The sequence below is a fragment of the Plantactinospora sp. ZYX-F-223 genome, assembly GCF_039649625.1.
Lineage (GTDB): Bacteria > Actinomycetota > Actinomycetes > Mycobacteriales > Micromonosporaceae > Plantactinospora.
Genome location: NZ_JBDJAV010000051.1, coordinates 1 through 57,671, shown reverse-complemented (window position 1 = coordinate 57,671; position 57,671 = coordinate 1). Strand labels below are relative to the sequence as shown.

Sequence of the window (57,671 nt, the reverse complement as noted above, 5' to 3'; positions counted from 1 at the left end):
GCCGCTGGACGATCGAGCGGGCCTCGGCGTAGTCGGCGACGTTGCCCAGGATGCCAATCATGGTCAGGGCCACGGGCCTGCTGAAGTCGAGCGTCTGGGCGGCCTCGCTCAGGATCCGCTCCGGATCCTCCACGTTGGAGTCCACATATGCGGTCTCTCCCTCGGGTGAACTGGTCAGCAGCGCGCGGGCGTGCACCAGCACGAGCGGATCGTTGTCGACATATACGATCCGTGACTCGGGTGCCACTCGCTGCGCGACCTCGTGAGTGTTGTCGGCCGTCGGGAGACCGGTACCGATGTCGAGGAACTGCCGGATGCCCACCTCACCGGCGAGCAGCGTGACCGCCTGGATGAGGAACCTCCGCTGCGCCTGGGCGACCGCCACGATCCCCGGGTGCGCCGAGCGGAGCGCCTCGCCCAAGTCCCGGTCGACGGCGAAGTTGTCCTTGCCCTCCAGGAGGTAGTTCCACACCCGCGCACTACTCGGCCGGGTTACGTCGATTTTGGGATCGGTCATCAAGGATCCTCTTCGATGGGGCGGCCGTTAGGGAGCGATTGTAGGCAATGTCCCTAGCCACCGTGAATGACACCGGGTCAACGGGGCGCGGCGGGCCACGGTTCAGGCGGCGGACCCGGCCGCGACAGCCGCGGCCACGCCGAGCGCAGCGCCCGGCCCGCGCGTCGCGGTGAGCATTACCGCAGCCCACGAGCCGGCGGCGACGCGATCAGCCCGGCCGCGACCATCGACGGGTACGCCCAGGCCAGCCCACGCGGGGTCGGTCGGTGTGCTCGATCCCGCGCCTGATCGCGACATCATCGACCCCGAGCACCGCGGCTGTCTCATACCTCAGAATCAGGCAGGGCGTGCACCAACTCCACCAAGGCGTCTGGCCTGTTGAAACCCCAGTCGGACCGTCAGGCGCGAACCTGCCCTGTCAGCCAGCGTCAACCCGATGCGCTCCAAAGCCGTACGATACGACGACGTCCGGTGGGCGTGGTTGTACCGCCGCGCCATCGACCGGCTCATCGAACCACCCCACTGGCCAGTCCTGGCGGTGCCGCAGAAGAACCGGCGCACTCGTATTCGCAACACGACCGGCTGGCCGGCCATTGCGTCGTCGGCCAGCCTCCGATAGCTGACGGTCGCGCCGTTCCGGCCCATCCGCCCAGCGTCGCTACAAGCCGATCTTTCGCGGCACGGGTTGGATCCTCGCGTATTCCAGCTCGCCGAGGGCAGTTGGAGGGTCTGATGAATTTTCCTTCCTTGGCTGTTCGGCGCTGCTGGCGTCCCAGGAAGGGGCGGGCGGGCGCTGCAGGGACGCACGAGCAAGTGCGTCCATTCGCTCCCAGACCCCGGAGCTGATGCGGTTCGACGTTCCATGGGGGACCTGGCATGAGCAGGCGTCCGTCCGTCACCTGCCGCAGAGCCCCGCGCCCGTACAATCCCCGGGGTGACCCCGCCCTCCCTCGGCACCGCCAACCAGGTTCCCCCGTACGGCCCACGCCCCGGCGTCCACCCGGTCTGGCTGCTGATCGGGCCGGCACTCGCCGCGTCGCTGGGTGCCTACCTGCTCACCATCACCGTCGGGCTGGAATGGGCCTCGATCCAGCGGAGCCTGGGTATGCCGAGCTTGGGGCTCCTCTGGATCTTCGGCGCCTACCTGCTGTCGGCGGCACTGGCGGTTCCGGTCGGCGCTCTGGTCGGCCGATGGTGGCCGACTGCTGTCACGTTGCCCGCGATCGCGCTGCTGGTGCCCGGATCGTTGCTGACCGCGCTGTCCCCGGGGATCAGCCTGCTGCTGGTCGGCCGGGCGGTGACCGGGCTCGGGGCTGGTCTGGCCTGGGGCGTCACGGCCGTGCTGGTCGCGCAGGTGGGGGCACGGCACGTGTGGGTGACGTCACTCGTCGCCGGCGCGGTGGTGCTGGGGTTGGGTCTCGGACCCGTGGCTGGGGAGATTCTGGTGCGGACGCTCGGTCGGCCGTGGCCTTTCATGCTGGCCGTGCCGTTCGGGGTGGTGGCGATGCTGGCCACCGCGGTGAGCGGGATCGTCGTGCTGACGCAGCGGGTGTCCCAGCCGGCTCAGCCTCCGGCCGCACCGTCGGCGTGAAGAAGCGGGCGGCGTAGGGGAGCCCGGCCGCGGCCACTGCGCACGCCGACCCGATCAAGCCGCGTCCGTAGCCGTCCCGAGCGGCCGCCCGTCACGGCGTCCCGGGCGGATCCAGGTACGCAGCATCAGGCAACCGCCGCTCGCGGTTGGGTGGCACCTGCCCGGGCCCCTGGTGCGGCCGATGGTCATTGAACCTCTTCAACCTGGACCGCGCGGCGCTCACGCACCGCGTCCGACCTTGCGGTCCGCCGGACCGCAAGGGGAGGTTGGAAAAGGTTCATTGAAGTGTGGGCACGTGACGTCGCCGGCGCTCTGCCGCCGGTCCGGCGGTTCCGGACCGGCGGCCCGAGGGGCAGGTGCCCCGCCAGGCGGGCGTCCTGGCGGGGCACCGAGACTGCTACTACTACGGGTTGCTCAGGAGGCTGGCCGCCACTCCGGCGATTGTCAGGACGGACGGTGATCGATGTGTCATCACGTCACCTCGCATCGATCGTTTCGAACGGCAACCGCAGCCGCATCTGGCCGGCGATTGGGACATTGTGGGTACGGATCTCGAAAAGCTCCTCGGCCGTCAACGCGCGGCCGTACAACCGGAACTCGTCGAGCGTGCCGAGGAACCGGTCGGCGCCGTCGAGCCGCTGGCCGACGGAGAGGCCGTGGATGCCGAACTCGCGGCCGTTTGTGACCGAGCCGGGCGGCGTGGTGCCCGTCGCGACCGGGACGCCGTCGACGTACATCGTGAGCTGGCGGTCGAGCCGCTGTAGCGCGATGTGGTGCCACGCCCCGTCGTTGTATGCCGCCGGCGACGCCAGCGTCACGGCGGTGCCCAGGCCGGTACCGAGGAACGCACGGATGCGGTTGCTCGCCGGTTCGGCCCGCAGCCATATCTGCGGCGCCGAATTCATCCGGTACGCCCACAGGATGGAGTGCGAGCCGGTGGTCGCGGCGTACCGGAACCACGTCATGGCGGTGAAGTCGCTGTCCTCGACGTCCACGGCGGGCGTGTACGGCACCTCGACGCCGTCGTCGACCTTGTCCAGCGCCAGGCCCTTGCCGTACCGGCCGCGGGTCAGCGTCGCGTCGCCCCGCACGTACGCGGTGTTGTCGTACCGCGGTGACTTGTCCGGGGTCGTCGGGCCAGGCACCGGTGGTGGTGGGAAGCCCGCCGGTTTGCCGTTCGGGGTCGCCAGGTACGCCTCGTTGAATCGGGCCCAGCGGATGGTCTCGTACGGGCTGGTGGCACCGGCCTCGTAGAGCAGCCCCGCCATGATCCCGTGGGTGGCGTCGGTGCCGATCTCGATCATGTCGGAGTAGGCCGTCGGTCCCCACCAAAAGACCTTGCCCTGGTCCGTGGTCTGCCACGTCTGTGCCTCGTCGAACGACGACCGGATCGCCATGACCTCGCGGGCGCCCGGATGCGCGACCGTGGAGATCATGATGCGGTTACGGGCGTCACCTTCGTCGGTGGCGGTCAGCCGCAGCAGCGACGCCTGCACCTGCACCGTGGAAAATGTCGGCAGCGTCTGGAAGTAGCCGTCGAAGCTCTCGCCGCCGTCGCTGGAGTAGGCGTACGCCCGCACCCCGTCCGACGCGGCGGCGACCTCGCGGGCGCTGACGTAGAGCCGGCCGTCGGTCAGCTCGACCACCGTCGTCTCGGTGGGTTTGGCCCGTCCCTCGAAGTCGGCGATGGTGGCACCGATCTGCCAGGTGTCGCCACCGTCGTCGCTGTAGTACAGGTGGGCGCCGAAGACCGGCAGCTGGTCGCCGTTGCTCATCTCGTGCATGGAGCTGACGATCAGCCGGCCGGCGTGCGGGCCGCGTGTGAGCTGGATGCCGTGCACCGGCCCGTTGGCGATGAACCGGTCCCACTCCGGCCGCTTGAGGTGCGGCTGTTCTCGCGGGGCGGTCCACGTCGCCCCGTTGTCGTCGCTGGTCAGCAGGTACACGTCCCGGTCGCAGGGAGGGCAGGCACCGTAGGCGTTGCGGTTGGCCAGGATCACGATGCGGCCGGTGCGTTCGTCCACGACCGGTACCGGGTTGCCGAGGGTGTCCCCGCCGGCCTCCGCGATCAATTGCACCGGCCCCCACGTGATGCCGCCGTCGGTGGACCGCTTCAGCACGAGGTCGATGTCGGCGTCGTCGTTGCAGCTACGCTCCCGCCCCTCGACGATCGCCAGCAGGTCACCGTTGGTGGCCTTCACCAGCGTGGGGAGGCGGTAGCAGAAATATCCCGCCTCTCCGCGGCTAAACAGGATCTCGTCAGTGCCCACCGGCTCGGCCGCCGTGGCGGCGGAGCCGGACGCCACCAAGCCGGTGGCGGCCATCAGCGCGACCAGCACCGGTCTGATCACGGCGGAAAGTAGTCGGCGGGTTACCATGTGTGCTCCCGGATGGTCGCGAAAGGCGCGGAAACCACGGCGGACACCAGTCGTCCGCGACTCCGGCCGGGTCCTTGTCTCGGTTTCAAGTGCGATACCTCCTACTAGTTGACGGGACGGCAGATCGAACCTCGCGACATTCCCGAAGCACGTGTTGGCGACCACCTCCTTGGTGCCACAAACAGAGCGCCGGCCGACCGGGCCGCCGCCTGGGACCACCGGCTGGCCCTACGGGGCCATCAACATGGGTCAGGTATGGACCGTCATGTCCAGTTCTCTATGGACAGTCACCGGGCTTGCCGGACGCGCGCGCATCGCGGCAATCCGTGCATCCGATTTCGGGATTCTTGGTCCGTCCGGTTCGGAACGGGTCCTGGCCACTCGGCCCAGCCCGTGCCGGGTACCGGTAGGGTCCACGGAGTGGAGTTGCGCGATGCGCTGCGACGCCGGCCGGTTACGCCCGAGCGGCGAGTCGCGATCAGGGAGGCGATACTGCAGATCGAGGAGCTCGTCGACCGCGGTAAGGACGCCACTACCGCAATCGAGACGCTCAAAGAGACGACCGGTCACACCTTCGGGCTCGACGACTTCAACTATCACTGCGGAGCGCCCGACCGTGAACAGCTGGTCGAGTGGGCGTGCGCGCCGCCGCCAGTCCGACTCCCCGACGTCACCCGAGACGAACTGGTCGAGATCGTGCGTCGCATCCTTGCCGACCCGACCGACGACTGGTACATCGAGGCGTTCGAGCGCAACACCGTGATGCCGGGCGCGAGCGGCCTCATCTTTCACCCGCCGCCCGAGTTGCGGGACGCGACGGCGGAGGAGATCGTTGACGCCGCGCTGGCCTACCGCCCGATCGCCCTGTGACGCAGCCGGCGCACCCGTACTTGGCAGCCGGCGACGCCTCCGAATCCAAGATAGATCGGGCGCGCGCTCATTGGCAGTTCCGGGTATCAGTCGGCGTGGGAAGCCGGCCACGGGGCGTGACGGCTCCCGGCTGGCTGACGCGCACGGACGGCGGCAGATGCGCTCACCGAAGCAAATCCCTGCGGTGATCTTCCGCTCGTCGCGGACGAGTGAGCGCGGTGGGATCGGCGTGCTGCGTCCCGGCGGTGGCGGGCCCAGCGTCAGCCCCGAGGTCGGCGCTGGGCCGGGTTCTTAGGCCGGCTGTGGGGCCATGCTGCCGTAGGTCTTGAAGTGCTGGAACTCGCTCGTGGCGGACGGCCCGCACAGCGTGCCGTAGCCGCTCTGCTTCATGCCGCCCTGCTCGAAGTGTTCGGACATCGTGCCCCAGGTGTTGAACCAGATGCCACCGAAGCGCAGGTCGCGTGCGACGCGGCGGGCCCGCAAGTCGTTGAGGGTGAACACGGAGGCGGCCAAGCCGAACTCGGTGGCGTTCGCTCGCTGGATCGCGTCGGTCTCGTCGTCGAAAATTTCGAAGGTCTGGACCGGGCCGAACACTTCCTGCTGGACGATGGGGACGTCGACCTGGTCGACTTCGATCAGGGCGGGCCGGAAGAATGCGCCACCGGCCAGGTCGGGGTCGGTGACCGGGCCACCTCGGACGATGACCTTGGCGTAGTCGGCTGCCTCTTCGACGATGCGGTCGACCCTGGCGACGCTGACCTTGTCGATCAGCGGGCCCATCTGACTGGTGGGGTCGAGTGCGGGGCCCACCTTGACCCCTTCCAGTGCTGCCGCGAGCCGGGTGCGTAGTTCGTCGGCAATGCCGCGCTGGGCAAGGACCCGGGAACCGGTGCAGCAGAACTCGCCGTTCATCAGGATGCTGCTCATCACGAGCGTGGGGACCACGATGTCCAGGTCGGCGTCGTCGAAGACGATCAGCGGGGTCTTGCCGCCCAGCTCGAGTCCGAGCCGCTTGAGCGTGGGGCGGTCCTGGTGGTCGACATTGTTGTCCTCTCGATTTCTCTCAGCCGGGGGGTGTCGGTCAGGCGGTACGTGTCGTGGTCGTGCGGCCGCGGGTCTCGGCCGGGTAGTGCTTGCGCAGGTCGGAGGTCGTCATCCGGTCGAGCATCCGGTCGGGCAGGAAGCGGGAGACACCGATGAGGAAGGTGGCCGTCGCGCCGATGGTGTACCGGGTACGGGGCCTGCGGTCGGTCACCGCCTTGGCGATCGTCTTCGCCGCGACGCCTGCGGTCACACCGGCTCTGGTGAACGCGGCGATGTGGGAGGGCAGCGCCTGCATCAGGTCGCCGTAGCGCCCGTTCTGCTCCGGCGTCATCCGGGCACCGAGCTCACTCAAGCCGGCGGTTCCGTGGCCGGCCATCTTGGTCTTGACGCCGCCCGGCTCGACCACCACCACCTGCACACCGTGCGGGGCCAGCTCGTTGCGCAGCGCGTCACTCATTGCTTCCATCGCGAACTTGCTGCTGGCGTACGGTCCGTAGCCGGCCATGGAGAGCTTGCCGAGCATCGAGCTGATGTTGACGACGTGGCCCTTGCTGCGTGCCAGCGCGGGAAGCAGGGCCTGGGTGACGGCGACGTGGCCGAAGAGATTCACCTCGAAGATGCGCCGCCATTCGCTGAGCGGCGTCACTTCGACCGGGCCGGCGCCGGGGATGCCGGCGTTGTTGACCACCGCCCGCAGCGGCCGCGGGTCCCGCTCGACCGATGCGGCGAGCGCGGCGATGTGGTCCGGGTTGGCGATGTCGAGGATCACCGGCTCGACGCCCGCGGCGCGCAGGGGCTTACCGTCGCTGTCGCGCCGTACGCCGGCGAGGACGTGGAAGCCGCGGCGGGCCAGTTCCCGCGCGGTGGCCGCGCCCAAGCCGGTTGACGCTCCGGTCACGACCACGAGTTCTTGAGTTTCAGATGACGTTGTCATCTTTCCAGTGTGCGATGGTGAGATGACGTTGTCAACTGGGTCAAGTGACTTAGTCATCACAAGCGCGCTAGGATCGTCCGCGTGACCAGCCGCGCCGAATCAGCCGCCGCCACGCGCCGCGCCCTGCTCGACGCGGCCGCTGACCTGCTCGATTCCGGTGGCCTCGACGCCGTGACGTTGCGCGCGGTGGGAGCACGCGCCGGAGTGACTCGGGGAGCGCCCTACCGGCACTTTCCCGACAAGGAAAGCCTGCTGATCGCCGTCGGGACCCAGTCCTGGGACAGGCTCGGAGACCGTATGCAAGCCCTTCGCGCGGATCCGGGCCTGTCGCCCGCCGACAAACTGCGCGGCGGCCTCATCGCACTCATCGACATCGGCCGCTCGCAGCCACACCTCTACAAGCTCATGTTCAGCAACCCACCCGGCGACCCCATGGCACTCGCCCGGGCCGCCCAGCGCAGCCAGACCGAGTTCCTCGCCGTCGTCGCCGACCTGGTCGGCGAGCAGGACGCCCGCCGATACGCAGCCCTGCTCATCAGCAGCGCGAACGGGATCGCCGGCCTGGAGGCCAGCGGCCAGCTCACCGATCCCAAATGGGGTGGCGTCTCCGCCGAAGACCTCACCGACACCCTTGTCGACATGATCGCCGGCAAGAGCCGGCACGCATGACCGGCGACCAGTGGATTCGACGGCTACGGCCAGAAAAAGTGGTGAGATCCGCCCGGACGCCAGCGGCTCGCCATGGCCGAGTTCATCCCCCGACGACCAACGACCTGCTGCACCGCATGCCCTGATCCAGCAGTGGCATCCACGCGCCACGGCCTCCTACGGGCTGAGCTGAAGGGGAGTCATTCCGCCTGCTCATCGGACGGTCCAGGGCACGCTCATCGGCAGGTCCGCTCGTCGTGGTCGCTACGTTCCGGCGGCCATGTAGGCGGCGAGGAGGTAGTCGGGGTGGCGTCAGTTGCGGCCCGGACACGACCTGAACGTTGCTCTGCTCAAGTGGCTCAAACCGTCGATCGGAGGGGGTCGGCGACTGGATAGTTCGGAACTCTCCCGCCGTTGTCCGGCGCGGCGCCCCGGTCCGGTCCTTGACAAAAACTAGTAACGCAGTGTCTAGTGCCACGCATGGCGCTTCCGGAAACCTTGCTCGGGCTGTTGGAGCCCGTACCCCGACACGGCTACGACCTCCGGCGCGAATACGACGCGCAGTTCGGCTGGAATCGGCCGGTGAAACCACCCCAGGTGTACGCCACCCTCGCCCGTCTGTCCCGGGACGGCGAGATCGAGGCGGTGGCCGTCGAGCGGGTAGGTGGTCCGGACCGGACGACGTACGCGCTGACCCCGGACGGGGTGACGCACCTGGAGCGGTGGCTGGCCGAGCCGGAGGGGATCTCGGCCTACCTGCAGTCGGTGGTCTACGTCAAGGTGATGATCGCGCTGCGGTCCGGGCGGCCCGCCCTGCAGGTGCTCGACGCGCAGCGCGCGGCACACCGCCAGACGATGCGGGAGGTGACGGCACGCAAACGGGGTGGCAGCACCGCCGTAGCCGTCGCCTGCGACTTCACTCTCTTCCACCTCGAAGCCGACCTGCGGTGGATCGACCACACCGCGGCCCGGCTGGACCACCTGGCTCGGGAGGTGCGATGAGCGGCTCCCTGCTGCGGACCGTCGACCTCCGACTCGCCTTCGGGGCTACCCAGGCACTGGCCGGAGTCTCCGTGGAGATCGGCCCTGGTGAGCTGGTCGCGCTGGTCGGCCCCTCGGGTTCGGGCAAGTCCACCCTGCTGCACTGCCTGGCCGGCATCCTCCGGCCGGACAGCGGCACGGTGTGGTACGACGGTGTACGCCTCGACGACCAGTCCGACGACCGGCGCAGCCGCCTGCGGCGCACCGACTTCGGTTTCGTTTTCCAGTTCGGGTCGCTGGTGCCGGACCTGACGGCATTGGAGAACATCGCCTTCCCGCTACGGCTGGCCGGGGTACGGCGGCGGGTGGCCGAGGCACGGGCCCGGGAGTGGCTGCACCGGCTCGGCGTTGCTGACGTGGCCGGCAAACAGCCCGGCGCGATGTCCGGCGGCCAAGGGCAGCGGGTGGCGGTGGCCCGGGCGCTGGTTACCGGGCCACGGGTGGTGTTCGCGGACGAGCCGACCGGTGCGCTCGACAGCTTCAACGGTGAACTCGTCATGGACGAGTTGGTGGGCACGGCCCGGGAGCAGGGCACGGCGGTGGTGCTGGTGACGCATGACCCCCGGGTCGCGGCGTACGCGGATCGGGAAGTCGTGTTGCGGGACGGCGCGACGGCGCCAACGGAGGTGTCGGCGTGACCGGGTGGGGACTGGCGCTTGGACTCCGGCTCACCTTTACCGGCGGGCGCGAGGGACGGATCCGACTGCTCATGATGGTCGGTGGGGTGGCGGCGGGAGTGGTCCTGCTGCTCGCGGTCGGGGGTGTACTGCCCGCCGTGGTGGAGCGGATCGGCAAGAACGCGGCCCGGGCGGTCGTGCCCACCGCCGACGCCGGGACCCGCACCGAGGGAGTACGGGCGGCACTGTCGGTCGGGTTCTGGCGCGGGCGTGAGATCCGGGTGCTCCGGGTCGAGGTCGTCGGCCCGGCGGTCGCCCCACCGCTGGGCGTGCCGAGAACCCCGCAGGCCGGGGAGATGTTCGTGTCGCCCGCGCTGGCGGCGGTGTTGGCCGGCACACACGGCGCGGAACTCGCGCCACGCCTGCCCGAACGGATGGTGGGTACGGTGACCCCGGCGGGTCTGGTCGGCCCGGAGGAGATGTACGCCGTCGCGGGCCCACCGCCCGGTGGCCTCGTCGGCCCACCGGGCATCGAATCCGGCCTGTCAACGGCGTTCGAACGCCCCGCAAAAGGGTCGCTGTTCGCATCCCAGGGTGTGCACGTCGACGGGACCGGGATGGGGCAGGAGGCGAACGCCACGGGCACCCTGCTGGTGGTGGTCGCCCTGGCGGGTGTGGGCCTGGTGGTGCCGCTGCTGGTCCTGATCGGCACCTCGGTCCGGCTCTCCCAGGCCAGCCGGGAACGGCGAGCCTCCGCCATGCGTCTGGTCGGCGCCACCGCAGGCCAACTGCGGATGCTCGGCGCGGTGGAGGCTGCGGTCGTTGGAGCGCTCGGCGTGCTGGCGGGTACCGGACTGTTCTTCCTGCTCCGCGCCCCGGTGGCGGCGTTACTGCCGATTCCGGACGGCCTCTATCCGCAGGACGTGGCACCGCCACCAGCGGTGGCGATGGCCGTACTGGTCGGAGTGCCGGCGCTGGCCGCCCTCACCGGTAGTCTCGCGCTCCGCCGCGCGGTGGCGTCCCCGCTCGGCGTACGGCGGCAGGCCAAGCCGGCCCGCGCCGGCGCTTTCCGGCTGCTCCCGCTCGGCCTCGGTCTCGCCATGCTGGTTGGCGCCTACGCCGACCGCCGGGCCGTGCTCGCGGGTGCCTGGCACGGTCGTGCGCTGCTGCTGGGCGGGGCGGTGATGTGTCTGGTCGGCCTGGCGGTTGGCGCCGCCGCGCTGGCCCGAGTGACTGGCCTGGCGGTGGCGCGTTGGGGACCCGGCCTGGCCAGCCAACTCGCCGGGCGTCGACTGATCGCCGATCCGGCCGGCGCCGCCCGGGCGGTTACCGGGACCGCTCTGGTGGTCGTCCTGCTCGGCTGGGTGGTGGCGCTGCTGCCCGTCCTCGACCAGATCGACGTCGACGGCGACGACGGCCTGGCCGGTGCCCTGCGCCCGCACACCGTCGTGGTGACCCTCGCCGCCGACGCCCGGGTGGAGCCGGTCGTTGAGACACTGCGCGCGGTGGACGGTGTCGCCCAGGTCGCCGCGGTCCGCCACCTGGACCTACTGCCGCCCGGCGTACGACCGACAGACTGTTGCAGCGACGGAACCGCCCGGATCGGTGAGCAGAACGTCCGAGCTGTGATCGCCGACTGCGACGACCTGGGACGGATCCTGCGAGCGTCACTGCCCGACTGCCGTCCGAACACCCTGCACTACCTCACCGGAAGCTACTTCCCCTCGTCGACCATCACGGCGGCGGGTCGGCTTCAACCGGTGATCGAGCCAGACCGTCCACCGGCCGGCCCGATCCTCGACGTACCGGCGGAGCTTCCCGAAGTCACCCTGCCCGACGAGTTCACCAACCGCACCGACGGGCTGCTGCTCGCAGGTGACCTGCTCGTCCCACCCACGATGCTCCCCGCCGACCTGCCCGACAAATGGTTCCCGAACCTACTGGTCGCCACCGACGGCCGGGCCGAGACGTTAGAGGCGGTCCGGGCGCGCCTCGGCGCACAGCAGACCCCCTTCCCACCGCTGACCGCCGAGGAAGCCGTCGTGCTGGCCCGGTCGTCCTCAGACGGCTACACCCGCGCGGCGCTCCTCATGACCATCGCCGTCGTACTGGCTGGCGGCCTCTCGCTCGCCGTCACCACCGCCGACGGCATCCGCGAGCGGCACCGGGCACACTCGGCACTGACCGCGATGGGAACTCCCGCCCGGGTGCTGCGGTACAGCGCCCTGCTGTACGCGGCGCTTCCCCTGGCGCTCACCATCGGCTTCGCCGTGCTCGTCACCGCCGCCAGTTCCTGGCTGCTCGTCGGACTCAGCGCATCGACCGGGGTCGCCCCGCCGCCGTTACCGTGGGACGGATACGCTGCCATCGGCGCCACCACGCTGGTCGCCTGCCTACTCGCCACCGCCGCCACGCTGCCATTCGTCCGAGCCGTGACCCGACCCGACGCCCTACGCATCGAATGAAAGCGCCCGGACAACATCCGATGACCGACTATCCGGCGTCGCGTGGATGACAGGACTCTTCCGGCGACACTCGGGCGACCAACTGCTCGAAACCCCGTGACGAGCGGAACCTGGCAGTCGACCACGGCGCCCCCCACCGCACCCGCAGGATCAGGGCTGATTCCGACGGAGTGAGGGGCATCCGAGACAGGAATCCATCACCTCGTATCCGTAGGGCGCTGCCGCCCCGGCGAGCCGGCAGCGCCCTTTCGGGTCGTCCTCGTTCCACTGCGACCAACAGTGGCCAGGACGGGACCGTGGGGTCGACGGCCGCTTCGACGGTCCGATCCTGCGCAACCCGCGGAGCCCGGATGGACCGGCACGTGGCGACCCGCCGGCTCAAGCACCTCGCCGCCACCGCCGGAATCGGGATGCCGAGGATGCACCCACACATACTGCGCCACCCCGCCCGGCTACCACCGCCGGTTTCCCTGGCGGGCCACCTGGTCCCCTAATAGGCTCACTCGACATGCGCGTGACCCACTCGCTTCTCCACGCCGAGGACCTCGCCCAGCTCGTGGAGCGGGAGTACGCCATCGCAGCGCCCGTCAAGGTGAGCTTGCTGAACCGTGGCTTCAACGACACCTACCTCGTCACGGACGTCGAGGGCGGTCGCCGCGTGCTGCGGGTCTACAACCGAGAAAAGTATTGGATCCGTTCGGAATCCGACCTCCGCTTCGAGCTCGACCTGCTTGAGCACCTGGCCGTGGCCGGGCTGGGCGTCATCCGCCCGTACCAGCGGACCCTCGGCGACCGGCTCGGCCGGCTGATGGCGCCCGAAGGCGAACGATGCTTCGCCCTGTTCACCCACGCGCCTGGCACGCCCTTGTACGAAGGCACGCTGACCGCCGAGCAATGGCGCGAGTTCGGCTCCGGCATCGCCCGGATGCACCTGGAGATGGACGCCTTCCTCACCAGCCACGACCGCTACCACCTCGACGAGCGCATCCTCGTCGAACGGCCGCTGGCCAGCCTGGCACCCTATGCCGGCTCGGCCCGGGCCGCGGCGGACCTCGCCGAACTCGGCAAGCTCGGCGAGCGACTGACCGGCGAGATCCAGCGGCTCCGAGCGATCGGCGGCGCATACGGAATCATCCATGCAGACCTGCACCGGGGCAACACCCACATCGACGGCGACGGATGGTTCGTCACGTTCGACTTTGACCACTGCGGGTTCGGGTTACGCGCGTACGACCTGGTCACTCTCTATCGCGGGCCCGGCTCGCCGGAGGAGGATCGCGAACGCTGGGCAGCGGTCCTCGCCGGCTACCAGCAGGTCCGTCCGCTGAGCCAGAGCGAGGTGGCCGGCTTCCCCGTACTGGCTGCCTGCCGGGCGATGTGGGACGTCGGTGATTGGCTGGGTGCCGCCGACCGTACCGGCGACGCCTGGGTGACCGAAGCGGTGATCGCCAAGCTGCTGGCGGACGTCCGCAAAGCAGGATCCGATCCCACACCCCGGCCGGCCGCCGAGCCGACACTGGAGCAATATCCACCACACGTCGACTTCAGCCCACGCGATCCGCACGCCGCCGACGAGCAACCGCATTACGAATCAGGCGACGCGTGACGCCGTACGAGCTCTCGTTACAGTGGACGCACGAGCATCGATGACGGCGGCGAATGCACCTCCCATGCTCGACACCTGCACGAGTTCAAGTCCAGTCGCAGCTGGGCCCCGAAGTCACGCCCACACAAACCCGTTGGTGAGGGGCGGGGTCCGAACTTCCGGCCAGGTGGGACCGCTCCCCGCGCTCGTAGCCAAGGCATCGATGATCAGGATTTCGGTGGTGTCGCGATATGGTCCGACAACGGTTCCCTCCGACTCCGAGAGCGCGCAGCCATCGCCGAGGCAGCTGATGGGGGCTTGATGAACATCCAGATTCGACGGTTACGGCAAGGTGCCGAGGCCGAATTCGTGCGGGGGCTGGAGTGGCTCTTCGACCCACCCGGCAGCCGTCCCCCGGATTGGGACCGGGACCGCGCCGTCGAGCGCACCGTACAGGTTCTCGCCGACAAGAACGTTGCACTGTTCGAAGCCCGCTCGGACCAGGATCAGTTGGTCGGCGTGGCCAGCGTCTACCTGGACATCCTGTCGGTGCGCTTCGGGCGTCGGGCTTCGATCGAAGATCTTGCTGTGCACTTCGAATGGCGCTCCCGAGGCGTCGGCGCTAGCCTGCTGACGACCGCCAGGGCGTGGGCGCACGAGCAGGGTGCCGACTACGTCTTCTTGGAGTCCGGCGTTGCGCGAACCGAGGCACATCGCTTCTACCTCCGTGAAGGTGCAACCCACACGGCCGCAGCATTCAGGTGGACCAGGGAACACATCCGTTGACGGGTACCGCGTCTGCTCGGCGGTAGTGCGGTGCGGCTGCACGCCTACGGCCTGGATGCCACTGGACTGTTCACCGCGACGGAGTCAGTCTGCGGGCTCTTCCGGCACGGCCGGCGCACGTGGTCTCTGCTCTGGCGAGGCCGGCAATCGAGTCGTGCTCGAACAGCGAACGGATCTTTGATCGCGCACCGCGGTATCCGCTTCTGTCCTCGGTCACCCGCGGCGTTCGGCGGCATGTCGATGATGTCCGAGCGAGTGATCTTGGCATCCGGATCTGCCGCACGGCGGGCCTTGGCGCTGAGGGTGCCTGGTGACGCACCGTGAGGTATGACTGCCTTTCCCGGTTTCGGTGCCAGTGTCGTCTCTTCCGATCGTCTCGCTCTCCGTGCCGCTGCAGCCGGCTACCTCGGTCGGCACCGGGGTGACCCGCGGCTGCACACCGAGTCCGACCTGCGGGTGTTCCCGACCTGGTGCGGTCACCAGGACCTGCACCCGCTGTCCGTTGGCCGGGTGGATATCGAGCGGTACCTGCGCTGGCTGCCGGACGTACGTCGTCGCCAGCCCTCGGCCGACTCCCGCCGACTGTGGGTGGTCATCGGCTTCTACCGCGTCTGCGTCATCGAGGACATCCTGCCGCACTCACCAGCCGACTACCTCCGCAGACCCGTGGTACCACCCGAATCATCCACCCTCGGCCTGGGCCACCTCCAGTTCGAAGCCCTGATCACCACCGCACGCCTATCCGCCAACCCGAACGATTTCGCCCTGATCGCCATGCGCGGCGGCTCGGGCTGCGGGCCTTCGAAGCCTGTGGCGCCAACATCGGCGCCCCTCGGCGAGGAACATGGTCACCGGGCCCTACGAGTCCGCGACAAGGGCGGCAAGGTCGTCCTCGTTCCAGTGTCGCCAGCGGTGGCCGGGGCCGTCGACCGCGACATCGGTTGATGTAGACACGTCGAGCCGCGTTCGGGATACGCGTTTCGTGGTGCCCCCAGGAGGGCGCCGCCTATCGGATTATGCTGCTGCTGAGCTGCTGGTCGATCCGTTCGAGCGGGCTACTCGGACGGGTCGGTGGCCGCACGGCTGGCGGGAGGGTGCGACTTTCATGAAGATCAGGCATCGGATGATCGTTTTCGACGCCGCGGATCTTGATGCGGAAAGCAAGTTCTGGGCCGGGATGTTGGGCGGCGCCGTGGACGGGGGCGACCGCTGGCGCAACATCTGGGTCGACGGCGACTGGCAGCTGGGCATCCAACTCGCGCCGAACCATGTTCCGCCCGATTGGCCTGACGGCACTCCACAGCAAGTCCATCTCGACCTCTACGTCGATGACTTCGACGCCGCGCACGAGCAGGCGATCGCGCTGGGGGCGCGCCTGTTGAAGGCGGCCGACGACCGCGCCGCGAGTCGGGGCGCCCAGGTCTATGCCGATCCCGCCGGTCACCCGTTCTGCCTTTGCTGGCTGCCGCCCACAACGGACCAGCGGAGCGCCGGCGCCCCGTCGGTTCCGTGACGATCGGTGGCAGTGCCTTCTCCCGGTCCTTCGGGTGGTCAGCGTCCCGGCGTGAGCGTCACCGATTCGCCTGGCCGTAGCGTGACGCGGTGCCGCCAGGTACCCGCGCGGACCTCGGTCGTGGTGCCGCCGATGCTGTGGATCACTGCCCGGGTCGCCTTCCCGTCGCGCCAGGTGAGGTCGACCTCGAAGCCGCCGCGTGCTCCGACGCCGGTGACCGAGCCGCGGGCGGCCCAGGCGCGGGGCAGCGCGGGCAGCAATTCGATCACGCCGGGCCGGGAGTAGAGCAGCATTTCCAGGGCTGCGGCGGCACCGCCGAGGTTGGCGTCGATCTGGAAGATCGTGTAGCTGCCCTGGCTGTACATGTCGAAGAGGTTCGCCGCGGTGCCGTTGCCGTTGTTCATCGACGGCCGCAGCACCGTGAGGTAGAGCTGGTACGCCCGCTCCGCGTCCTTGAGCCGCGACCAGCACAGCGACCGCCACGCGCACGCCCACCCGTAACTGTCCATCCCCCGAGCCAGCAGCAGATTGCGTACGCCGTCGAGCAGCTCCGCCGGACTCGTGTCGGCGGCGATCCGGTCGCCGGGGTAGAAGCCGATCAGCGGCGACAGGTGCCGGTGCGTGGTCTCACCGAGATTGTCGGGGCTCATCCACTCCTCGAGCCAGCCGGTCTTGGGGCTGACCCGCGGCAGGTAGAGCCGCGACTGCAGGTCCTTGAGCGCGGCCGCGAACTCCACGTCCCGGCCGAGCACGGCGCTCGCGACCTGCGTCTGTTGGAACAGGTCCCAGGCCAGTTCCTGGGCGTACGTCGTACCCTTGGCGTCCGGTCCGTGCTCCGGCGACCAGGCCGTGTCATCGATCAGCACCTCGCGCCCGTCGACCGTGGTCGTGATCAGCCGCGCTTGCCAGAACTCGGCGGCGCCCTTGAGTACTGGATAGATCTTCTCCAGGTACGCCCGGTCCTGGCTGTACTCGTAGTGCCGCCACAGCGAGTTGCACAGCCACGCGTTGCCGGACGGGTGCCAGGCCCAGCCGCTGCCTCCGTAGATGTTGGTGGAGAACGCTACCGCCCAGCCGGCCACCTTCCCGCTGCTGTTGCGGAAGCGGTTGCTCGGGTGGTTGAACAGCCGCCCGGTCACGTCGGTCCACACCGGCAGCTGGGACACGCAGTAGTCGGCCAGTGCGTCCGCGCACTCGCCGAGCCCTGCCGGGTCGGCCAGCCAGTAGTTCATCTGCACGTTGATGTCGGTGTGGTAGTCGGCGAACCAGTCCGGGGTGTTGTTGTGGATCCACAGCCCTTGGAGGTTCATCGGCAGCCCGTCGCGCGAGCCGGTGATCGTGAGGTAGCGGCCGTACTGCACGTACGCCGCCTCGAGTTCCGGGTCCACGGTGGTCGGGTCGGTGTGCCGGACGGCAATCCGCGACCAGGAGTCGAGCGCGCGCTGCACCGCCGACGAGGTGCCGAGGTCGATCGTCATCCGGTCGTACAGCCGGCGGTAGTCGGCCACGTGCGTGGCGAGCAGCCGTGCGCCGGAAACCCGGGTGGCGGCGGCGACTTTTGTACGAGCGAGCGCGAGCGGATCGATCGCCGGGTCGCGGAAGTCCTTCGCCGCATCGGGGGAGTAGTTCGTGCCTGCGCAGACGACCACCAGCACTTCCCGGCAGCCGTCGAAGGCGACCTTGCCGCCCTCGGCGCGGACCCGTCCCCCGGTACCGACCACGGTGACGGCCGCCCCGTACGCCAGCCCGTTGACGAGCGTGCCCGCGAAGCCGGCCTGGTCGCCACTCGCGGTCGTGGTCTCGCCGTGCGTGCCCACGAGCGACACCGTGCCGGAGTGGCGGCCCCCGCCGGTCTGGGTGAGTCGCAGCACGACCACGTCGTCCGGGTGGCTGGCGTAGACCTCCCGCCGGTAGCGCGCCCCCCCAACCTGGTAGCTCGCCGACACCACTCCGTTGCTGAGGTCCAGCTGGCGGCGATAGTCCGCATACGCCTCCTGCCCGGTCAGCGCGACCCGCACCTGCGCGAGCACCCCGAAGCTGCCGAACCCGTTCGCGTCGTACGGAAGCTGCCCGTCACTGGTCAACGTGTCGTTGCGTCCACCGGTCCAGAACGAGCCGTCGGTGAGATAGAGGGCGTCGTCGGTCGGATCTCCGGAGACCAGCGCGCCGAGGCGGCCGTTGCCGATCGGCAGGCCCTCCCGGATGATCTGGTCCTCCCGCGCCGGCGTGCGCCACCAGAGCGTGGTCGCGTCGGCCTCGGGCACCAGGGCCGGCTCGGCCGGCCGGGCCGGAGCGGCGTGCGCCGCAGGGCTGGCTCCGGCCAGGGCGAGACCGGCTCCGGTCGCGCCGGTGAGGCGGAGGAAGTCGCGGCGGGATGATGCGAACATGGTCGTTCCCTTCGTGCCGGATTCATCGGGCCTTTCACGGGCCTTCAGGGTCCGGACGTGCGGTAGCCGGCGTTTGGACCATCGAGAGACCCGATGTTTCCATAAAATATGGTCAGTGTTTCGGGGATGTCAACAGCGCCGTCGATGCCGGCGCGACCACCGTGGATGGTGGGCTGGGTCGTCCCGGCCCACCATCCACGGTGGCGCTACAGGTGGTAGTCGCCCGACGCCTCGATGTTCTCGCCGGTGAACCAGCCGAACTCGGTGAGAAGCGGATCAACCTCGCTGAAACCACCACGAGGCACCGGCCGTCTGCATCACTGAACCTTTTTCAACCTGGACCGCGCGGCGCTCTCGCACCGCGACCTTGCGGTCCGCCGGACCGCAAGGGGAGGTTGAAAAGGTTCACTGGAGCGCCGTGGAGCGCCGTGGAGCGCCGACGCGATCGCTGACCGGTTTTACAAGATCCTCGACCAAGTTGAACAAGACCCTCATCCGCTTGAACTTGGCCGGGCCGACCCCCGGGGTAGAACAAGTCGCCCGGTCTCTTCGGGACGCCACGCAGGCCTGAGAATGATGGTCGGGCCGCCGACGTCGATCAATCTTGGGACGTTGTAGTCCGTGCATAGGACTGACGCCAAACGGTGTCTCGCCTGGCAGTTCGGGGCTGGAGTTGAGGCTCGTCCGGCCGGTGTCCGGGACGGCGCATCGGTATGCTGCGGTCGTGTCCGAACAGCGCCGCGCCGACCATGTCGGCTATGTCCGCGCGGTCGTTGGTGACCTAGGGATACTGGACGTCGAGATTGACAAGTTGGTGGACTTGGCGACCGAATCTCCCCTCGGTGGGGTCGGACCGTACACCACCGGTTATGCCAAGCGCGCGTCCGGTCTGTACGTTCGCGACTGCTACCGGTGGCCGTGGCACGAGTACTACCGGTGGACCCGCCGATGTGCTGTGGGATGAGGAGTTCGGCTGGGCAATGACCAAGTCGTTCGAGATCAGCGCTGGTTCCGACCGGGGACGCGTGTGCGGCTGTTACTCGCTTGGGCTTGGGTTGGTTCCCGACCCGTCCGACGTCGCGCTTCGGGTTGCTTCGGTGCTGATGACCAGGGACGAACCGGGCGACCGGCCGCGGCAGTTGCGCAGTGCCGGTAACTACAGTTGGCCATTCGAGTCGGCGCTGGCGACCTATGTTTCGACATGAATGCCGTGGGCCTGACGACCCGACCTACAGACATCACAGTTCAGCGGCTCATTTTCCGGTCAGATCGCCATGGGCGTGAGCGCGGCCCTGTGCGGCCCGTGCCGTCCGGGGCTGAGTCGCACGGTCAGGGACGGCAGCCGCAGCTGCGGCGTACGGTGAGGTTGAGGCGGTGTAGCTGGGGGCCGGGAGTGGTGCCCGGCCGGCCCAGTACGGCGTCGACGGCGCTGGCCGCGAGGTCGGCGAAGGGTACGGCGACGGTGGTCAGAGCCGGGGCCAGGAAGGCACCTAGTTCGGTGCCGTCGATGCTGATCAGGGCGAGATCGTCACCGATGCGGCGGCCGGCTTCCCCTGCGGCGCGCATGGCACCGAGGGCGTGCTCGTCGGTCGTGGCACATACGGCGCTCACCTGCGGATGTGCGGTGAGTAGCGCGTGTGTGTGCCGGTACGCCTCGTCGCGCAGCAGCGGGAAGCGGCAGTCGACGACCAGGTGCCCGGGTACCGGATGGTGGTGCTGGGCCAGGGTGGCGAGGGCGCCGCGGGCGCGGCGGCTGACCGGGTCGTCGCCAGCGTCGGTGCCGAGGACAGCTATGTGGCGGTGACCGTGGGCGAGAAGGTGGTCGGCGGCCTTGCTGCCGGCGTCCGTGTCATCGCCGGCGACACCCGGGGCGTCGGGGTGGAGGCGGTGCATCAGGACATAGGGGATCTCGGCCTGGCGCAGTTGCTCCACCGCGTGTCGCGGGTCGTCGGATGCCACAAGCAGTACTGCATCGACGCGGGCGTCCAGGAGCGCGCGGAGCTGGTCGTGTTCGCGCTCGCTGGTGAAGTGGGCGCTCCCGACGAGGAGGTGGAGTCCACGGGCGAAGGCGGCCGCCTCGACGGCGCGGGTGAGCTCGGCGAAGAACGGCTTGGCGAGGTCGGGTACGACGAGGCCGATGGTGCTGGTACGGCGAGCTCGCAGCGCTCGCGCGAGGTTGTTTCGCCGGTAGCCCAGCTCGGCGACGGCGGCCAGCACCCGCGCGCGGGTGGCGGCGGCCACCGGGCGTGGCCCGTCGTTGAGTACGTAGCTGACCACGGCCGTCGAGGTGCCCGCGTGGGTGGCCACGTCGTGCATCGTCGGTGCTCGCACTATGCCGTCCTTCGTCTTCGCAGGCTGTTCTTGACTGTGCCACACCACCGCGATCTAATCGTTTAGAACGGTGATGTGACGACGTGTTGCCCGACCGGCGAACTGCGTTGACATGACGGCCCGGCGTGGTGGGGGAGGCTGCACAATGCGCGGACCCCTGCGGCTCGTGATCGACACGGATACCGCATCCGATGACGCGGTCGCGTTGCTGTTGGCCGTCCGCACGCCCGGCGTGAGGATCGAGGCCGTCACCACCGTCGCAGGCAATGTGCCGCTGCCCCGGGCCAGCCGTAACGCCCTGGTGACGCTGGAGTTCGCCAGCGCCGGGAACGTGCCGGTGCATCCCGGCTGTGAACGGCCGCTGCTACGTCCGCTGGAAACCGCGGTTCACGTGCACGGCGCCGACGGAATGGGCGGCGCGCCGTTACCCGAGCCGACCGGCACACCGGCCCGCGAGCACGCCGTCGACGCGCTGCTGAGATTGGCCCGCGACCGCGGTGCCGAACTCACGCTGGTCGCACTCGGGCCGCTGACCAACATCGCCGCCGCCCTGATCCGTGACCGGCAGTTGCTCGACCGATTCCGGCACGTCTACTGCATGGCCGGTGCCGCCGACGCCTGCGGCAACATCTCCGCCACGGCCGAGTTCAACGTGTGGGCCGACCCCGAGGCCGCCGCGATCGTCTGTGACGCCGCAGCCTGCGAAACGGTCACCTGGATCGGCTGGGACGCTTCACGGCACGACGCGGTCATGACCCCGGACCGCCAGCGTCGACTGTGCGATCTGGACACGCCCCTGGCCCGGTTCGCCCACCGGGTGAACCGATCGGTCGACCACTGGGCCACCGAAGTGACCGGCCTGCCCGGATACGACCTACCAGATCCGCTCGCCATGGCCGTCGCGCTGAACCCCTCGCTCGTCCGGCGGGCCGAGACCGCGCACGTGCGCGTCGCTACCGGCGACGAGACCCGCGGGCAGATCCTGGTCGATCGCCGCCGCACCGCCGCCCCGGCCAATCTCACCCTGGTACGACGTGTCGACAGCGACGGGTTCGAGCAGATGCTGCTGGACGCATGCGCATGAGCGCCACCAATCGAACCCGACGCTACGAGCTGCACTGTCATCTCGACGGGTCCGTACGCCTGGAGACCCTCACCGCGCTCGCCGTCGAGCAGGACCGCGCGCTGCCCGCTCATCCACGGCGGCTCGCCGTGGCACCGGCCGACGTCGGAAGCTTGCACGCCTTCCTGCCCTACGTCGATATCGCGATCGACCTCCTGCAGACACCGCAGGCGCTCCAGCGCGTCGCGGCCGAACTCGTCGAGGACTGGCACCATGACGACGTCGTGTACGGCGAGGTCCGCTTCGCCCCTCAGTTGCACACCCGCGCCGGTTTGAGCATCGACGACGCCATCGCCGCCGTCGGCGATGGACTCGCCCAGGGTGCCGCCGCGACCGGCGTTCACACCGGCATGCTGCTGTGCTGCCTGCGGCACCAGCACCCCGCGGTGAGCATGAGCGTCGCAGACGCCGCCGTGCGCCGCCGCGACATCGTCGCCGGTCTCGACCTCGCCGGTGACGAGCGGTACCCCGGTGCCGTACACAGCGAAGCGTTCGACCTCGCCCACGCCGCCGGACTTCCCGTCACCGTGCATGCCGGCGAGGCCGCCGGGCCCGACAGCGTCTGGGAGGCCCTCGACGTCCTCGGCGCCCGCCGCATCGGCCACGGCGTGCGGAGCACCGCTGAGCGAGCACTGCTCGACCGTCTGCACCGCGACCAGATCACGCTTGAGACGTGTCCGCGCTGCAACGTCCTGACCCGTGCCGTGCCGACGCTCGCCGATCATCCAGCCGACCGGCTGCTGCGCGCCGGACTGCGTGTCACGGTCAGCACCGATACTCGCACCACCGCCGACACCACCCTCGGACAGGAGTTCGCCGCCCTTGAGGCGACCTTCGGCTGGACCGCAGCCGAAGAGCAGCGATGCCAGGACAATGCCGCACACGGCGCCTTCAACGCGCCCGGCCCCTCGCAGCGATCCTCCTTCTGAAACTGCTCCTTGCGCCGGCGCTCGTGGTGGGCTGATCGCTGGCGGGGCGGCGCTGGGGTCCCCGGGGGTCGGGTACGTTAGCCGCGCTTCCCCTCGTGGTGGGTCCAATCCTGTTGATCACGTGCCTGGAACGCGGAACGCGATTCGGAGCGCGTGCAGCCCCGGCCGCACTGCTGGGCTGATCTCTCTCGCCCGTTTTTGTACTGGCGTTTGCGTGGGCCGCTCGATCGTGGGCTGGTCGACCGCACTGCTGCTCTCGTGGGCCGTGTGCTTGCTCGCTGACATGGCACTGTCGCGGCTGACGGCGGTCCCCGGGTTGGGGGATCGGCCCTGGTACTGGCGTCGGCGTGGACGGTGACGAAGCTACTTCCGGGCAGCAGCACCGAGCCAGCGGCCACAGCCACGACGGTCAGCTAGCCGTGCTGGGACCTTCCGGCGCGAGAGCACGACGTGCTGCACCGCGTCGGCGGTCGGACGCTCCCGAGCGCTACCCCAAGCCCGCCGAGCGGGACAAAACCGGTCGCCAGCAGCGCGACCAAAGTACCCCGCCACCGCCTTCGGCACCTGGTCCGCGCCGCCGCCGGCACCACCACGGACGAACGGGACCTCCTCGACCGACTTCGCGCCAGCGGGCTGCTCGTGCGCCCCGCGCCGACACCACCCACCCCAGCCAGCTCGCCGGGTACGCCGTCGCGCTACCCGACTCCCGCAACGCCGCCGGAGACACCATCCGTACAGCGGATCCGCCCTCGCCGCCGACCTCAGCCTGCCCAAGCTACGCCGCCACGGCCGTCGCAATGAGCACCGAATCTCCCGGCCGGTGTCGCCACACCTAGGTATTTCCCGGCCGGCAGCAACGCCTGTCCATCCGTGTCGCCGACGGCGAGGACGCCGCGATCGCCCACGCCGCCCACCAGCTCATGTTCGGCGTCGGCGCTGACAACATCGGCGGCACCGCCGACGATCCCGACGTCGACTTCGGCGAGGCGGTCGACGAGTCGTCGCCGCACCCGCACCGTGGCCAGCCGGTTGAGATCGTTTGGCGGGTGGTGGAGTCACTCGACCTGTATCTGGAGTTCGATCCGGGTGCGGGTTTCCGGGCCGAACGCTGGAGAACGCGTTACGGGAGAGCATTCGGACCGGCCGGTTGCCGGCCGGGTCGCGCCTGCCCGGGAGCCGGAGCCACCGACCTGGGCCTGTCCTGGGGCCTGATGGTGCAGGCGTCGCGCACCTGGTGGCGGAAGGGTGCTGGTGTCGGCGCCGGCTCGGGCACCCGGGTCGCGGACGTACCTCACGAACCGCCCGACTCGCGCGAGAAGCCGCGGCCCGCGACGGCGACCGGGTCGGTGATCGAGTCGCGGCCGGGGATTCCCGATCTCGGTTCGTTCCCGTGTACGGTCTGGGCCGGCAGTGTTCGCCGCGTGCTGGCGACGGCGTCGCACGGCACGTTCGACTATCCCGACCCGGCGGGACTGCCCGCGTTGCGGGCGGCGGTGGCCGGCTATCTCGCGCGTGCCCGTGGGGTGCGCTGCAGCGCGGACGATCGGCGGCATGTCCGGATCCGCGGCATGCGCTGCGGGGGCCTGCGTGCTCTCTCGGGGAGGTTCGGGAGTTGCCGGTACAACCACGGAACCTGCTGTGGACCCAAAGGGCTCCGGTGACCCGTCTTCCTAGTAGCGGTGGCCGGATTCGACTGGGGGACGTGTGGAACGAGACGAGGAATTCTCTGCGTACGCGAGCGCGCGGTGGCCTGCTCTCGTTCGTTCCGCCGTTCTCCTGGGATGCAGCGTCCAGGATGCCGAAGACCTGGCCCAGACGGCCCTCATGCGCTGCTACGTGTCGTGGGCCAAGGTCGCGAAAGCCGACGATCGGGACGCCTATGTGTACCGAATTCTCGTGAACGCCTATCACGACAGTCGTCGAAGACGGTGGTGGGGGGAGAAGCCCGCTGCGGTCGTACCCGAACAGGTCGAAGCAGACGCCACCACCAGGGTGGACGCAGCAGACGCGGTGGGCCGTGCGCTTGCGGGCCTGAGCCAGGCCAACCGCGAGGCTGTCGTTCTCCGGTACTACGCACATCTCAACGATCGGCAGATCGCCGAAGCGCTCAACATCGCCCCCGGCACCGTGAAGAGCAGATTGTCCCGCGCACTGACGCAACTGTCCGCCGACGCCAACCTTTCCGACCTACGCGGGGGAGCCACGCATGAATGACGAGGACGTTGATCGGATGCTCGAACGGCTCGCGGAACGGGTACCCGTCGGTCCCGCGCCGGTAGATGATCTGGTCCGAGTGGGCAAGTCCGTACAGCGCAGGAAGCGTCGTGCCGCTGTCTTCGGTGCTAGCGCAGCATTAGCCGTGGTGCTCAGCGGCGGCGTTGTTGCCCAGAACCTCACCGGCGACGGCGCGCCCTCTATGAACGACCCTACTAAAGGTCCGTTCGTGACACTCCCATCGCCAACCATTCCTAAGGCGGACCTGGATAACCCGACGGGTGGCATGTCTGGGTCGTTGCCGGATGGTGGTGCGGCAAGCTGTGTGGAGAGCTACACCCCGGAGGCCGTCGCCGGTCGAGCGTTCGCGTTTGACGGTGTCGTGGTCAACATCGGCCCGGCCCGCTCCAACCGTTCCGGCAAGGGTCACCTGAACCTTGTGGGGGTCACCTTCGCCGTTGGCGAGTGGTTTGCCGGCGGTACGGCACCAACCGTCACGGTAGACATGGGTGTGCCCATGGCCGGGACGCGTGACGTGACTGGAGAGGTGTTCCATTCGTATGCGGTTGGATCGCGGTTGCTTGTCAGTGGCGAGCCTCGTTGGGGAGGGTCCCCTCTCGATGCCGCCATCGCTTGGGGGTGCGGCTTCATCCGCTACTACGACCGAGAGACGGCTGAGTCCTGGCGGCAGGCCACCGCGGAGGAGGAGCCCTCGGAACCTACGCCCAGGCCGACTCGCAGCAGCTCGTCGATGCGTTGAGAGCCCCTCGGTGGAAGCCGCCTGTCGACTCCGCCTGAAAACTGACCACGTGGTTCCGATTAGGTTCTAACGGTCGTCGCAACACCTGATCTCATCAGGAGTTGCCCGGAAATCCGCTCATGCTGAATTGAGTGCGGTCAGTGTGTTTGAGTCTCCCAGACCGGCTGTTGGGGCTCGTCGTTGTGCACGATGATGTTGGCGTGATGGGTCGGGTGGACCGTAGCGAAGTAGAACTGTTGGGAGGGGATGTAACGCTTGCGCCAGCGGCGTTCGACTTCGGCCCGAGATAACACCCGGCGCTCTCGGATCACGGCACGATCCACGGTCTTCTCGAGTGCTGTCGACACGAAGATGCGCAGGTCCCACCGATCAATCAGTTCCGGGCGCATGAGGAAGACGCCGTCGAAGACCAGCACGGCGTCGGCTGGGGCAGTCATGACCGGCGGGGACAGCGCGGTATCCGCGGTGCGGTCGTAGACCGCGTGTTGGAAGCGTCGATCTCCGCCCGGGCCGAGCGGATCGAGCAGAACCCGGTTCAACGTGTCGTAGTCGTGCGTGTCGTAGTAGCACCCTTCGGCCGAGTACTCGCCGCGCGGATAGCGCTGTGCCCGGGGGAAGAGGAAATCGTCGATCGTCGCGCGAATGACGTCGCGGCCCTGTTCGCGCAAGACGACGGCCAGCTCGTCGGCGAGCGTGGTCTTGCCTGCGGCGGGCGGTCCGTCGACGGCAACCCGCGTCGGGTGTGCGCCTGTGACGGACCGGACTGCCTCAGCCAGGCGGCCGAGCATCTCGTCGCGGGTGCCTTGGGTCATGTCCTGCCCCGTCCTCGTCTCGCGAAGGTCGCCTGTTGGGCCGACCTTATGCGCGCCAGCCCTTTCGCGCCTGCCAACGCCCGAGTGAGCGAGATCGCCGCATGCGGAGGTGTCTGCGGTCATGGCGCTACGCACTGCAACGGTGGTTCATAGGTCGTGCAGCTGGCTGCGGAGGAAGGCGAGAATCTCGCGCCGCGCGGGCCGGGCGGCCGGTACAAGGCCGGGGATGCTGAGGAAGCCGTGTGTGGCCTTCGGGTAGCAGGTCAGGCGGGCGTCGGTGCCGTCCTCGCAGAGCCGTTCGACGTAGCGGCTTCCGTGGTCGGCTATGGGATCCAGTGCGGCGGTGACGACCAGTGTCGGTGGTAGGCCGGCGAGATCGTCGAACTTCACGGGAGACACGCTGCGTGGGTCGAGGGTCGGCGGCACGCTCAGTTTGCGGGCGGCGCGCAACCGGGGCAGCGAGAGCGTGGGGTTGTCGGCGTTCTCCGTGACCGAGGGGTAGTTCTCTAGGGTGTCGGTCCAGTCCGTGCTCGGGTAGTTAAGCACCTGGGCGTGCAGCGGCGGGCCGTCCTTGCGGGCCCGCAACGCAACGAGTGCGGCGATCATGCCGCCGGCGCTCTCACCCATGACCGCGACGGCGGCGGGGTCGATACTCCAGCCGGCGGCGTCTTCGACAAGCCGGACGAGCGTGTCGTAGCCGTCCTCGACGGGCTGGGGCAGCGGGTGCTGCGGGGCGAGACGGTACTCCACCGAGACGACCACCGACGGGCAGCGGGCCGCGAGGTGGCTGTTGAGCCAGTCGTTCTGCGCGGCGGTGCCCGCGATGAAGCCTCCGCCGTGGAACGAGACGATCAGCGGCAGCGTCCGGTCGGCGTGCGCCGGGCGGTGTACCCGCAAGGTCAGGCCGCGGCCCGGAAGGTCGATCGTGGCTTTGGTGATGCGGGCGCGGCGGTCCGGCAGGCCGGCGATGATCCGGGCGGGAAGAGACGATGCCATGCGGTTGACCTTCTCGCGCACGGCGATCAGCTGGTCGTCGGTCATGGCCTCCCAGTCCTGGGTGTCCCGGAGGATGCGGGTACCCAATGGAGCTTTGACTCTCAAGGTGTCCTCCTGTCACCAGATTACGCTACGAGCGGTAGCGTAATTGCCAGAGTAGCCTGACGCGGTGCCGGTTTCCACCCCGTCCACGCCCGGGCGTCCTCGCGCAGACCTCAATGCGACCGTCTTCGCGGCCACCTTGCGCACGGTTCACGAACTCGGCTACGTGAACGCGACGATGGATCGCATCGCGGCGGCGGCGGGCATCGCGAAAACGACGATCTACCGTCGATGGCCGTCGAAGGGCGCCCTGATCACGGACTGTCTCCTTGACGCGTTCGGCGTCCTTGATGTGTTCCGCGCGGTGCCGCTGACCGAGGCCAGCCGGGACGAGGCCGTGTCCGCACTGGTCCGCCTCCTTGACGCGTCCGGCCCGGTGCCGCTGACGGGCGCCACCCGGGAGCAGATCGTGTCCTCGCTGGTCCGCTTCCTCGCGGCGAAGATCGGCGAGCCCGGCGTGGGCGCGGCGTTCGCCGGCGTGTTCGTTGACGCCATCAGCGATCCGGCCCTGCGCGGCATCCTCTCCACACGCTTGCAGGCGCCCGGTTGGCTGGCGCTCCAGGACGTGCTAGGCGAGCCGGAGGACCGGGTCCTGCTTATCATCGACGTCATCGTCGGGACGCTGCTGCACCGGATGGGGATGACCGGCGAACCGATGGTCGAAGCCGACGTCGCCACGCTGATCGAGATCGTCCTGCACGTCCTTCGGTGACCAGATCCTCGTGCCCGGGCAGCAGCAGCGGACCTACCTACCCGGCGAGACGACAGGCGAGCGCGGACAGCGGTATCGGGCCGGATGGGAAGTCCAGGCGGGTGTGCCGGTGACCGAGGGCGTCGAGCGGTGCGGCGTGCCCCGTCAGGCGGTGCAGCCAGGCCGGCCGACGGGCCCGGCGCGGCGGAGTCGGTACCGGTCGTGCCGCTGCTGCGGGCGGTCGCGGCCGGGCCGACGACCGGCCCGGCCGCGAGGCGGATGGTGCGGTCTTCGGATGTCGCGATCTCGGTTCTGCGGCTCAGGTCAGCCGGATGAGATTGTCGTCAGCTCGCACGTGCGGACCCAGGGGCCGGGGGCGACCGGCTGCCGGGCGCAGGACCACGTCGAGTTGATCGTCGAGGTACCCGGGGTCAGGCTGTAGCTTGCGCCTTGCCATGTGCCCTCCGGGAAGGTGATGTACCCGTAGTACTCGCTCCAGCTCACATAGCACCTCACGTCCAGCGCGATGCTCGTCGCGCTCGCGGGGATCGCCTTGGTCCATACCCTGGTCTGGGTGCCGGGGACCTGGTAAATGGAGTCCACCGGAAGCCATCCGGGGCCGGGCGCGCCGGGCCACCCTCCGCCGCCCACGCTCACGTACGGCCCGACCGGGGGGATTCCCGACGTGCAGGTCGTGCTCCCGCTGATGATCCGGGTACTGTCGGCCGCGGCCGGCGACGGCACGACGGTAACCGCCGCCACCGTGGTCGCAGCCAACAAGCCGAGGGCGGCCGGAATTCGCCGCAATTTTCCAGTAGCTATCAACGTGCGACCGTCCTTTCTCGGGGCACTCCGGTCGGGTGCTTGAGGGCATCCTTGTCCGTCGATAGCGTGGACGGGGTTTGGTACGGACAGGTGCGGACGACCGGGGCCGACGTGGCAGGTAGCGACGGTGCAGCCGTCCGATGCGCTGGACAGCGCCGGACAACACCGGGGATCGCCGGTGACCGCTGACGACGGCCGCCTGCTGCTGCGGCAACTCTGTGACGACCTGCGGCTGCTCCGATCGCAGGCGGGCGGCCCGAGCCTGCGCAGCCTGGCGGTGCGGGTACGGCTGGGCAAGAGCCAGGTGGGGTCGATCTTCAACGGCCGGATCGGACGGCTGCCCGACTGGGAGGTCGTCCGGGGCGTCGTCGAGGGCTGCCGCCAGTACGCCCAGGATCATGGCCGGCTGGACCGGCTGTCGGTGGCCACCGGGATCGAGGAGTTCTGGCGCCCGCGGTACGCCCTGGTGGATTACGCGTTGCAGCAGGCCGCGCGGCAGCGGCCACCAGCGCCGTCGGGGCAGGCGCCGCCGGGGCGACCGGCGCCGGCGCCCCGGCAGTTGCCGGCCGCCACGCGGCACTTCGCCGGGCGGGCCGGTCCGCTCGCCGCGCTGAACGCACTGCTGGACGACGCTGCCACCGCGAACACCGCGGTGATCTCGGCGATCGAGGGTACCGCCGGGGTGGGCAAGACGGCCCTCGCCGTGTACTGGGCGCACCAGGTCGCCGACCGCTTCCCCGACGGGCAGCTCTACGTCAACCTGCGCGGCTTCGGTCCGACCGAGCCCGCGATGGAGCCGGGCGAGGCGATCCGCCGCTTCCTCGACGCCCTCGGCGTGCCGCTGCGCCGGATCCCGCCGGAGCCGGACGCACTGGCCGCCCTGTACCGAAGCGAACTTGCCGGTCGGCGGCTGCTGATCCTGCTGGACAACGCCCGCGACGGCGCGCAGGTCCGGCCGCTGCTGCCCGGCGCCGCGGGCTGCCTGGCCCTGGTCACCAGCCGCGATCCGCTCACCGGTCTGGTCGCCGCCGAGGGCGCCCAACCTGTCACCGTCGATCTGCTCACCCGCGACGAGGCAAGGCAGTTGCTGGCACGCCGCCTCGGCAGCGCGCGGATCGCCGCCGAACCCCACGCGGTTGACGAGATCATCACGCGGTGCGCCCGGCTGCCGCTGCCGCTGGCCATCGTCGCCGCCCACGCCGCGACCCGCCGGGTGCCGCTGCGCGAACTGGCCGAACAGCTCCGCGACGGCAGTCAGGCGCTCGGGCTGCTCAACACCGGCGATCCAGGCACCGACGTCCACGCGGTGTTCGCCTGGTCGTACCGGGCGCTCACCCCGGCCGCGGCGCGCGTGTTCCGGCTCCTGGGCCGGCATCCCGGTCCAGACGCCACCGCGCCCGCCATCGCCAGCCTCACCGCGCTGCCGCTGCCCGACGTACCGCCGCTACTGGCCGGACTGACCCGCGCCAACCTGCTCACCGAACCCGCACCCGGCCGGTACGCCTGCCACGATCTGCTGCGCGCCTACGCCACCTACCTCAGCGACGCCCTGGAAACCCTGCCAGACCGCGAGGCCGCGACCGACCGCATCCTCGACCACTACCTGCACACCGCTGGCGCCGCCGACCGGCTACTACACCCGAATCGAGACGCCATCACCCTCGAACCGCCCCGGCCCGGCGCCGCGCCGGAACATCTGGGCGCACCGGCCGCCGCCCGCGCCTGGCTCGCCGCCGAACTTCCGGTGCTACTCGCGGCGGTGCAGCATGCCGCGGGCGGCGGCTACGACCGGCACGCCTGGCAGCTCGCGTGGATCCTGACCGGGTACCTCGAACACAGCCGACGCTGGCCCGACCAGCTCGCCGTCGGCGACGCGGCGACGCTCGCCGCCGGACGGCTCGCCGACCCGCGCGCGTCGGCCATCGTCCACCGGATCCTGGCCCGCCCGTACATCGAGACCGGCCGCCACGCCCACGCCCGCGCACACCTCGAACGCGCCCTCGACCTCGACGCCGGCAGCGGTGACCTCGCCGGACAGGCCCATAACCACCACCTCCTCGCCTACCTCGGTGAACGGCAGGGCCGGTACGCCGTCGCCCTCGACCACACCTGGCAGGCACTCGCGCTGTACCGCAGGGCGGACCACCGGTACGGGCAAGCCTCCGCCCTCAACGCAGTCGGTTGGTTCCAGGTCCACCTCGGCGACCACGCCCAAGCCGTGACCGCCTGCCAGGAGGCCCTCGCCCTGCTGCGCGGACTGGACGACCGTCGCGGCGAGGCAGCCACATTGGACAGCCTCGGCTACGCGTACCACCATCTCGGTGACTACCCGCGCGCTGTCACCTGCTTTCGTCAAGCCGTCGTGCGGCTAAACGCCCTTGGCGCGCGCTACCCCGAAGCGAGCACACTCACCCACCTCGGCGACAGCTACCAACTCGCCGGCCGGCCGGGCGCGGCGCGGACCACATGGCGACGGGCGCTGGCAATCCTCACCGACCTCGACCACCCCGACGCGGAACGGGTCCGGGCCAGGCTCGCCGCGTAGCGCCGGGCATTCTGAAGTCGTGGATCACGCCGCTTGCGGTCCGGCGGACCGCAAGGGCGGATGCGGTGCGTGACCGCCGCGCGGTCCAGGTTGAAAAAGGTTCACTGAAGGGGCGCTCTGGCGACTGCATCCTCAGTACCCCTAGCCCGTTATGGCGAGAGCGGCCGTCTCTCGTCGCCGGGCTTCTGCCGCGCGCCGTAGGATCGGGGCATGTTGGGGGTGCACTTCGCCATCACGTCGGAGCAGGAACGCTCGCTGCTCGCGACGGACGACCACGGCGACAGCGTGGGTGACATCCTCGAAGTGATCGAGGAGTCGTGCAACGACGACCGGTTGAAGGTCGACACCGACAAGGCCTGGGACGCCATCCACCGCTGCCTGACCGACGGCACCCTCGACCCGGACGGCGGCGCGTACCCGTTGTCTCACGCGGTGCTCGGTGGCCGACATCTCCACGACGAGTACTACGTCGTCTACGTCAGCGCCGCCGAGGTGCGGGATGTCGCTGACGCCCTGCGTTCTGTGGAGCGAACGTGGCTGCGTCATCGGTTCGATGTCATCGACGACCCCGACTACCTCGGTGGACACGACGACGCGGACTTCGAGAACACCTGGGACAACTTCGTTGATGTTCGAGCCTTCTACAACCGGGCCGCCACTGTCGGACGGGCAGTAATCTTCACCGCAACCTGATTCAGCACTACTGAACCTTTTTCAACCTGGACCGCGCGGCGCTCGCGCACCGCGTCCGACCTTGCGGTCCGCCGGACCGCAAGGGGAGGTTGAAAAAGGTTCACTGGTTCGACAGCCTGGTGCAACAACGGCCGCACTCTCGTACCCGGCGCCGCATCATGCCAGCGTCGCCGATGCCCCGCAGCCATGGATAGCGCTCCTCGGCGCGGTCAAGGGCCCCGTCCCAGCCGGCGCCGACATCGTCCGGCCGCGCCGACGTCACGTTGATGAAGCCGGGCACCCGACGCGTGCGCTTGTCCAGCACCACGATCCGGAACGAGCCGTCCACCTGGGGATCGGGCGGACGTTTCCAGGCCACCCGGCCGAGGAGGATCTGGTCACCGTCGCCGGCCTGCTCCACGGTGTGCGGGCTGAACGCGGCGTCCGCGGTGGCCTGGTCGACCAGGCTCAGGGTCGCGGTGGCGGCCAGCACCTCCGGACCGTACGGCGGCACGTTGCGCCACCACCGCCAGCCGGCGAGGCCGCCTATCCCGACGAGCAGCAGCACCACACCGATGATCAGACCCGCCCGCTGCCTCACGCGTGGCAGTACAGCACATCATCACCATCAATCGGTGCGTCGGCAGGGTGAGGTTTGTCAGGAGGGTGGCGTGTACGAACGGCCTGATTGCAGGTATGTGAGCACGGCCAGTACGCGGCGGTTGCCGTCCTGCGGTTGCAGCCCGAGTTTGGTGAAGATGTTGCCCACGTGTTTGACCACCGCCCCCTGCGTGACGTGGAGGGCGGTGGCGATCTGGTGGTTGGTGTCTCCGGTCGCCATCCGCCCGAGAACCTCCTGCTCCCGCTCGCTCAGTATGTCGATGGCGTGAGGGCGGCCGGCGGCCATGGAGCGCTGGACCACCTTCGGATCGATGACGACGCCGCCGCCGGCGATCAGTTCGAGGGAGTGCATGAAATCGGTCACCCGGCTGACCCGGTCCTTGAGCAGGTAGCCGATGCCGCCGGGCGGTTCGCTGCGGGTCGGGGCGGCGAGGAGTCGGGCGGCGTAGGCATGGCCGAGGTACTGCGACAGCACCAGGATTCCGACCTGCGGGTGACGGGCACGGATGGTCAGCGCCGCGCGGAACCCGTCGTCGGCGTCACCTGGCGGCATCCTGACGTCGGTGACCACCACGTCGGGCAGGTTGCCGGGCCCGGCCCCGGCCATCACCCGCAGCAGTTCGTCGGCGTCATCGACGGCCGCGGTGACCCGGTGGCCGAAGCGTTCGACCAGGGCGGTCAGGCCCTCGCGCATCAGGGCCGCGTCCTCAGCGATCACCACTTGCATGGCGTCATTGTGGCTGGCCGGGATCACCCGCTCGCCGGCATGTACGGCACTTCGATGCCGATCGTGGTCGGTCCGCCGGGTGGGCTGTTGACGGTCAACTCGCCGCCGAGCAGGGAGGCGCGCTCCCGCATGCCCAGGATTCCGGTGCCGCCGATGGGGTTCGCGCCGCCGGTGCCGTCGTCGGTGATCGTCATCGTCAGCCGGTTGCCGGTCGTGGCCGTGCGCACGATCAGCCGATTCGCGGCGGCGTGCCGGACCGCGTTGGTGACGGCCTCGTTCGCCACGTAGTACAGCGACGCCTCCACCTCGGCGGGCAGCCGGCGTAGGTCGTCGACCTCCACCGTTGCCGGCATGGGCAGCCGGGCCGCCATCTCGCGCAGCGCTGCCCCGAGGCCGTCCTCGATCAGGGTATGCGGACGCATGCCGTGGACGGTGGCGCGCAACGCGTCAAGCGCCTGTTCGGTCTCGGCGCGGGCCGCGTCGAGTGTGGCGAGGGCGTCCGCCCGGGCGGTGCCCGCCGGCAACGCCTTCCGCAGGTCGAGTTCGAGCATGCCGAGGTGGAGGCTGGCGACCGCGAGATGCCGCTGCACGCCGTCGTGGAGGTCCCGCTCGACCCGCTGCCGTTCCCGCTCGAACCGGTTCAGCTCGGCGATCCGCGCCTGGGCCAGCATGGTGACCTGGGTCTGCAGCTCTTCGAGCCGGGGTGAGAGCAGCGCCGACGCGAGCGCCGCCTGCCCGCAGCAGAGCAGCACCCAGACGTACGCGAGACCGAGGACGACAACAGCGCAGGCCAGCGAGACGGCGCCGGCGGCGGGGCCACCCGAGATCACGAGCGAGTCGGTGATCTGGACCGGACGGCCGGTCGTCACGAGCACCGGGGTGGCGATGCCGGTCACCGCCGCCGTGCCGGCGATGATCAGCACGACGAAGGAGAGCAGCCCCGGTACCGGCTGGGCCAGCGCGTATCCGATCTCGCGCCGCAGCAGCGGCGACCGCAACCGGTCGACGAACCGAGCGAAGGCGCGGCGGTCCGGCGCCGGGGGCGGCCCGCCAGCGAGCCGGGGCAGGCCCACGAGGGCGACCAAGCGGCGTTCGACGGCGGCGAGGGCTACCGCCCAGGCCGGAAAGAGCACGAGGACCGGCAGGCAGGCAAGGCTGATCCAGCCGACCGTGGCGCTGACCATCGTGTACAGCAGGCAGGTCCAGGGCCAGCGGGACAGGAGGAACCGCCAGGGTGCGTCGCAGGCGGCGGACCAGGCGCGGGGCTCGGGCACCACGTCACGGTACGAGGCGGGGCGGTGGGCGGGAATGCCGGAAACCGGGTGGGGTTTTCCCCACCCGGCACGGCACCTGGCCGTAGTGCCCAAAGACAGCCCTCGGCTGTGCGATAACCGGATGACTCGAACGACCCCACCAACGCCCACCGCGATCCTCGTCGAGGCGCTGAGCAAGACCTTCCCGAGCGGGGACGGCGGTCGCCCGGTCGACGTTCTGCGGGGCATCACGCACTCGATTCCCACCGGGGCGATGACGGCGGTCGTCGGGCCCAGCGGCTGCGGCAAGTCCACCCTGCTGTTCTGCCTCGCCGGATTGGAGCGGCCGACGACCGGCCGGGTCACACTGCTCGGACACGACCTGCCCAGGCTGCGCCCTCGCGCGGTAGCCCGGCTCTACCGGGACCGGATCGGCTTCGTCTTCCAGACGTACAATCTGATCCCGTCCTTGTCGGCGCGCGAGAACGTGGTCCTGCCCCGGCGGCTCGCCGGCCGGCCGGTCGACCTCGCCGCCGCCGACACCCTCCTCGCCGAGATGGGACTCGACGGCCGACACCGGGTCTGTGCCTCCCGCCTGTCCAGCGGGGAGCAGCAGCGGGTGGCGCTCGCCCGCGTCCTCGCCACGAACCCGGCAGTGGTGTTCGCCGACGAACCGACCGGCGCGCTCGACACACACACCGCGGCGGTGGTACTCGGCCGGCTGCGCGCGCTGGCCGACGGCGCCCGGACCGTGGTCATGGTGACCCACGACCTGGATGCGGCGAGCCTCGCCGACGATGTCCTGGTGATGCGGGACGGGCTGCTCACCGCGAGGCTCACCCGCCCGACCGCGGACAGCATCCGCCAGGTCATCGCGGCCCAGACGCCGCTTGCGGTCCGGTCCCCGGACGGCGCGCCTGCGGCGGGAGGTGCGGCATGATCCGCCTCGCCCTCGCGGAGTTACGCGCCGACCGGCACCTGTGGATCGGCCCCCTGATGGTCGCCGCGATGGCCGCCGCGCTGATCGGGGTCGCGGCGGCGCACTGGTCGGCAAGCGATACCCCGCAGGTTGCCGCGGCCGCAGCGCGGGCCGGGATGACGGTCGCCGAGGTTCGGGGTGCCGCCTATGTCCTCTACGTCTGCACCGGCCTTGCGGCAGTGGTCGTGCTCAGCACGGTCAGCTCGGCGACGATCGACGCGTTGCGGGTCCGGATCGCCCGGTGGCGCCTGAGCGGTGCGCAGCCGCTGCAGGTCGGACTGGTCATCCTCACGCACATGCTGGCGCTCGGCATAGCCGGCACCACCGTCGGCTGCGTCGTCGCCGCGTTGGCCGCCGATCCGGTCGTCGACCTCCTCGTCCACGCGTCGACCGGAGAGCCGGACGTCATGGACGCGACGCCGGACTTGGCGGTCGTGGCGATCACCCTGGTCCTCACGGTGGGTGTGTGCGTTGTCGGCGCGCTGGGGCCGGTCCGGCGGGCCGCCCGGGTGCCGGCCGTACAAGCGGCCCGCGCTCCGGTGTCACCGCCACGCGGGATGACCGTCCTGCGCTGGATTCTCACCGGACTCGCGCTGCTCGGCGTCGCTGTCATGATCGCCGCCTGCGTGGCCATCGCCTTCGCGCTGCGCGGCTCACCAGAGCTGCTCAGCGCTGGCGCGAGCATGGCGATCAACCTTGGCGTCGCCCTCACCGTGACGATCGCGCTAGCGGCTCCGGCGGGCCTGTCGGTGATGATCCGCCTCTGGAGCGCCGTCGTCCCCGCCCGGCTCTCCCCGGCCTGGTTCCTCGCCCGCCACTCGGCCGCCCACCGGATCACCCACAGCACCGCGGCGGTCGTTCCGCTCATGATCGGGGCGAGTCTCTACGGGATCATGTTCAGCATCGTCGACACCTTCCGGGTCGCCCTTGCCGCCGCCGGGTCGACTGCCGAGGTCAACACCTTCGACACGTATCTCGTCCTCACCCCGCCGGCCCTGCTCACCGCCGTCAGCAGCGTCGCCGTCCTGCTGCTGAACGCGCCCGCCCGACGCCGGGAGTTCGCCGTGCTCCGCGCCACCGGCGCGACCCTGTGGACCATGCTGGTCATGGCCGCGTGCGAGGCCGTGCTCTACGCCCTGACCGCGATCATGTTGGCCCTGGTCAGTGCCGTGGGAGCGACCATCGCCATCGCCGGGTGCATCGCGGTCGCCGGTCTGCCCTTCGCCCCGGCCCTCGACCCGCGGCAGGCGCTCGCCCTGTGCGGCGCGACCCTGATCGCGATGACCATCGCCATGACCGCACCGGCGGTCACCGCGATCCGGAGCGACGCCCGAGAAACGTTGGCCGCTGAATGACCGGGCCGCCGCGTCGATTTCCAGGACGACTCCCGGCAGTACCCGGCCCAGGATCGTCGTGGCCGGCAGCGACCGGCGGGTCTCCGCCAGTTGGGCCCAGGCGAGTTCCCGGGCGGCCCCGCGGGCGGCCCGTAGCGATAGCTGCGGTGTTGAGCGACCTGGCGGCGGTGAGATCGCGCTGCCTACTTCACCGTCCGCATCGGCTGACCGGTCAAGATGCCGTAGCCAACACCAACAAAGATCATGACGCCGGCCACAGCGAAGGCCACGCCAATCAGCCGTTCCAGCAGGATGAAACGCGCTAGACGCTTCTCACCCGGCACATCTGATAACCAGCACCACGGTGGAACTCGCCGCAGCACGCTCGCCTTCACCATCGACCGCCGCACGTGCCACTCCGTCACGCCGCGAAAGTTGGTGGCCAAGGCGACGCCGACGAGACTCACGGCCAGGCTCATGGCGGCACCTGCCAGGAAACGCCAGGTCTCCATCTGACTCCTCTGGTGCGGTCACCGGATCATAGTCGGCGGTTCCTACGTCGCATCCATGCCGCCGTACCCCTGTCAATCAACCCTTGTGCTGGTCAGAGAATGACTGCGCAGGTCGGCGGTGGTACAGGTCAGCCAGCGGGAGCGGTGGCCCGCAGCCCATACATCAGCGGGATTCGCGGCTTGTCGGCTGGCAGCCGCCACCAGCCTCGCTCCGTCGTGATCATCCGGCGCCAGCGCGGCCACGGCACCTCGTCGGTTTCCCGTAGCGCGGTCACCCGCAGGCCGGCGCCGACCAGCGCGGTGACCAGTTCACCGAGACCATGTGACCACTCGTAACTCACCGTGGAGCCGTCCAGCGGCGGCCCGTCGGTGTAACTGTGGGCGGAGTCGAGTCGGCGGGGGCCACCCCCGGCCAGATAGTCATGGCGGAGCACCAGATCGGTGCCCTCGTCCGCCGCCGGAACCAGGCCGAGTGCGGCCAGCAGCGGGTGGAACTCCACCACGTACACGATTCCGCCGGGTCGCAACAGTTCGGCGACCACGCGTGCCCAGCGGTCCAGGTCGGGCACGTAGACCAGGGCACCCTTGCCGGTGTAGACGACATCGAACCGGCGACCGGAAACGGCCCGCACGGCGTCGAAGACGTTGGCCTGTACGTACTCGATGTCAAGCCCAGCGTCGGCGGCGATCCGCCGGGCCGCTGCCACGGCCGCGCCGGAGAGGTCAAGGCCGACCGCCCGGGCCCCACGCCGGGCGAACGCCGCCGTCTCGGTCCCGAGATGGCACTGTAGGTGCAGCACGTCGCGACCCGACAGGCTGCCCAGGTCGGCCCACTCGAACTCGGCGAACCAGAACTCGGCGTCCCGCCTGCCGACACCGTAGAACTCACTGGCCAGATGGACCGGCGTCCGGGCGTCCCAGTTGGCCTCAATCGCGCGCATCATGCCGCTGACGGCTTCGTCGAACCCATCGGTCACCAGTCCATCCAGCCATGACCCGCCGATCGTGTAAAGAACCGACATCGCCAGGCCGCCGGCCCGGATGCCCGCCGCCCACCGAACATCCGCAGACAATTGCGGCGCACTGATCTGCCGCTGACCGAGCGTCACACAGCCGTCGGCCGGCTACCCTGCCCGGCGACGCGCCAGGAGGCCGGAGACCCAGTCGTGTCGATGAGCATGGACGTGGTGCCGCCGTCAGCTCTTCGAGTCGTGCGGTTTGAGCGGCAAGTGTTGCGCTGTTTCGAGGGCAGGGCCGTACCACTGTTCCCACGGTGTCGTCTCGCCAGCTGCGGTTCTGTAGGGCGCGGCGTGCCCGCCGGCATGGCCCAAGATCCAGCGTTCCGGGTGGTTGAGGAGCTCCTCCGCGTCCGGTCCGATCAAGCTTCCGCCATCGACGAGCCGGGTGCACCAGTCAGCGGCGACGATGTTCCACCCGCGGGGATGCTCCGGAAGATGTAGACCGATCCAGCCGGCCGTATGCCAGACCTGCAAGACGGCCGCGCAGGTAGCCGCAGGCCAGGGGCCATGCTTTACCGGGGGCGTCACCATGTCGACCGAGCCCAGTGGGATCTCGTACAGCGACGACTCCTCCAGCACGGCTATCTCCATCTGGCAGATGAAATCCCTGAGTTCGTCCACGACCAACATCATGCGCTGGGCACGACGGCCGCCAAGAGCAGTGCGTCCGATCATGGAGCGGTCAAGGGATGATGAGTCGCATGAGGCGCTTCCCTGACAGCTTCCTCTTCGGTGTCGCCACGTCCGGTCACCAGACCGAGGGGGACAACACCAGCAGCGACACCTGGTTCCTGGAGAACGTCCAGCCGACGGTCTTCGCTGAACGCTCCGGCCGTGCCTGCAACAGCTGGGAACTGTGGCGCGAAGACCTCGATCTGGTTCAGGCCATGCGGCTGGGCGCCTTCCGGTTCTCCGTGGAGTGGGCCAGGGTCGAGCCGTGGGAGGGCACCTTTTCCAGCGAGGCGTTGGATCACTATGCGGCGATTGTCGACAGCTGCTCGCAGCGGGGCCTGGCTCCGGTCGTGACTGTCAACCACATGACGTGCCCACATTGGTTCGCCAAGCGCGGCGGCTGGCTGGATGCCGCCGCGCCCGAGCTGTTCGCCCGGTACTGCGACAAGGTGCTGGACCACTTCGGTGACCGGATCACCGCGGTTGTCACGCTCAACGAACCGAACCTGCCGCAGCTACAGTCCTGGGCGGACCTGCCGGCATCCGTCCGCGAGTTGGAGCGGGCCACGCTGGAGGCCGCCAGCGCCGCCGCGGGCGTGCCCCGCTACCGCGTCAGCAACATCATGCTGCCGGAAGAACTTGACGCCATGCGGGATGGCATGACGGCGGGCCACCTCGCCGCCCGGGCAGCGCTCAAGGCCAGGCGGCCCGACCTGCCCGTGGGCCTGTCCATCGCCATCGTGGACGACCGCGTGGCCGGCGACGACGCGACGCTGCGCGACCGCAAGCGCGCCGAGGTGTACGACCACTGGCTGCGGCTGGCACGCGAGGACGACTTCATCGGCATCCAGAACTACGAGAGCGCGGTCTACGACGCCGCCGGGCTATTGCCGCCGCCGCAGGGGACCACCCTCAACCAGCTGGGCTCGGCGATCGACGCGGAATCGCTTGGGGGCGCCGTGCGGTACGCACACGAGATCAGCGGCGTGCCGGTCTTCGTGACCGAACACGGCATCGGCATCGACGACGACGCCCTACGGGCGGCCTTCATCGAACCGTCGCTGGCCGGCCTGCTCGACGCGATTGACGACGGCGTACCGGTGCTCGGCTACTGCCACTGGACCCTGCTGGACAACTTCGAGTGGACCGCCGGCTACAACATCTTCCACTTCGGGCTGCACACGGTGGACAGAGAGACGTTCTCTCGTACCCCCAAACCGAGCGCGAGCGGGTACGCCGCCATCGCGGCCAGCCGGATCTTGAACTGAGCTGGCGGCGACCCGCGAACAAGCGCGCATACCGCCGTCAGGATTCGGGGCGGTGACCTTGGCGCCTCGGATGATTTCCTTGGACAGCGACGGTGAGCAGGGTGTCCCCAACGGGGTGAGGTTGTCGAGCGGTCTGGGGAGAGTTTCATGACGGGTGGCGCGCGGGTGTTCATCAGTCACACCTCGGACATGGCGGGGTACCCGGATCGGACGGCGTCGTTCGTGCGGGCGGCGATCGACGCGGTGAACCGGGCGCGGCTGGTGCCGGTGGACATGGCCTACTTCGCGGCACGCGACGGTCAGCCCGCCGGATATTGCCAGGAGCAGGTCCGGGCGTGTGACGTGTACGTGGCGGTGATGGGGTTCCGGTACGGGTCGATCGTCCCGGGCACGTCCGTTTCGTACACGGAGCTGGAGTTCCAGACGGCCACGGAGGTCGGGTTTCCGCGGTTGGTGTTCCTGCTCGACGAGCGTCCTGATCTGCCGGTCGGCTTGGTGGACGCGGACCGGTCGCGCATCGACGGCTTCCGGGCTCGGCTGGGTGACGCCGGATTGATCCTGCGCACGTTCTCCACCGTGGAGCGGCTGGAAGTCGAGGTGTTCCACGCTCTGACCGAGCTCAACTTGTATAGCCGTGGAGGGCCGGCGCGGGACACGCTGCCGGCAGAACAGGCCGTGTTCGTCGGCCGGGATCCTGAACTGGAGCAGATCACCGCCATGGTCACCGAGGCCGCCGTGCCGAGTGGGGTGGTCGCGATCCACGCCATCGACGGCATGCCTGGCATCGGCAAGACCGCGCTGGCGGTGCGTGCCGCGCACCGGCTGGCCAGCGGGTTTCCGGACCGGCGGCTCTTCGTTGACCTGCACGGCCACACCCCTGGTCACGAGCCCACCGAGCCGGCCGATGCCCTCGCCGACCTGCTGCGTGCCGACGGCCTCGATCCCCGACAACTGCCCGACGGGGTGCAGGCCCGCTCGGCGCTGTGGCGGGACCGGATGCGCGGCAAACGCGTCCTGCTCGTGCTGGACAACGTGCGGTCAACGGCGCAGGTACGGCCGCTGCTGCCCGGCTCCAACGAGGCGCTCGTGCTGATCACCTCCCGGGTTCGGCTGGCCGACCTGCGCGAGGCCATTCATGTCAACCTGCAGCTCCTGCCCCCCGACGACGCTGCGGCGATGTTCCTCCGGCTGGTCCCCCGTGCGGCGGGCGAGCCAGACGCGGTCGCGGAGCTGGTCGCGGTGTGCGGGTTCCTGCCACTGGCGATCGCGATCATCGCGAGCCGGTTCGCCGCCCGGCCCAGGTGGACCATGGCCGATCTGCTTGCCGAACTCCGTGCCGGCGGACGGGTGCTGACCGTCAAAGGCGAGGACGCCACCGTACGGGCCGCATTCGACCTGTCCTACCGCTACCTGCCGCCCGGACGGCAGCGGTTCTTCCGGCTCCTCGGCCTGCATCCGGGCGTCGACATCGATGCCTACGCCGCGGCCGCCCTCGCCGACACCACCCTCGACGAAGCCGCCGAACGTCTCGACGAGTTGTACAACGACCATCTCCTCGACGAGACAGCGCCCCGCCGGTACCGGATGCATGACCTGATCCGCGCCTACACGCATACCCTTGCCACCACCACAGATCCGCCCCGGGTGGGCGATGAGGCCGTGGACAGGTTGGCGACCGGCTCAGCCAAGCCAACGCCCTCACCGATCTGGCAGCCCTGCGACGGCTCATGGGAGACGTCAACAGCGTCAATGATCTATTGCACCAAGCCCTCGACCTGCACCGCGAACTCGACAATCGGCTCGGCCAGGCCAACACCCTCCAAGAGCTGGCGGTCGTACGGCGGCTGACCGGCGACTACCCGGGCGCGGACGACCTGCTGTGCCAAGCCCTCGACCTCTACCGCGTGCTCGGCCACCAGCGCGGCCAGGCCACTGCCCTCTACGAGCTGGGGATCGTGCGGCGGCTGACCGGCGACTACCGGGGCGCGGACGACTCGTTGCGCCAAGCCCTGGACCTGCTCCGCGCACTCGGCGATCGGCACATCCAGGCAATCGTCCGCACTCAAATCGCAGTGGTGCGGCACCTGACCGGCAACTATGCCGCCGCTGAAGACCTGTTCCAGCAGGCGCTCACCACGCTGCGCGCGATGAGCGCCCCCGACGACGAGGCGGAAGCCCTCAACCACCTCGGCACCCTACGCCGGCTCACCGGACACCCCGACCAGGCGCAGACCCTACATCGGGAAGCCCAGGCCATCGTCCACCGTCACGGCCACCGCCTTGAAGAGGCCCGCGGCCTCGAAGGAACCGGGCGCGCCGCCGCCGACCTCGGTGACATCGTCTCCGCCGCCGCCCTCCTGCGGCAGTCCTTGCACCTGTACCAGGCACTCGGCGTACCAGAAGCCACCCAGGTGGTAGCCGACCTCGCCGACTTCCATCCTCGGCCCTCCGACGCGGCGGGTAATCGAAGCTCGTAGCGCTGGCGTAGTTGCCCCACCCGCTTTGCCGATTTGCCACACCGAGCCCTGCACCCGGCTGCCGGCATGGCGTGGTCGGCGGTGGTGGCGGGGGAGACGATCGGTAGCCTGAGGGGGTCTTCGTGATGGGGCCGGGCGGGGTCAGCGCCCGGCCCCTTGTGCACCTGGGTCTTGACCTTTGGGAGGTCAGTTTTCGCGGGTCCAAGCGGGCGTGATCCGCTGTTCGTGGATTCGCCAGCCCGCCGGTGTGCGTACCGCGGTGGCGGCCAGTCGTAGCCCGCCCGTGAAGTGGGGCGGTTGGCCGTCGCGGTAGTAGTACACCAGCGAGTTCGCCGAGACGGTCGCCTGGTTGCCGTGGATGTCCACCAGCAGGTCGGTGGTCGTGTGCTGGGCGTGTTGCCCGTCGACCTCGCCCTGTCGCATGAAGCTGACGACCTTGTCGATGCCGCGGAGTTCGCCTCCGCGTGGGGAGTGTACGGCCACATCGTCGGTGAAGACGGTGTTGGCGTCCTCCCACCGTTTCTCGTCGAGCAGGAGTGCGAAGCGGGTGAACAGGTCGGTGATCTCGATGCGGTCGGCGATCAGCGTGTCTGTGGACATGGCATCCTCTTTCGTTTTGGCGGGTGGTGATGGTGTCTTGTGTCGGGTGGCGTGTTGTTGAGGAAGAAGGGTTCAGGGGCTGACCAGTACGGTGTTGGCCCGGTCCAGGACGATGCCCAGGACGCGGCCCGCGACGGCGAGGTCCTCGGCTGGCAGGTCGCCCCACAGTCTCTGGGTGATGGGGCCGATCGCGGTGCGGATCTGCGTCCAGCGTGCCCGGCCTTCGTCGGTGATCTGGACGCGGTCGTCGCCGCTGTCGCGTAGGAACCCTGCGGCGGTCAGCTCGGTGATGCGTTCGGTCACCGATGCCTGGCTGAATTGTGTGGCGCTGTTGACCCGGCGGATGAGTTCGGTCCGGTCGATGGCCCCGCCGCTGGCCATGGTCAGGGTGAGGGTCACCCATTGGGGTTCGGTGATGCCGGTCCCGGCGAGCTGTCGGTCCAGGATTGCGTTGAGCGCTTTTTCGGTCTGGCCGATGAGCGCGGTGCCGAAGGCATGGGGTGCGGTCGTCACGATGGTCTCCATATCCGTTCACTAGCCTAACGTTTGGTTGCCTAACGTTTGTGGCGAGAACGAAGGTACATCGTTAGTCTGACTAACGCAACCGGGTATGATCGGCGTCATGACCAGCAGAGCCGTAGCCGTGGACATGCCCGACGATGGTGGGATCAAGACGCCGGACAGACTGCGCCGGGCCAGTCGCCTGCTGTCACACCTGTCCGCGCGGTCGGACCGGCTGATGACCGAGGGGCTGGCCAAGGCCGATGCCCGCAGGTGGCACTACGCGGTGCTCGCCTCGGTGCAGGAGTTCGGCCCGGGCAGCCAGGCGACGCTGAGTCGACGTACTGGCATCTACCGCAGCGACATGGTCGGCGTCCTCAACGAACTCGCGGAACGCGGCCTCGTCGAGCGGGCACCGGATCCCGACGACCGCCGCCGCAACGTCATCACGATCACCGCCCAGGGCCGCCGACATCTGCGCCGCCTCGACAAGGTCCTGGACGACCTCCACGAAGAGCTGCTCGCCCCGCTGCTCCCCGCCGAACGCGACCAGTTCGTGCAACTACTCACCCGCCTACTGGACCACCACACGCAGCAGGCGCCCCAGCCGCCGGTCTCCTGACCCCGACATCACGCGGTGGTCGTCGAGTACCCGGTACCCGCAGACCCCGGCGTGTGCTCATCCATCGGGCTCGACGTCGAAGACCGCCTTCCCGACCACACGTCGGGCCGCGCAGTGCGTCGGGCCGCCTCGCCGAAGCGCTCCCAGGAGCCCCGCCAACCGACCTTGGCCACCAGGACGCCGTCAGCCGTGAGCCGTACCAACCCGCAACAACCTCGCCGGCTGGCGGGGTAGGGCGGGGGACCCGGCCGGCGCCGCCTTCGAGGAACTGCTCACGGGTTGCCACAGACACCCCGCGGGGGCGGCATCTGTTACCGAGCGTTAAGGGTGACTTGCTGGCGGTGATAGCGACTGTACCTGTACGAGCAGGTCGCCGCCGGGTTGGATCGTCCGAACGCCATCACGCCGTTCGGGGGAGCTGTCACTGATCGTAGCGTTACCCTTCCGCCAGTGGCTCGGGTTGGGGCCAGGAGGGCGGGACGATGAATCGCCTGGTGAGATCGCGACTGACGGTCACCGAGTCGGCTGGCGGGCAGCCACGGCGTGATCGACGACCGGACCCGTCACGCCCCGGGACGCATGGTCACGACCTGCCGCTCTCCGCGGATGGGCGCCTACCGGATTCCGGCACGGCGGCAGACTTCCTTGCCTGGTTGTCGGATCCGGTCCGGGCCGGGGCCGTACGGCGGGTTCCCGGTGCCGCCGGCCCCTCGGCGGCCGACGCTGGTGCGGTGGGCGCCCCGGGCCGTCCGTTGGAGCCCACCGTTCGGGCGGAGATGGAGCCCGCTTCGGCGCCGGCCTCGCCGACGTGCGGGTGCACACGAGTCCGTCCGCGGCGGCGTCCGCGGATGCGCTGGGCGCCGCCGCGTACACGATCGGGCGGGATATCGTCTTCGGTCCTGGCGCCTACCGTCCCCACGAACCAGCGGGAAGGGCCCTGCTCGCACACGAGCTGACCCATGTCCTCCAGCAGACGGCGGGCAGGAACGCCCCGAAGGCGGCGGCGGGAACCATGGCGGCCGAGTGTGAGGCCGACCAGTCCGCGCGGTCGGTCGAGGTCGGCGGTGCGGCGACCGTGGCGACCCGGACACCGGTGCGGATGGCTCGCGCCGACGGACCGCAAGGTCGGACGCGGTGCGTGAGCGCCGCGCGGTCCAGATTGAAAAAGGTTCACCGATCATCAGCCGGCTCAACCCGGTCCGCATGCCCGACAGGACCGGTGACGCGACGAACGACCAACCGGCGGGCCCGTTTCCTCGGAGTCCGCCGAGGTATGCCTTGACAGCACCGAGGCGGCGAACTGCCCGGTACGCCAGGAGGGACAGCAGACCTGGTGGGTCCAGGCGATTCAGGTGCGGCAGCCAAGCGGCGGGTGGACAGCGTCACGGTACCCACTGGCAGCCCGGCCAGCGTCGCGAGCACCGCCCACTCGGCAGGGGTACGCCAGGCGCCGGCGAGACCACGCGCATTCGGCCGGTTTATGGCGGCCGGCCCGAGGCACGCCAACCAACTGAGTGCCAGTGCCTCGAACTCCTCACTGGCATAACGCGCGTCAGCGTCCGTGGTGAAGGCAAACCGCTCGGCCGGTAGTGAGGACCACCGGTTGAGCACGCCGGCGATGTCGCCACTGACCAGAGTGCGGCCGTCCGCCAACTCGATGGTGAACGTCGCTCCAGCCCGGTCGAGCCGGTGCATCGAGCGAGTCGCCGACCACAGATCCTGTGGGGAGAGTACTTCCAGGGGGGCGAGGCCGAGCCGCCGCAGTCCCTGGTACACCCAGAGCGCGGCGTGGTCCTCGGGATCGCACAAGACCAACCACATCGCATGCCGCCCCCGCCCCCGTGGCCGGCCGGCGATCGGTTGCTCTCGGGCCGGGCGTGCCTCTCATAACGGTAATCGGGATGGCCGGAGGGCGACCCGCCCATCGATCCAAATCACCTGGAGGAGTGCACCGGGGCTTCGGCCTGCCCTACCCGGCCGGGCGGGTACGTAGTGAACCTTTTTCAACCTGAACCGCGCGGCGCTCGCGCACCGCGTCTGACCTTGCGGTCCACCGCACCGCAAGGGGAGGTTGAAAAAGGTTCAGTGACCGCGGCGGAGGTTCTGGATGGAGTCGTGTCCGGCGATGATGATCCGTGCTGACAGTTCAACATATGCCCGCAGGGGGACTTGCGGTAAGAGCATGGTGCAGGTGCAGAATTTGTGGCCGTGGGCCCGATCAGCTCGCGGCTTACGGAGACAAATTCATGTTCACGATGCGCCAACCAAGCAATAGCCAAGGCTCTGCCGGAGGGGGTTCTGATGCGCGTGTTGCTGTCGACAATCGGATCGCGGGGCGATGTTCAGCCGCTGGTGGCGCTGGCGTTACAGTTGAGAGCCATTGGTCAGGAGGTCCGGCTGTGCGCGCCGCCCGACTTTCACGACTGGATCGACAGCCTCGGCATCCCCGTCACGCCCATCGGTCTTGAGCTGCGCAAGACCTCGCCCTTCAGCTCACCGAGCACCCCGATCCAACTCTCGCCCGAGCGCCGACGTCAGCTCGCGGAAGCCACGGTCGCCACCCAATTCGAGACGATCGCGGCGGCAGCCCAAGGCTGCGACATCATCGTGGCTGCAACAGCCCTACAGATCGCCGCTCGTTCACTGGCCGAGGCTATGGGAATCCCTTACGTCTTCGTCGCCTACTGCCCGACAGTCTTGCCATCGCCATCCCACGCGCCACCCTCCCTGCCTCTACCGGGACAGCCGCCGACGCCTGCAACCGCCGACAAACATGAGCTCTGGGCTGGGAATGCACAACGCTTCAATGACACGTTCGGCACCTTGCTCAATTCCCATCGGGCATCATTGGGGCTGGCCCCGGTCAGTGACGTGCGTAGCCACATCTTCACCGATCGGCCGTGGCTGGCCGCCGACCCCGTATTGGCGCCATGGCCCGATCCCGGGGATCCGGTCGTGTTTCAGACAGGGGCCTGGATAATGCCGGATGACCGTCCACTGTCCCCCGAGCTGGAGGCGTTCCTTGAGGCCGGCGAAGCACCCATCTATTTCGGCTTCGGCAGCATGGCCGCGCCGGAGGACCTCAGCCAGGTGATCGTCCAAACAGCCCGCGCGCTCGGTCGCCGGGCGATCGTGTCCCGTGGTTGGGCCGAGCTGTCGACGGTGGACGACGAGCCCGACTGCCTGGTCATCGGCGAGGTCAACCATCAGGCGTTGTTCAAACGGGTCGCAGCCGTCGTCCACCACGGCGGTGCTGGGACCACAACCGCAGCCGCGCGAGCCGGTGCACCCCAAGTCGTCATCCCCCAGATGTACGACCAGCACTACTGGGCACAGCGCATCCACCACCTCAATCTCGGTACCGCGCACCCGGCCGGCGCACCGACCGCCGACTCGCTGACCAGCGCTCTCAAGCACACCCTCCAACCCTCCATCGGTGCCCGTGCCCGATCCATCGCCGCCGCCGTACGCACCGACGGCGCACCGGCGGCCGCCCGGTGCTTGATGGCCGTCAGCACGAAGCATCCGTCGTGAAACCCGTTCTTGGTCTGATCCGGCGGTGCCCGGGACAGTTCCATCGCCGATCGCGCGCTCGTCGGCCTCCACACGGTCGACGAACGCGGTCCCCTGGCGGCTGGGTAACCGGGAGGTAGCGCAGGTGGCGGGAGGTAGCGCAGGTGGTGGGAGGTAGCGCAGGTGGCGGGTGGCGGTCGCGGCGCCGGCCAGTAGCGCCGTGGCGATCGTCAGGGGCACGGCGTCAGCGGGGCCGGGATCAGCCTTCCCGCGCGTGGGCGCTGAAGAAGCGCCAGATGGATTCCGTAGCGGCCAGCGCCGTTGCCGGCGGATCCAACCCGAGCAGGCGCTCCGCCGCCGACTGCGGCGCCCCGCCCGGCCATTGATGCCCGGCGCCGGCGATGGTGACCAGCTCGACGTCGCGCCCGCCCGGACAGTGCGCGACCGACGTGGTGGTCGGTCCAACGGTACGCACCTCTGGAGCGGCACACCGTGCGATCTCACGCCACCTGTCGATCTGGTTGGGTACGGGGCCGCCGTCGATCTCGACCGGCAACGGCCCGACGCCGTCGTTGTCCAGCTTCCCCGGCCGACCGTCGTACGGGATCACGTCGTCGGCTGTGCCATGGACATGGATCACCGAGATCGGAGCCGGTGACGGGCATTGCCCGAGTAGCTTTCCGGCTACCACCCCAATGGCGGCGAAGATGGTGGTTTTGCAGGCCAACTGATAGGCGAGCATCCCGCCGTTGGACATCCCGGCGGCGTAGACCCGCGCTGGATCGACCGGCAACTCGGCGGAGAGGGCGGCCACCGTGGCGCTGATGAACGCCACGTCGTCGACGCCGTCACGGGCCGGGAATCCGCAGCAGTCGCTGCTCACCGCCCAGGACCGGTGGAGGCCGTTCGGGTATGCGACCACGAAGCCGTACCGATCCGCCGCGGTGTTCCACCCGTACGCCGTCTCCGCCTGGCGGCCGCTGCCGAGGGCACCGTGCAGCATCACCACCAGCGGTACCGGCGCCGACAGCGACAGCGTGGCCGGCCGGTACAGCCGGAACGTGCGTTCCCTGCCGTCCACGGTGACGTTGTGCGCGGACGATCCCACGGGAATGGTCGGCGTGCCCGGCTCGGGCGTGGGCGTTGCGGTCCCGATCGGGGCGGGCCCGGCGGGTGCGGTCGATCCGACCCTCTCCCGCGGCGGCCGCGCCGCGTCGCAGCCGATCAGCACGGCGAGGACGCCTGCGATTGCCAGCACTGCCGACGTGGTGCGCCGGACGATGGCCGCTTTCCTGTTTCGCTGGTACATGACGCCTCGGCCCCTCGCGGTAATCCGGTACTCGTCGCTGGTGGTCGTTGGCCGGTCGGCATGCTGCGCCGACCGGCCAACGACCGCACGGAATGATCACTCCCTGCGGATCGTCACTCTCTCCGGCAGGGGATGGTCAGCTCTCCGCGGGCAGGTCACGGCCTGGCAGCGGAGGACTTGGAGTTGGCCACGGGTAGCCGGATCAGCTCCCAGCCGCCCTCCGGAACATCATCCCCCTTATCGGTACGCAGGTTCATCGGGTTTGCCATACCGAGGTAGATAGCTGATCGGTCGGCCACGATGGTGCGGATCCCGTAGTTGAGGTAGTTGCCGAGTCCGGTGATGCTCACCGGCTTGGCCGGCTTCTTCGGGTTGTCGAAAGCCCACAGGTCGGCCCCGGACGACGCGGGATCGGCGTCGCCGAGCCCAGCCTGGACCGGGCCGCCAACCGTCGGCGGCAGATCCTTGCTGAGATAGCTCCAGTCCATGGTGCCGACGTACAGCGAACCGCCGGCCACCACCATCTTCCAGGTGTAGTTGTTGTAGGCGTTACCGAATCCCGACGCGCCGAACTTGGGCTTGTAACCGGTCGGGCGGAGCTGCCATTCGCCTGCCCCGTCGTTCGCATTCGGGTCGAACGCGGGCAGTTCCGCCGCGCCGTACAGCAGTTGGGCCGACGCTTTGCCCTTGTCGAAGTTGCTGGCCCGGAAGATGCTCGTCGAGCGCTGCGTGTTCTGGGTCGCGATGCTGTCCTGCTCGTCACTTGCCGGCCTGTGCCGGATCGCGTGCGCCTGCGTGGCCTTCAGCGGCACGTGCATCGTTCCCCAGTAGAGGTGGCCGCCGTAGGAGGCGAGGCCGCCGAGACCGTACGTCGCGGCCACGGCCGGGTCCGGCTCGTACTGGGACACGCTCCACACCTGCCGCCAGGAAATGGCGTCGGCCGTGGTGAGGCCCCGCTTTCCGTCCGTCAACCACCCGCTCATCCATACGCCGCCGATGGTGCGGGACTGGACGCCACGACCGACGCTGGGCCAGGTCGTGACGAACATCCGTCCCTTGTGTACGACGAGGTCGGCGACCTGTGCCGGCAGCTTGCCCACCACGATGAACTTGAACGGGCTGGACTTGTTACCGGTCCAGCGCAGCACCGCACCCCCGGCCAGACCGTCGGGTCCCACGCCGACGCCGGCGTAGAGAGCGCCGTCGGCCACCACGATATTCCGGATGGTGCCGTACGCGGCGACGGTGGTCGAGCCGAGGTAGCGGCCCGACTTGTCGTCGAAGGCGAACAGGTTGATGCCGAGGATGCCCGGTCCGCCGAGCAACACGACGCCCTGGTGTGAGCCGGCGGCACGGATTCCCACCGTCGACTCCAACCGTTGCCGGTCAATCTCGGACTTCTTGGTGATCGCTCCGGTCTTGTCGGTCAGTTTGCGCGATGACGTGTCGTAGAGATAGACCTTCGGCGGACGCCAGTCACCCGCTGCCGGCGGTATGGCCGGGCTCTCTGCCCGCTGCGGGCTCTCGCCGTACTCGCACACGTAGTCGTCGTTCTCGATCGGTTCGGTCTCGGTGAGGCTTACCCCGAGGGTGAGGCAGTGGACGTTGGCTGCCGTCCCGAACCACAGGTGGTCGCCGGACTTGGTCAGGCCCCACACGTACGACTGGTTCACCTTCGGCTTTCCGGACTCGCATGGCCACTCGGGTGGGTACGGGGGGCCGATCCCGCCGAAGCACTCGTCCGGTACGGCCTTCGCCAGCAGTTCGGGTTTGCCGGTTGCCGCTGCCGACTGTCTGCTGGTCGGCGCTGCCGACCGTTCGGCCGCCTTGGGCGGCACGTCGTCGAGCAGGTGTTTCTGTACTGCCGGTCCGGCGCTGACCGTGCCGTGCGCGGCAGGCAGACCGGCGAGGGTCAGCGTGGCCGCCAGAACGGTCGCGGTGGGGAGCAGTGACCGGGCAACGCTCCGAGTCCTGTCCATTCGTGGTCCTTTCCTGATAGCGGTTCGTCGCGTGGCTGGTCGCCACGAACATCGGGGCAGGCGGAGGACCGGGGAGCAGGAACCGCCTGATGGGCAGGGCGAGGCGCCCGCTGTCGCGGGAGGTGACGCCCATGGTGAAGATCGCTGACGCCGTACCCCCGGATGGGAGCGCGGCGGCGGTGTCTGCCGGTAGGCCGGCAAGCCGCCTAAGTCAGCTCGAAACGGTACGAAGACGAATGCCGTGTGACATCGACAGCTCCAGCCGACATAGGTGGCAACTAGCTACTTCATGACAATAGCTCATGAATCGGGCGTGGGGTGCGAAACCCGTGAAACCGGCGGGCGGCTGCGGCGTGGTCCGGGCGGCCCTGGTGGCGTGGGGCGGCGCAGCGCGGCGCGCGGCCGGACGGGTGTGGGTAGCCGGACAGAATAGGATAGTTGTCCCAGGAGATCGTTAGTTCGGTTGTAAGCAGATAAAAGGCGACAGATCGCTAATCTCACTCTTCGCGGGATCGCACGTAGAATCCCCCCAAATGGGAGCAGAGGTCAGGCCGGCGCCCACGACACCTCCCCCGCACGGCCGGACGAGGTGATGGGTGCCCGCGCACCTGACCCGATGACGGGAGTTCGATGAGTACTGCGCCCGGCGGGAGTGAGCCGATCATCGCCATCAACCCGTGTGGCGGAGTAGAGCCCGGTCCGCGGATCGTGGCGGCCGCCGGTGCCGGCGGCGGGATGGGTGTGTTCGATCTTGCCCGAGGTGATCGCCGGGCGTTGGGGGCGCTGGAACAGGCCGCGTCGTGGTCGATCGGGCCCATCGGGGTACGGGTTCCGGCAGGTTGTGCCGCCACGGTGACTGATCTGGAGCGTGCCGGCAAGGGCCGCGTGAGCCTGGTGGTGTTGCCGACGGATGGGGCGTGGTCGCTGGGTGAGGCCGCGGGCCGGTACCGGGTGCTGGTGGAGGTGACCAGTGCTCGCGAGGCGCGTGCGGCGGCTGCGGCCGGTGCGTACGGGTTGGTCGCGCGCGGTTCGGAGGCGGGCGGGCGGGTCGGTGAGCTGAGTTCGTTCGTCTTGTTGCAGCAGTTGCTGTCCGACGAGGCGCTGAGCCTGCCGGTCTGGGTGGCTGGTGGCATCGGACCGCGTACGGCCGCCGCCTGTGTGCTGGGCGGGGCGGCCGGCGTGGTGCTGGACAGCCAGTTGGCGCTGATGCCGGAGTCGGACCTGCCGGAGGACGTACGGGCCGTGATCGGGCGGATGGACGGCTCGGCGACGGTGCTGCACGAAGGCGTGCGCGGGATACGCCGTGCGGGTCGGCAGGACGGCACGGGCGAGTTGCTGCCGGTAGGTCAGGACGGCTGGTTGGCGGCGGTCTTCCGGGAACGTTGGGGGAGTACGGCGGCGGCGGTCCGCGGTATCCGCCAGGCGATCGGGAATGCGGTCGGGGACGCCGTGCCCGGTGGGGTACTGGCACCGGGCGCACCGCTGGCCCGGGCGTTGGGCGTGCGGATACCGGTGGCGCAGGGGCCGATGACGCGGGTCAGCGACGTCGCGGGGTTCGCGGCGGCGGTGGCCGGTGACGGCGCCTTGCCGTTCATCGCGCTCGCCCTGGCCAGCGGCGAACAGTCCCGGCGGATGTTGCGGGAGGCCGCGCAGGCGTTGGGTGAGCGTCCGTGGGGGGTGGGCGTCCTCGGTTTCGTCCCGGAGGAGTTACGGGCGGCGCAGCTTGCGGCGGTGCGGGAGGCCCGGCCGCGCGTGGTGATCATCGCGGGTGGCCGGCCGGCGCAGGCCAAGGTCCTTGAGGCCGAGGGCATCAGCGCGTTCCTCCATACGCCGTCGCCGGGGTTGCTGCGGCAGTTCCTGCGCGCCGGGGCGCGGCGGTTCGTGTTCGAGGGCGCCGAGTGTGGTGGGCATGTGGGGCCACAGACGAGCTTCCCGTTGTGGGAGGCGCAGGCGCTCGCGTTGGAAGAGTTCCTCGATGGCGCGCCGGCCGGGACCGCAGCGCAGGTACAGGTCTTCTTCGCTGGTGGCATCCACGATGCGCGTTCGGCGGCGATGGTGGCGGCGTTGGCGGGACCGTTGGCGCGTCGCGGCGTGCAGGTGGGGGTGTTGATGGGTACCGCGTACCTGTTCACCAGGGAGGCGGTCGAGTACGGGGCGATCCAGCCGTTGTTCCAGCGTGAGGTGATCGCGGCGACCGGCACGGCGGTACTGGAGACGGCACCGGGACACGTGACGCGCTGCCTGCCCAGCCCGTACGTCGACGACTTCCACCGGGTGCGGCAGGAGCTGGTTGCGGCGGGGGCGGCCGGTCGGCAGGTGTGGGAGCGGCTGGAGATGCTCAACGTCGGCCGGCTGCGGATCGCCAGCAAGGGTCGACGGCGCGACGGAGATGCGCTGGTCGCGGTGGACGAGGCGGGTCAGCACGCCGAAGGGCTGTTCATGGCGGGCCAGGTGGCGGTGCTGCGGCACGCGCGGACGACGGTGGCCGCCCTGCATACCGACGTGACCGTCGGGGCGCAGCGCTTCCAGGCCGAGCGGATCGCGGCGCTGGCGGCGACCCTCGGGCCGGGCGCCGAGCCGGCCGAGCGGACGCCGACGACGCCGCTGGACATCGCCATCGTCGGCATGTCCTGCGTCTTTCCGGACTCCCCGGACCTGGCCAGCTTCTGGCAGACCATCCTCAGTGGCCGCGATGCCGTTACCGAGGTGCCCGCCCAGCGGTGGGCGGTGGACACCTATTACGCATCCGAGGTGGCGCCGGGCCAGGCGGGCCGGATCAGCGTGTCGAAGTGGGGCGGGTTCCTCGCGCCGGTGCCGTTCGACGCGATCGGGTACGGCATCCCGCCAGCGGCGTTGGCCAGCACCGACCCGACCCAGCTGCTGGCCCTGGAGACCGCGCACCGGGCCCTCGTCGACGCCGGGTACCGCTACGACGCCCCGGGCACCGACCACTCCCGTACCGGGGTGGTGTTCGGCGCCGAGGCGGGTAGCGACATGGCGCATGCACAGACGCTGCGTACGATGCTGCCGGCCTATCTGGGTGAGGTCCCAGCGGCGTTGCAGGACCAGTTGCCCACGGTCACCGAGGACTCGTTCCCCGGCGTGCTGGCCAACGTGATCGCCGGGCGGATCGCGAACCGCCTGGACCTCGGTGGCCCCAACTTCACCGTGGACGCGGCGTGCGCCTCGTCGCTGGCGGCTGTGGACGCAGGATGCAAGGAACTCGCCGCGGGCACCAGTGACCTGATGATCTGCGGCGGCGCCGACCTGCACAACGGCATCAACGACTATCTGATGTTCACCTCGGCGCACGCGTTGTCCCCAACCGGCCGATGCCGCTCGTTCGACAGCACCGGCGACGGCATCGCCCTCGGCGAGGGCGTCGCGTGCGTGGTGCTGAAGCGGCTCGCCGACGCCGAGCGCGACGGTGACCGCGTCTACGCGGTCATCAAGGGGGTTGGCGCCTCCAGCGACGGGCGCGCCCTGGGCCTGACCGCGCCGCGTGCCGAGGGGCAGCGCCGGGCGCTCGACCGGGCGTACGCCCGCAGCGGTATCTCCCCGCGACAGGTCGGGATGGTCGAGGCGCACGGCACCGGTACCGTCGTGGGGGATCGTACCGAGCTGGAGACCCTGACCCGACTGTTCGTCTCCTCCGGCGCGCAGCCGGGCAGTTGTGCGCTCGGCTCGGTCAAGTCGCAGATCGGCCACACCAAGTGCGCGGCCGGGCTCGCGGGTGTGCTCAAGACGGCACTCGCGCTGTACACCGGGGTCAGACCGCCGACCATCCACCTGACCCGCCCCAACCCGGCGTGGGATCCGCAGCGCAGCCCGTTCGCCTTCTTCACCGAGGCCCGCCCGTGGAGCTCCGCGGCCGGTGAGCGGTTCGCCGGGGTCAGTGCGTTCGGCTTCGGCGGCACCAACTACCACCTGGTGCTCGCCGCACACCCACACACCCCCGAACCGCGCCACGGCCGGCAGGAATGGCCGGCAGAGTTGTTCTGCTTCCGCGGCCCCGACCTGGCCGCGGCGCACCGGGCCGTGCAGAAGTTGGCCGCCGTGCTGCGGACCACCGACCGGTACGGCCGGCCGTGGCGACTGCGCGACCTGGCCGTCACCGCCGCCACAGCGGCCGACCTACGCTCCGGACCCGTCCGGGTCGCGATCGTCGCCCGCGACACAGCCGAACTCGACGAGCTGCTGCACCGCGCCCTCGCTGGCGAGCACAACCCCGGGCAGGGACTCATCCAGCCACGCCAGCAGCCCACGGACGGTACAGCCGGCGGGAAGGTGGCGTTCCTGTTCCCCGGGCAGGGCAGCCAATACCCCGGCGCCCTGGCCGAACTCTTCGTCACCTTTCCCGAGGTGCGCCGGTACCTCGAACCGGGTGCGGAAACGGCGGACCTGCTGTTTCCGCCGGCCGCGTTCGATCCGGACACCGAACGCGCACAGCAGCAGCGGATCCGCGACACCCGGGTGGCCCAGCCCGGCCTCGGCATCGGTGGCCTCGCCGTCGACCACCTGCTCCGCCGGCTCAACATTCACCCCGACCTCACCGCAGGGCACAGCTACGGCGAACTCGTCGCGTTGTGCGTTGCCGGCGCCTGCGACCCGCCGACCCTGCTGGAGCTGAGTCGGCAACGCGCCGACGCGATCCTCGCCGCCACCGGTGACGATCCCGGCACCATGGCCGCGGTCACCGCCACCCCGGAGCGTCTCGGCGCGGTCCTGGCCGATGCCGGCCTCGCCGACCGGGTCGTCCTGGCCAACCGCAACGCCCCCACCCAGCAGGTGATTTCCGGCCCCACCCCGGCGGTGCAGGCGGCGATCACCGCACTGAAGGCCGCCGGTCTGACGGCACGCCAACTCAACGTCGCCTGCGCCTTCCACAGCCCGCTCGTCGCCGCCGCGGCGGAGCGCTTCGTGCAGGTGCTCGCCGCCCAACAGGTCACCGCACCGCGCGTCCTGGTGTGGTCCAACCGCACCGCCACCGCCTACCCCGCCGACGCCGACCAGGTACGGCAGGAACTCGCCGCCCAGCTCGGCGCCCCGGTCCGCTTCGTCGAACAGATCGAAGCCATGTACGCCGCCGGCGTCCGCACCTTCGTCGAGGCCGGCCCGGAGCAGGTACTCACCGGTCTGGTCCGGGCCATCCTCGCCGACCGGCCGTACCTCGCCGTCGCCTGCGACCGGCGTACCGGCGAAGGGCTCCGAGACTTCCTCGTCGCCGTGGCACAGCTGGCCTGCGCCGGCGTACCCGTGCAGACCGGCTGGCTGTTCCACGGCCGCGACGCCGTCGAGGCCACCGTGACCGCGTCCGACGCCCGTCCCTTCTGGACTGTCGACGGGCAGCTCGTCCGTGACCGCGATGGCGCCAGCCCCACCGGCGGCATGACGCCCCCACGACGCATCAAGGAGTTGTCGATGACCCCGACAATCGGGCCCGCCGCCGACGGCCGTGACACCTGTGCCGGGCGGGAGGGCCGTGACGAACTACTCGCCGAGTTTCTCCGGACGAATCGCGAGATGATCGCCTCCCAGCGCGACGTCATACTCGCCTACCTCGGCAACACCAGCGGTGGAGACATCGCCGGGCGGCCATCGCGGACACCCCACCCAGTGGGCTCGCCGGTTGGCGCGGCAGACGTCGCAGCCGGTTCACCGGCGCCAGTCCCGTCGGCGCCAGCCACGCCGAACCAAGCCGTACCGATCTCGCCAGCGCCGGCGACAGCCGGTGCACGGGCACCGGTCCCACCGGCGCCGGCCCCGACCGGCCCACCCGTACCGGTCCCGTCCGGGCCGATGCCGGGCATGATGCCGGGGTACGGGCCGTCCGGTAACGGACGGGTGGGCACCGGCCCCGGGAGTGGCGTCGCCGCCGCCCCGCTCGTGGCCGAGCCGCCGAGTCTCGG

44 protein-coding genes and 2 pseudogenes (1 of these 46 running past the window's edge) are annotated in these 57,671 nt (G+C 69.7%); 27 read left to right on the top strand and 19 right to left on the bottom strand.

Translation table 11 applies throughout. The features are described from left to right. Positions 1-517, bottom strand: the 5' portion of a protein-coding gene (locus tag AAH979_RS35330; protein WP_346262477.1) for an SAM-dependent methyltransferase. The gene continues 260 nt to the left of window position 1, outside the view; 517 of the gene's 777 nt are visible here — the first part of the coding sequence; its start codon is at positions 515-517; its stop codon lies beyond the left edge, outside the window. 934 nt (positions 518-1,451) lie between these two features. Here AAH979_RS35330 and AAH979_RS35325 point away from each other — a divergent pair. Continuing rightward, a complete protein-coding gene (locus tag AAH979_RS35325) occupies positions 1,452-2,108 on the top strand; it encodes an MFS transporter (protein WP_346262476.1) in 657 nt (218 codons plus the stop codon). Between the two features lie 476 nt (positions 2,109-2,584). Here the strand turns inward: AAH979_RS35325 and AAH979_RS35320 are convergent, their stop codons facing one another. Continuing rightward, on the bottom strand, positions 2,585-4,459 hold the full coding sequence (locus AAH979_RS35320) for a sialidase family protein (protein ID WP_346262475.1): 1,875 nt from the start codon (positions 4,457-4,459) through the stop codon (positions 2,585-2,587). Between the two features lie 447 nt (positions 4,460-4,906). On the opposite strand from AAH979_RS35320, the gene AAH979_RS35315 reads away from it, so the two are divergent. Then, positions 4,907-5,356, top strand: coding sequence for a hypothetical protein (locus AAH979_RS35315; protein ID WP_346262474.1), 450 nt, complete (start codon positions 4,907-4,909; stop codon positions 5,354-5,356). 291 nt (positions 5,357-5,647) lie between these two features. Here AAH979_RS35315 and AAH979_RS35310 read toward each other — a convergent pair. Further along, positions 5,648-6,370 (bottom strand): annotated as a pseudogene (locus tag AAH979_RS35310) (aldehyde dehydrogenase family protein); the annotation flags it as partial. A 67-nt stretch (positions 6,371-6,437) separates the two neighbouring features. Next, positions 6,438-7,334 (bottom strand): SDR family oxidoreductase, encoded by an 897-nt coding sequence (locus tag AAH979_RS35305; protein WP_346262473.1) that lies wholly within the window; start codon positions 7,332-7,334, stop codon positions 6,438-6,440. Positions 7,335-7,415: 81 nt separating this feature from the next. Here AAH979_RS35305 and AAH979_RS35300 point away from each other — a divergent pair, with 81 nt between their 5' ends. From AAH979_RS35300 to AAH979_RS35265, 8 genes are all read left to right on the top strand, one after another. After that, positions 7,416-8,003 carry a TetR/AcrR family transcriptional regulator gene (locus AAH979_RS35300; protein ID WP_346262472.1) on the top strand — a complete coding sequence of 196 codons (588 nt, stop codon included), beginning with the start codon at positions 7,416-7,418 and terminating at the stop codon, positions 8,001-8,003. A 459-nt stretch (positions 8,004-8,462) separates the two neighbouring features. Further along, the gene (locus AAH979_RS35295; RefSeq protein WP_346262471.1) at positions 8,463-8,984 is read left to right on the top strand and encodes a PadR family transcriptional regulator; all 522 of its coding nucleotides are present in this window, start codon (positions 8,463-8,465) and stop codon (positions 8,982-8,984) included. After that, positions 8,981-9,661, top strand: a complete 681-nt coding sequence (locus tag AAH979_RS35290) for an ABC transporter ATP-binding protein (RefSeq protein WP_346262470.1) — start codon at positions 8,981-8,983, stop codon at positions 9,659-9,661. Before AAH979_RS35295 ends, AAH979_RS35290 begins: the two co-directional genes overlap by 4 nt. Next, positions 9,658-12,105 carry an FtsX-like permease family protein gene (locus AAH979_RS35285; RefSeq protein WP_346262469.1) on the top strand — a complete coding sequence of 816 codons (2,448 nt, stop codon included), beginning with the start codon at positions 9,658-9,660 and terminating at the stop codon, positions 12,103-12,105. The genes AAH979_RS35290 and AAH979_RS35285 overlap by 4 nt, the downstream gene beginning before the upstream one ends. A gap of 556 nt (positions 12,106-12,661) precedes the next feature. Continuing rightward, entirely contained in the window at positions 12,662-13,711 is a 1,050-nt protein-coding gene (locus tag AAH979_RS35280; RefSeq protein ID WP_346262468.1) for a phosphotransferase, read from the top strand. Positions 13,712-14,011: 300 nt separating this feature from the next. Continuing rightward, on the top strand, positions 14,012-14,476 hold the full coding sequence (locus AAH979_RS35275; protein WP_346262467.1) for a GNAT family N-acetyltransferase: 465 nt from the start codon (positions 14,012-14,014) through the stop codon (positions 14,474-14,476). 510 nt (positions 14,477-14,986) lie between these two features. After that, the gene (locus tag AAH979_RS35270) at positions 14,987-15,421 is read left to right on the top strand and encodes a hypothetical protein (protein ID WP_346262466.1); all 435 of its coding nucleotides are present in this window, start codon (positions 14,987-14,989) and stop codon (positions 15,419-15,421) included. 160 nt (positions 15,422-15,581) lie between these two features. After that, on the top strand, positions 15,582-15,989 hold the full coding sequence (locus AAH979_RS35265) for a VOC family protein (protein WP_346262465.1): 408 nt from the start codon (positions 15,582-15,584) through the stop codon (positions 15,987-15,989). A gap of 38 nt (positions 15,990-16,027) precedes the next feature. Here the strand turns inward: AAH979_RS35265 and AAH979_RS35260 are convergent, their stop codons facing one another. After that, a complete protein-coding gene (locus AAH979_RS35260) occupies positions 16,028-18,376 on the bottom strand; it encodes a glycoside hydrolase N-terminal domain-containing protein (RefSeq protein WP_346262464.1) in 2,349 nt (782 codons plus the stop codon). Between the two features lie 724 nt (positions 18,377-19,100). Here AAH979_RS35260 and AAH979_RS35255 point away from each other — a divergent pair. Together AAH979_RS35255 and AAH979_RS35250 are read left to right on the top strand one after the other, a co-directional pair. After that, positions 19,101-19,340, top strand: coding sequence for a hypothetical protein (locus AAH979_RS35255; RefSeq protein WP_346262463.1), 240 nt, complete (start codon positions 19,101-19,103; stop codon positions 19,338-19,340). A gap of 16 nt (positions 19,341-19,356) precedes the next feature. Next, positions 19,357-19,581 (top strand): hypothetical protein, encoded by a 225-nt coding sequence (locus AAH979_RS35250; RefSeq protein WP_346262462.1) that lies wholly within the window; start codon positions 19,357-19,359, stop codon positions 19,579-19,581. Between the two features lie 124 nt (positions 19,582-19,705). Here the strand turns inward: AAH979_RS35250 and AAH979_RS35245 are convergent, their stop codons facing one another. After that, positions 19,706-20,707, bottom strand: coding sequence for a LacI family DNA-binding transcriptional regulator (locus tag AAH979_RS35245; protein ID WP_346262461.1), 1,002 nt, complete (start codon positions 20,705-20,707; stop codon positions 19,706-19,708). Positions 20,708-20,852: 145 nt separating this feature from the next. On the opposite strand from AAH979_RS35245, the gene AAH979_RS35240 reads away from it, so the two are divergent. Together AAH979_RS35240 and add are read left to right on the top strand one after the other, a co-directional pair. After that, positions 20,853-21,791 (top strand): nucleoside hydrolase, encoded by a 939-nt coding sequence (locus AAH979_RS35240; RefSeq protein ID WP_346262460.1) that lies wholly within the window; start codon positions 20,853-20,855, stop codon positions 21,789-21,791. Then, a complete protein-coding gene (add, locus tag AAH979_RS35235; protein WP_346262459.1) occupies positions 21,788-22,759 on the top strand; it encodes an adenosine deaminase in 972 nt (323 codons plus the stop codon). Before AAH979_RS35240 ends, add begins: the two co-directional genes overlap by 4 nt. Before the next feature lie 761 nt (positions 22,760-23,520). Here add and AAH979_RS35230 read toward each other — a convergent pair. After that, positions 23,521-23,769, bottom strand: coding sequence for a hypothetical protein (locus AAH979_RS35230; protein ID WP_346262458.1), 249 nt, complete (start codon positions 23,767-23,769; stop codon positions 23,521-23,523). A 694-nt stretch (positions 23,770-24,463) separates the two neighbouring features. Here AAH979_RS35230 and AAH979_RS35225 point away from each other — a divergent pair. Next, positions 24,464-24,973, top strand: a complete 510-nt coding sequence (locus tag AAH979_RS35225) for a SigE family RNA polymerase sigma factor (protein WP_346262457.1) — start codon at positions 24,464-24,466, stop codon at positions 24,971-24,973. Beyond that, the gene (locus AAH979_RS35220) at positions 24,966-25,733 is read left to right on the top strand and encodes a hypothetical protein (protein WP_346262456.1); all 768 of its coding nucleotides are present in this window, start codon (positions 24,966-24,968) and stop codon (positions 25,731-25,733) included. The genes AAH979_RS35225 and AAH979_RS35220 overlap by 8 nt, the downstream gene beginning before the upstream one ends. Before the next feature lie 137 nt (positions 25,734-25,870). Here the strand turns inward: AAH979_RS35220 and AAH979_RS35215 are convergent, their stop codons facing one another. After that, a complete protein-coding gene (locus AAH979_RS35215) occupies positions 25,871-26,545 on the bottom strand; it encodes a uridylate kinase (RefSeq protein WP_346262455.1) in 675 nt (224 codons plus the stop codon). A 147-nt stretch (positions 26,546-26,692) separates the two neighbouring features. After that, positions 26,693-27,586, bottom strand: a complete 894-nt coding sequence (locus AAH979_RS35210; protein ID WP_346262454.1) for an alpha/beta hydrolase — start codon at positions 27,584-27,586, stop codon at positions 26,693-26,695. Positions 27,587-27,710: 124 nt separating this feature from the next. Between AAH979_RS35210 and AAH979_RS35205 the strand changes: the two genes are divergently transcribed. From AAH979_RS35205 to AAH979_RS35195, 3 genes are all read left to right on the top strand, one after another. Next, positions 27,711-28,355, top strand: a complete 645-nt coding sequence (locus tag AAH979_RS35205; RefSeq protein ID WP_346262453.1) for a TetR/AcrR family transcriptional regulator — start codon at positions 27,711-27,713, stop codon at positions 28,353-28,355. Positions 28,356-29,337: 982 nt separating this feature from the next. After that, the gene (locus tag AAH979_RS35200; RefSeq protein WP_346262452.1) at positions 29,338-31,704 is read left to right on the top strand and encodes a tetratricopeptide repeat protein; all 2,367 of its coding nucleotides are present in this window, start codon (positions 29,338-29,340) and stop codon (positions 31,702-31,704) included. A gap of 210 nt (positions 31,705-31,914) precedes the next feature. Further along, the gene (locus AAH979_RS35195; protein ID WP_346262451.1) at positions 31,915-32,397 is read left to right on the top strand and encodes a YfbM family protein; all 483 of its coding nucleotides are present in this window, start codon (positions 31,915-31,917) and stop codon (positions 32,395-32,397) included. A 100-nt stretch (positions 32,398-32,497) separates the two neighbouring features. Here the strand turns inward: AAH979_RS35195 and AAH979_RS35190 are convergent, their stop codons facing one another. From AAH979_RS35190 to AAH979_RS35180, 3 genes are read right to left on the bottom strand one after another with little or no spacing between them, the layout of a single operon-like run. Further along, positions 32,498-32,977: a hypothetical protein gene (locus tag AAH979_RS35190; protein WP_346262450.1), complete on the bottom strand. Its 480-nt coding sequence runs from the start codon at positions 32,975-32,977 to the stop codon at positions 32,498-32,500. Positions 32,978-33,034: 57 nt separating this feature from the next. Beyond that, entirely contained in the window at positions 33,035-33,724 is a 690-nt protein-coding gene (locus AAH979_RS35185) for a response regulator transcription factor (protein WP_346262449.1), read from the bottom strand. 23 nt (positions 33,725-33,747) lie between these two features. Continuing rightward, a complete protein-coding gene (locus AAH979_RS35180; RefSeq protein WP_346262448.1) occupies positions 33,748-34,998 on the bottom strand; it encodes a sensor histidine kinase in 1,251 nt (416 codons plus the stop codon). Positions 34,999-35,119: 121 nt separating this feature from the next. Between AAH979_RS35180 and AAH979_RS35175 the strand changes: the two genes are divergently transcribed. Both AAH979_RS35175 and AAH979_RS35170 read left to right on the top strand, forming a co-directional pair. Continuing rightward, positions 35,120-35,917 carry an ABC transporter ATP-binding protein gene (locus AAH979_RS35175; RefSeq protein WP_346262447.1) on the top strand — a complete coding sequence of 266 codons (798 nt, stop codon included), beginning with the start codon at positions 35,120-35,122 and terminating at the stop codon, positions 35,915-35,917. Then, entirely contained in the window at positions 35,914-37,311 is a 1,398-nt protein-coding gene (locus AAH979_RS35170) for an FtsX-like permease family protein (RefSeq protein WP_346262446.1), read from the top strand. The genes AAH979_RS35175 and AAH979_RS35170 overlap by 4 nt, the downstream gene beginning before the upstream one ends. A 182-nt stretch (positions 37,312-37,493) precedes the next feature. Here AAH979_RS35170 and AAH979_RS35165 read toward each other — a convergent pair whose 3' ends face one another. The 3 genes from AAH979_RS35165 to AAH979_RS35155 form a co-directional block, all read right to left on the bottom strand. After that, positions 37,494-37,802, bottom strand: coding sequence for a hypothetical protein (locus tag AAH979_RS35165; protein ID WP_346262445.1), 309 nt, complete (start codon positions 37,800-37,802; stop codon positions 37,494-37,496). Positions 37,803-37,930: 128 nt separating this feature from the next. Next, on the bottom strand, positions 37,931-38,779 hold the full coding sequence (locus AAH979_RS35160; RefSeq protein ID WP_346262444.1) for a class I SAM-dependent methyltransferase: 849 nt from the start codon (positions 38,777-38,779) through the stop codon (positions 37,931-37,933). A gap of 219 nt (positions 38,780-38,998) precedes the next feature. Beyond that, positions 38,999-39,442 carry a hypothetical protein gene (locus tag AAH979_RS35155; protein ID WP_346262443.1) on the bottom strand — a complete coding sequence of 148 codons (444 nt, stop codon included), beginning with the start codon at positions 39,440-39,442 and terminating at the stop codon, positions 38,999-39,001. Between the two features lie 80 nt (positions 39,443-39,522). Between AAH979_RS35155 and AAH979_RS35150 the strand changes: the two genes are divergently transcribed. The 3 genes and pseudogenes from AAH979_RS35150 to AAH979_RS35140 all read left to right on the top strand — a co-directional run bounded on the left by AAH979_RS35150 (position 39,523) and on the right by AAH979_RS35140 (position 43,238). Further along, a complete protein-coding gene (locus AAH979_RS35150) occupies positions 39,523-40,761 on the top strand; it encodes a family 1 glycosylhydrolase (protein ID WP_346262442.1) in 1,239 nt (412 codons plus the stop codon). A 147-nt stretch (positions 40,762-40,908) separates the two neighbouring features. Further along, positions 40,909-42,045 (top strand): annotated as a pseudogene (locus AAH979_RS35145) (DUF4062 domain-containing protein); the annotation flags it as partial. 443 nt (positions 42,046-42,488) lie between these two features. Beyond that, positions 42,489-43,238 (top strand): tetratricopeptide repeat protein, encoded by a 750-nt coding sequence (locus AAH979_RS35140; protein WP_346262441.1) that lies wholly within the window; start codon positions 42,489-42,491, stop codon positions 43,236-43,238. Positions 43,239-43,424: 186 nt separating this feature from the next. On the opposite strand, the gene AAH979_RS35135 is transcribed toward AAH979_RS35140, so the two are convergent. Both AAH979_RS35135 and AAH979_RS35130 read right to left on the bottom strand, forming a co-directional pair. Beyond that, positions 43,425-43,838 carry a nuclear transport factor 2 family protein gene (locus tag AAH979_RS35135; RefSeq protein WP_346262440.1) on the bottom strand — a complete coding sequence of 138 codons (414 nt, stop codon included), beginning with the start codon at positions 43,836-43,838 and terminating at the stop codon, positions 43,425-43,427. A 72-nt stretch (positions 43,839-43,910) separates the two neighbouring features. Then, complete coding sequence (locus AAH979_RS35130; RefSeq protein WP_346262439.1) at positions 43,911-44,363, bottom strand: hypothetical protein; 453 nt, start codon at positions 44,361-44,363, stop codon at positions 43,911-43,913. Positions 44,364-44,460: 97 nt separating this feature from the next. Here AAH979_RS35130 and AAH979_RS35125 point away from each other — a divergent pair, with 97 nt between their 5' ends. Both AAH979_RS35125 and AAH979_RS35120 read left to right on the top strand, forming a co-directional pair. Next, positions 44,461-44,961 (top strand): MarR family winged helix-turn-helix transcriptional regulator, encoded by a 501-nt coding sequence (locus AAH979_RS35125; RefSeq protein WP_346262438.1) that lies wholly within the window; start codon positions 44,461-44,463, stop codon positions 44,959-44,961. 2,301 nt (positions 44,962-47,262) lie between these two features. Further along, complete coding sequence (locus AAH979_RS35120) at positions 47,263-48,495, top strand: glycosyltransferase (RefSeq protein ID WP_346262437.1); 1,233 nt, start codon at positions 47,263-47,265, stop codon at positions 48,493-48,495. A gap of 238 nt (positions 48,496-48,733) precedes the next feature. Here the strand turns inward: AAH979_RS35120 and AAH979_RS35115 are convergent, their stop codons facing one another. Continuing rightward, positions 48,734-49,582: a PHB depolymerase family esterase gene (locus AAH979_RS35115; RefSeq protein WP_346262436.1), complete on the bottom strand. Its 849-nt coding sequence runs from the start codon at positions 49,580-49,582 to the stop codon at positions 48,734-48,736. Positions 49,583-49,938: 356 nt separating this feature from the next. Next, positions 49,939-51,762 (bottom strand): hypothetical protein, encoded by a 1,824-nt coding sequence (locus AAH979_RS35110; RefSeq protein WP_346262435.1) that lies wholly within the window; start codon positions 51,760-51,762, stop codon positions 49,939-49,941. Positions 51,763-52,614: 852 nt separating this feature from the next. Here AAH979_RS35110 and AAH979_RS35105 point away from each other — a divergent pair. Next, the coding region (locus tag AAH979_RS35105) for a beta-ketoacyl synthase N-terminal-like domain-containing protein (protein WP_346262434.1) at positions 52,615-57,671 on the top strand (5,057 nt) is incomplete at its 3' end.

Bases quoted from the DNA above. Each gene is read 5' to 3' on its own strand.
- AAH979_RS35305 (WP_346262473.1), bottom strand. From the start codon at position 7,334: ATGACAACGTCATCTGAAACTCAAGAACTCGTGGTCGTGACCGGAGCG.
- AAH979_RS35295 (WP_346262471.1), top strand. From the start codon at position 8,463: ATGGCGCTTCCGGAAACCTTGCTCGGGCTGTTGGAGCCCGTACCCCGA.
- AAH979_RS35290 (WP_346262470.1), top strand. From the start codon at position 8,981: ATGAGCGGCTCCCTGCTGCGGACCGTCGACCTCCGACTCGCCTTCGGG.
- AAH979_RS35275 (WP_346262467.1), top strand. From the start codon at position 14,012: ATGAACATCCAGATTCGACGGTTACGGCAAGGTGCCGAGGCCGAATTC.
- AAH979_RS35265 (WP_346262465.1), top strand. From the start codon at position 15,582: ATGAAGATCAGGCATCGGATGATCGTTTTCGACGCCGCGGATCTTGAT.
- AAH979_RS35260 (WP_346262464.1), bottom strand. From the start codon at position 18,376: ATGTTCGCATCATCCCGCCGCGACTTCCTCCGCCTCACCGGCGCGACC.
- AAH979_RS35250 (WP_346262462.1), top strand. From the start codon at position 19,357: ATGACCAAGTCGTTCGAGATCAGCGCTGGTTCCGACCGGGGACGCGTG.
- AAH979_RS35240 (WP_346262460.1), top strand. From the start codon at position 20,853: ATGCGCGGACCCCTGCGGCTCGTGATCGACACGGATACCGCATCCGAT.
- add (WP_346262459.1), top strand. From the start codon at position 21,788: ATGAGCGCCACCAATCGAACCCGACGCTACGAGCTGCACTGTCATCTC.
- AAH979_RS35220 (WP_346262456.1), top strand. From the start codon at position 24,966: ATGAATGACGAGGACGTTGATCGGATGCTCGAACGGCTCGCGGAACGG.
- AAH979_RS35215 (WP_346262455.1), bottom strand. From the start codon at position 26,545: ATGACCCAAGGCACCCGCGACGAGATGCTCGGCCGCCTGGCTGAGGCA.
- AAH979_RS35210 (WP_346262454.1), bottom strand. From the start codon at position 27,586: ATGACCGACGACCAGCTGATCGCCGTGCGCGAGAAGGTCAACCGCATG.
- AAH979_RS35195 (WP_346262451.1), top strand. From the start codon at position 31,915: ATGTTGGGGGTGCACTTCGCCATCACGTCGGAGCAGGAACGCTCGCTG.
- AAH979_RS35185 (WP_346262449.1), bottom strand. From the start codon at position 33,724: ATGCAAGTGGTGATCGCTGAGGACGCGGCCCTGATGCGCGAGGGCCTG.
- AAH979_RS35175 (WP_346262447.1), top strand. From the start codon at position 35,120: ATGACTCGAACGACCCCACCAACGCCCACCGCGATCCTCGTCGAGGCG.
- AAH979_RS35170 (WP_346262446.1), top strand. From the start codon at position 35,914: ATGATCCGCCTCGCCCTCGCGGAGTTACGCGCCGACCGGCACCTGTGG.
- AAH979_RS35165 (WP_346262445.1), bottom strand. From the start codon at position 37,802: ATGGAGACCTGGCGTTTCCTGGCAGGTGCCGCCATGAGCCTGGCCGTG.
- AAH979_RS35150 (WP_346262442.1), top strand. From the start codon at position 39,523: ATGAGGCGCTTCCCTGACAGCTTCCTCTTCGGTGTCGCCACGTCCGGT.
- AAH979_RS35140 (WP_346262441.1), top strand. From the start codon at position 42,489: ATGGGAGACGTCAACAGCGTCAATGATCTATTGCACCAAGCCCTCGAC.
- AAH979_RS35135 (WP_346262440.1), bottom strand. From the start codon at position 43,838: ATGTCCACAGACACGCTGATCGCCGACCGCATCGAGATCACCGACCTG.
- AAH979_RS35130 (WP_346262439.1), bottom strand. From the start codon at position 44,363: ATGGAGACCATCGTGACGACCGCACCCCATGCCTTCGGCACCGCGCTC.
- AAH979_RS35125 (WP_346262438.1), top strand. From the start codon at position 44,461: ATGACCAGCAGAGCCGTAGCCGTGGACATGCCCGACGATGGTGGGATC.
- AAH979_RS35120 (WP_346262437.1), top strand. From the start codon at position 47,263: ATGCGCGTGTTGCTGTCGACAATCGGATCGCGGGGCGATGTTCAGCCG.
- AAH979_RS35110 (WP_346262435.1), bottom strand. From the start codon at position 51,762: ATGGACAGGACTCGGAGCGTTGCCCGGTCACTGCTCCCCACCGCGACC.